Origin of the sequence: Anaerococcus provencensis, from assembly GCF_000312365.2 — a bacterium.
GTDB lineage: Bacteria > Bacillota > Clostridia > Tissierellales > Peptoniphilaceae > Anaerococcus > Anaerococcus provencensis.
Genome location: NZ_HG003687.1, coordinates 163,158 through 220,828, shown reverse-complemented (window position 1 = coordinate 220,828; position 57,671 = coordinate 163,158). Strand labels below are relative to the sequence as shown.

The 57,671-nt window shown below is 34.6% G+C and carries 41 protein-coding genes and 2 pseudogenes (2 of these 43 cut by a window edge); 1 reads left to right on the top strand and 42 read right to left on the bottom strand.

The genetic code is table 11. The features are described 5' to 3' along the window. The 39 genes and pseudogenes from BN38_RS08470 to BN38_RS08285 form a co-directional block, all read right to left on the bottom strand. Positions 1 to 273, bottom strand: the 5' end (the start) of a protein-coding gene (locus BN38_RS08470; RefSeq protein ID WP_044566837.1) for a hypothetical protein. Its footprint begins 1,797 nt before the window's first position; the window shows 273 of its 2,070 coding nt (coding positions 1-273); it begins with the start codon at positions 271 to 273; its stop codon lies beyond the left edge, outside the window. Positions 274 to 339: 66 nt separating this feature from the next. After that, the gene (locus BN38_RS08465) at positions 340 to 2,133 is read right to left on the bottom strand and encodes an oleate hydratase (protein ID WP_044566835.1); all 1,794 of its coding nucleotides are present in this window, start codon (positions 2,131 to 2,133) and stop codon (positions 340 to 342) included. 98 nt (positions 2,134 to 2,231) lie between these two features. After that, positions 2,232 to 2,822: a TetR/AcrR family transcriptional regulator gene (locus BN38_RS08460; protein WP_044566833.1), complete on the bottom strand. Its 591-nt coding sequence runs from the start codon at positions 2,820 to 2,822 to the stop codon at positions 2,232 to 2,234. Between the two features lie 331 nt (positions 2,823 to 3,153). Then, positions 3,154 to 3,471 carry a hypothetical protein gene (locus tag BN38_RS08455; RefSeq protein ID WP_084593777.1) on the bottom strand — a complete coding sequence of 106 codons (318 nt, stop codon included), beginning with the start codon at positions 3,469 to 3,471 and terminating at the stop codon, positions 3,154 to 3,156. A gap of 162 nt (positions 3,472 to 3,633) precedes the next feature. Beyond that, positions 3,634 to 4,374 carry a hypothetical protein gene (locus BN38_RS10780; RefSeq protein ID WP_049944478.1) on the bottom strand — a complete coding sequence of 247 codons (741 nt, stop codon included), beginning with the start codon at positions 4,372 to 4,374 and terminating at the stop codon, positions 3,634 to 3,636. A gap of 192 nt (positions 4,375 to 4,566) precedes the next feature. After that, on the bottom strand, positions 4,567 to 5,700 hold the full coding sequence (locus tag BN38_RS08445) for an AlbA family DNA-binding domain-containing protein (RefSeq protein WP_044566880.1): 1,134 nt from the start codon (positions 5,698 to 5,700) through the stop codon (positions 4,567 to 4,569). A 125-nt stretch (positions 5,701 to 5,825) separates the two neighbouring features. Next, the gene (locus BN38_RS08440; RefSeq protein WP_326544534.1) at positions 5,826 to 6,488 is read right to left on the bottom strand and encodes an Abi family protein; all 663 of its coding nucleotides are present in this window, start codon (positions 6,486 to 6,488) and stop codon (positions 5,826 to 5,828) included. A gap of 20 nt (positions 6,489 to 6,508) precedes the next feature. Further along, entirely contained in the window at positions 6,509 to 6,682 is a 174-nt protein-coding gene (locus BN38_RS11400; RefSeq protein ID WP_230197759.1) for a hypothetical protein, read from the bottom strand. Between the two features lie 157 nt (positions 6,683 to 6,839). Then, positions 6,840 to 7,324, bottom strand: a pseudogene (locus BN38_RS08435) (NUDIX hydrolase). Positions 7,325 to 7,365: 41 nt separating this feature from the next. Then, positions 7,366 to 7,785: a GNAT family N-acetyltransferase gene (locus tag BN38_RS08430; protein WP_044566831.1), complete on the bottom strand. Its 420-nt coding sequence runs from the start codon at positions 7,783 to 7,785 to the stop codon at positions 7,366 to 7,368. Positions 7,786 to 7,930: 145 nt separating this feature from the next. Next, positions 7,931 to 9,073: pseudogene (locus tag BN38_RS08425) on the bottom strand (recombinase family protein); the annotation flags it as partial. A gap of 250 nt (positions 9,074 to 9,323) precedes the next feature. Beyond that, positions 9,324 to 10,067, bottom strand: a complete 744-nt coding sequence (istB, locus tag BN38_RS08420) for an IS21-like element helper ATPase IstB (RefSeq protein WP_044566829.1) — start codon at positions 10,065 to 10,067, stop codon at positions 9,324 to 9,326. Between the two features lies 1 nt (position 10,068). Next, on the bottom strand, positions 10,069 to 11,247 hold the full coding sequence (locus tag BN38_RS08415; RefSeq protein WP_044566827.1) for a Mu transposase domain-containing protein: 1,179 nt from the start codon (positions 11,245 to 11,247) through the stop codon (positions 10,069 to 10,071). After that, positions 11,223 to 11,531, bottom strand: a complete 309-nt coding sequence (locus BN38_RS08410; protein WP_044565608.1) for a terminase gpP N-terminus-related DNA-binding protein — start codon at positions 11,529 to 11,531, stop codon at positions 11,223 to 11,225. The genes BN38_RS08415 and BN38_RS08410 overlap by 25 nt, the downstream gene beginning before the upstream one ends. Positions 11,532 to 12,160: 629 nt before the next feature. After that, positions 12,161 to 12,586: a hypothetical protein gene (locus BN38_RS08405; protein WP_044566825.1), complete on the bottom strand. Its 426-nt coding sequence runs from the start codon at positions 12,584 to 12,586 to the stop codon at positions 12,161 to 12,163. After that, positions 12,579 to 12,875 carry a hypothetical protein gene (locus BN38_RS08400; RefSeq protein ID WP_044566823.1) on the bottom strand — a complete coding sequence of 99 codons (297 nt, stop codon included), beginning with the start codon at positions 12,873 to 12,875 and terminating at the stop codon, positions 12,579 to 12,581. Before BN38_RS08400 ends, BN38_RS08405 begins: the two co-directional genes overlap by 8 nt. Continuing rightward, complete coding sequence (locus BN38_RS08395) at positions 12,859 to 13,236, bottom strand: hypothetical protein (RefSeq protein ID WP_044566821.1); 378 nt, start codon at positions 13,234 to 13,236, stop codon at positions 12,859 to 12,861. Before BN38_RS08395 ends, BN38_RS08400 begins: the two co-directional genes overlap by 17 nt. Positions 13,237 to 13,417: 181 nt before the next feature. Beyond that, on the bottom strand, positions 13,418 to 13,876 hold the full coding sequence (locus BN38_RS08390; protein ID WP_044566818.1) for a hypothetical protein: 459 nt from the start codon (positions 13,874 to 13,876) through the stop codon (positions 13,418 to 13,420). Positions 13,877 to 13,938: 62 nt separating this feature from the next. Then, positions 13,939 to 16,059, bottom strand: coding sequence for a pilin N-terminal domain-containing protein (locus tag BN38_RS08385; protein ID WP_044566816.1), 2,121 nt, complete (start codon positions 16,057 to 16,059; stop codon positions 13,939 to 13,941). Between the two features lie 534 nt (positions 16,060 to 16,593). Next, the gene (locus BN38_RS08380) at positions 16,594 to 17,778 is read right to left on the bottom strand and encodes an acetyl-CoA C-acetyltransferase (RefSeq protein ID WP_044566814.1); all 1,185 of its coding nucleotides are present in this window, start codon (positions 17,776 to 17,778) and stop codon (positions 16,594 to 16,596) included. Between the two features lie 31 nt (positions 17,779 to 17,809). Then, on the bottom strand, positions 17,810 to 18,652 hold the full coding sequence (locus BN38_RS08375) for a 3-hydroxybutyryl-CoA dehydrogenase (RefSeq protein WP_044566813.1): 843 nt from the start codon (positions 18,650 to 18,652) through the stop codon (positions 17,810 to 17,812). A 9-nt stretch (positions 18,653 to 18,661) separates the two neighbouring features. After that, on the bottom strand, positions 18,662 to 19,441 hold the full coding sequence (locus BN38_RS08370) for an enoyl-CoA hydratase-related protein (protein ID WP_044566811.1): 780 nt from the start codon (positions 19,439 to 19,441) through the stop codon (positions 18,662 to 18,664). 102 nt (positions 19,442 to 19,543) lie between these two features. Beyond that, entirely contained in the window at positions 19,544 to 20,548 is a 1,005-nt protein-coding gene (locus tag BN38_RS08365; protein ID WP_044566810.1) for an electron transfer flavoprotein subunit alpha/FixB family protein, read from the bottom strand. A gap of 9 nt (positions 20,549 to 20,557) precedes the next feature. Further along, positions 20,558 to 21,343 (bottom strand): electron transfer flavoprotein subunit beta/FixA family protein, encoded by a 786-nt coding sequence (locus BN38_RS08360; RefSeq protein WP_044566809.1) that lies wholly within the window; start codon positions 21,341 to 21,343, stop codon positions 20,558 to 20,560. Between the two features lie 12 nt (positions 21,344 to 21,355). Next, positions 21,356 to 22,501, bottom strand: coding sequence for an acyl-CoA dehydrogenase (locus BN38_RS08355; protein ID WP_044566808.1), 1,146 nt, complete (start codon positions 22,499 to 22,501; stop codon positions 21,356 to 21,358). A 179-nt stretch (positions 22,502 to 22,680) separates the two neighbouring features. Continuing rightward, positions 22,681 to 23,043, bottom strand: coding sequence for a class II SORL domain-containing protein (locus BN38_RS08350; protein ID WP_044566806.1), 363 nt, complete (start codon positions 23,041 to 23,043; stop codon positions 22,681 to 22,683). Positions 23,044 to 23,117: 74 nt separating this feature from the next. After that, positions 23,118 to 24,416: a histidine--tRNA ligase gene (gene hisS, locus BN38_RS08345; protein ID WP_044566804.1), complete on the bottom strand. Its 1,299-nt coding sequence runs from the start codon at positions 24,414 to 24,416 to the stop codon at positions 23,118 to 23,120. A gap of 130 nt (positions 24,417 to 24,546) precedes the next feature. After that, entirely contained in the window at positions 24,547 to 25,290 is a 744-nt protein-coding gene (locus tag BN38_RS08340; RefSeq protein ID WP_044566802.1) for a hypothetical protein, read from the bottom strand. Beyond that, positions 25,290 to 26,045 (bottom strand): class B sortase, encoded by a 756-nt coding sequence (gene srtB / locus BN38_RS08335; protein ID WP_044566801.1) that lies wholly within the window; start codon positions 26,043 to 26,045, stop codon positions 25,290 to 25,292. Before srtB ends, BN38_RS08340 begins: the two co-directional genes overlap by 1 nt. Before the next feature lie 26 nt (positions 26,046 to 26,071). Continuing rightward, entirely contained in the window at positions 26,072 to 27,103 is a 1,032-nt protein-coding gene (locus tag BN38_RS08330) for a DUF7601 domain-containing protein (RefSeq protein ID WP_044566800.1), read from the bottom strand. A 253-nt stretch (positions 27,104 to 27,356) separates the two neighbouring features. Further along, complete coding sequence (lepB, locus tag BN38_RS08325; protein WP_049944477.1) at positions 27,357 to 27,956, bottom strand: signal peptidase I; 600 nt, start codon at positions 27,954 to 27,956, stop codon at positions 27,357 to 27,359. After that, positions 27,949 to 28,161 carry a hypothetical protein gene (locus tag BN38_RS08320; RefSeq protein ID WP_044566799.1) on the bottom strand — a complete coding sequence of 71 codons (213 nt, stop codon included), beginning with the start codon at positions 28,159 to 28,161 and terminating at the stop codon, positions 27,949 to 27,951. Before BN38_RS08320 ends, lepB begins: the two co-directional genes overlap by 8 nt. Next, a complete protein-coding gene (locus tag BN38_RS08315; protein WP_044566798.1) occupies positions 28,154 to 32,980 on the bottom strand; it encodes an InlB B-repeat-containing protein in 4,827 nt (1,608 codons plus the stop codon). The genes BN38_RS08320 and BN38_RS08315 overlap by 8 nt, the downstream gene beginning before the upstream one ends. Before the next feature lie 36 nt (positions 32,981 to 33,016). Beyond that, positions 33,017 to 33,289, bottom strand: coding sequence for a type II toxin-antitoxin system Phd/YefM family antitoxin (locus tag BN38_RS08310; protein WP_044566797.1), 273 nt, complete (start codon positions 33,287 to 33,289; stop codon positions 33,017 to 33,019). Between the two features lie 140 nt (positions 33,290 to 33,429). After that, a complete protein-coding gene (locus BN38_RS08305; protein ID WP_044566796.1) occupies positions 33,430 to 34,344 on the bottom strand; it encodes a class C sortase in 915 nt (304 codons plus the stop codon). Beyond that, positions 34,313 to 35,194 (bottom strand): class C sortase, encoded by an 882-nt coding sequence (locus BN38_RS08300; RefSeq protein WP_044566795.1) that lies wholly within the window; start codon positions 35,192 to 35,194, stop codon positions 34,313 to 34,315. The genes BN38_RS08305 and BN38_RS08300 overlap by 32 nt, the downstream gene beginning before the upstream one ends. Next, positions 35,187 to 36,245 (bottom strand): class C sortase, encoded by a 1,059-nt coding sequence (locus tag BN38_RS08295; protein WP_044566794.1) that lies wholly within the window; start codon positions 36,243 to 36,245, stop codon positions 35,187 to 35,189. Before BN38_RS08295 ends, BN38_RS08300 begins: the two co-directional genes overlap by 8 nt. Before the next feature lie 765 nt (positions 36,246 to 37,010). Beyond that, positions 37,011 to 39,275: an MSCRAMM family protein gene (locus BN38_RS08290; RefSeq protein WP_044566793.1), complete on the bottom strand. Its 2,265-nt coding sequence runs from the start codon at positions 39,273 to 39,275 to the stop codon at positions 37,011 to 37,013. 622 nt (positions 39,276 to 39,897) lie between these two features. Then, positions 39,898 to 41,157: an ATP-binding protein gene (locus tag BN38_RS08285; protein WP_044566792.1), complete on the bottom strand. Its 1,260-nt coding sequence runs from the start codon at positions 41,155 to 41,157 to the stop codon at positions 39,898 to 39,900. A 653-nt stretch (positions 41,158 to 41,810) separates the two neighbouring features. Here BN38_RS08285 and BN38_RS08280 point away from each other — a divergent pair. Then, positions 41,811 to 42,314, top strand: a complete 504-nt coding sequence (locus tag BN38_RS08280; protein WP_044566791.1) for a sigma-70 family RNA polymerase sigma factor — start codon at positions 41,811 to 41,813, stop codon at positions 42,312 to 42,314. Positions 42,315 to 42,375: 61 nt separating this feature from the next. On the opposite strand, the gene BN38_RS08275 is transcribed toward BN38_RS08280, so the two are convergent. The 3 genes from BN38_RS08275 to BN38_RS08265 form a co-directional block, all read right to left on the bottom strand. Further along, entirely contained in the window at positions 42,376 to 56,028 is a 13,653-nt protein-coding gene (locus tag BN38_RS08275) for a SpaA isopeptide-forming pilin-related protein (RefSeq protein ID WP_230197757.1), read from the bottom strand. A 1,071-nt stretch (positions 56,029 to 57,099) separates the two neighbouring features. Beyond that, positions 57,100 to 57,291, bottom strand: coding sequence for a hypothetical protein (locus BN38_RS08270; RefSeq protein ID WP_044566790.1), 192 nt, complete (start codon positions 57,289 to 57,291; stop codon positions 57,100 to 57,102). A gap of 11 nt (positions 57,292 to 57,302) precedes the next feature. Next, on the bottom strand, positions 57,303 to 57,671 hold the 3' end of the coding sequence (locus BN38_RS08265; RefSeq protein WP_044566789.1) for a hypothetical protein. Its footprint extends 1,176 nt past the window's final position; 369 of the gene's 1,545 nt are visible here — the last part of the coding sequence; the start codon falls outside the window, past its right edge — the gene reads right to left on this strand; its stop codon occupies positions 57,303 to 57,305.

Below are 57,671 nucleotides of genomic sequence, written 5' to 3'. Positions count from 1 at the left end.
TTCATAACTTATTAAATTTTCTAGTTCTTCAATTAATTCTTTTTGTTTATCTTGCTCATTTTTTAAATACCTTCTATATTCTTTTATTATTGGATTTTCTATACTTGTATCTTTTCTTTGATTTTCCTTCTTTCGATATTTATTATAAAATTCGCTAGTCTCTTCTAAGTCCCCTACTTCACTTATCCTAGCTTCGTTTCTTAAAATATCTTCATATATTTCTTGTACTTCTTCTAAAGTAGGCACAGCTTGATTATTCAAGTTGTTATTCATCATTGGTCTCCTTAATAAAAAAATAATGGGACGATATATTATCGCCCCAAATGTGTTTATATATTATTAAATAATATTAAATTCTTTTAGCATCTCTTCCACATCAGTACCTTTGATTAGTTTTGCAACTTTCATTTTTTGAAGTGGAGTAAGTGGAAGGTCTGGTTTTTCACCATCTGATAAAGCAACCATTGCATTTAGTAGATATCTTAAATCATATCTTGAAGCATAAACTTCAGGAACAGCCTTTTCTACGCCGCAAAGTACATAAACTGCTTCCATTGCTGTTCTTCCAGAATATTCTTGAGTAAATACTGTATCTCTTCCTGGATCATCTAGGGTTTCTGCATATTGTCCTAAGAAAGCAAAGTTAACTCCACCCTTTGGCACTACATAAGGTCTGTCGCCTGCTTTTCTTGGCATAAATTGAGATGTTATATAAGGCATCATAACAGGTACTGCGCTGCAAGTTTCAGCAAGTGCATCAATTTCATTTACAGGAACACCGATGTGGTATAACCATTCTTTTGTAATTTCCTTACCTGTACAATCTCTCATTTTCTTTTTGATATAGTCACCTTTGACATCTGAGAATAATCCATATACCCAAACAGCAACATCATTTTCAGGTTGTTCTGGATATTGACCTTGTCTATTAATAGTCCAGCTCATTAACCAACTTGAATCAACGCAAGTTACGATACCACCTGTTACAGTTTTTCCACCATAAGGACTTCTCTTTGTAATTTTTTCAATATATTTTGGAACTGAATCATCATGGCAAGTTACAGTACATGATTCCCAGTTACTCTTTTCAACATCTGAGCAGAATACTTCAGGGCGACCAAAATCATCAGATTTTTCTGCAATGTTTTTCCACAGTTCCCAACAACCTGTTTGCTCAGAACTTAGTTCAGCCGGCGTATCATCATCACCATAGCTAGAGTTTTCAGTCATTGATCCATTAGTTATAAAGACTAGGTCATTTTCTGTAAGATCAATGGACTTATCATTTCCATTTTTATCTTCCGCTATAATCTTTGTAGCAACTTTTTTATTTTCAGATATATCAAAGTCAACATCTGTCACTTTTGTATCATATTGGAATTTACATCCATGATCTTCAAGATATTTAACCATAGGTTTTACTATTGAATGATATTGGTCATATCTAGTGAATCTAAGAGCTGATAAATCAGGAAGACCACTTACGTGATGCATAAAACGATTCAAATACAATTTCATTTCTAGAGCAGAGTGCCAGTTTTCAAAGGCAAACATTGACCTCCATAGTGTCCAGAAATCAGAATTTAAAAGTCCATCTGAGAACACATCTTCAATAGATTTATCTTCAAGAATTTCATCTTGAGTCATGGAAAGTTCAGCAATTTCTTTAACTTGATCTTGAGTTAGGTTAAATTTACCATTGTCATAACGCTCACCTTGATTGTGAGTAATACGACAATTACTGTAGTTTGGGTCATCGTAGTTAGTGTAGAAAAAATCATCTAAAACACTCATTTCAGGATCTTCTAGACTTGGAATTGAGCTCCAGATATCCCATAAACATTCGAAATGAGCTCCAGTTTCTCTACCACCACGAGCAACATATCCTCTAGTATCCATATATTTACCGTCAAGTGAACCACCAGCAATGTCTAGTTGTTCTAAGAAAGTAATTTTTTCTCCATCCATATGAGCATCCCTAATTAAGAAACAAGCTGCACTCAAAGAGGCAATACCTGTTCCGATTAGATAAGCTGATTTATTTTCTATTCCTTCCGGTTTCCTAGCCTTAACTAATGTTTGAAAATCTCCATTAGTAAGTTTTAATCTTTTATCATGAGTTTTAAGTTCCATCATATCCTCCTCTAATAATTAAGAATCAACTTCTTATCTACATTAAATCATTATTAGAGAAAAATTTCATCTACCAATATTAGTGATTTGTGTAAATTTTACTCAATTAGAGCACTCTGGGTAAAGGTTTCTAGTCTTTCACTCCTTTTTAATGACAACAAAATATTACCATCCATTAATTTACCTAATCTATTTGTAATAACTACTGGATCAGTTTTCATATCGGTAGCTATCCATTGTATAAGCGCACTACTTAAGGCACATTGATAAAAGTAAGAAATCAAATTAATATCAATATCTTTTGCCCTAGTCTCCTTTGATAAGTGACCAACATATTTACTAATTACTTCACCAGCCATAGAATATACATATTTTTCTACATTAACCTTATAATCCGAATAGTAAATATGTCTTATAGCTTTTTTATTATCTAGAATAAATTTCGCAGCCAGAATAAAACTGTCTTCCCAAGATAGATTTTCATTAAATTCCTCAATAACAATATCAAGCTCAGACTCAAATATTTCTCTTATTAATTGTTCCAAATTTTCATAATGATAGTAAAAAGTTTTTCTTTCGATATTACATCTTTTTGCTAATTCGGTTACAGTTATATTATCTAGGGCCTTTTTATCTAAAAGAATCATAAATTCTTTTTTTATTAAATTTTTAGTATAGTTTTTGGTCATATAATTAAAAGCCTTTCTAAAGTAAGTTATATTTAATATTTTCCCATTTAAGTAGCTTTATCTAACAATTGTTATTTATAAAGGCATTAATTAAATAGTCTTAGCTGACGTTTTCTAGCAACTTATCCCCTCTAGTATTAATATATTAGCATCAGGCTTTTAACTAACTATCTATAATCCTTGCTGCTCTATACTTAAAGCTAGTAACTCAACATCAAACGAGTACTAACTATTAATATCAGTTAATAAAAAATAAATTAAGAACATAAACACGAAAATTTAAAAATATTTTTAAGTTATATTTAAAATATATTAGATTGATAAATTAAATTCATCTTTGCATAAATGGTAAAGCTATTAAATTTCCAAACAAGGCAACAGCTGCATATCCAGCTGCATAAATCCATGCACTTGAGCTATAAAATATAAATATAGATGGGATAAATATAATTGCTACGCTCAAAATATAGCAAAAATCCAGTCCATTCTTCATTCCATACAAAACAGAAATTATTAAACATATTATAGAAATAAATACTAACATAATAATCATTGCACTTCCTGTGTCTTTTATAAACAAAGGAATGATATAAAAATCTATCAGTAAGAGTAAATAGAAAACTATGTTCTTTTTTAATTTTTCCATCATATAAGTATCCTTTCAACATTACGTTCTAGTTTTCAAAGCTTTATTCAATTTACTTTTACATCATACTACATATCACATTAAATTAGTGTTCACAAAGTAGGTCACTTGTGTGCGTTTATAGAACATACTTCTTATTAATCTCAACAAATTGAGAATTATAAATCACAAAATCTTTGCCATTAAATGCAACTTGCAATAATCATCTTCAAACACAATTGCTTGATCTTTATAATTATTTTTAAGAAAGAATTCTAAATTTCCATTTGGAAAAATCCCAATTTCATCTGAAATTACAAGTATTTTTTTATACTTATTTTTCAAATAATCTTCTAAAGCCATTAATGGTGGAGACTTATAGTCATAATCTTCATTTGATAAATAAATACATGTTATAAATGCAGTTTCTTCACTTCTTGGGATATCGTATGGTACCAGATTAGATGGAACAAATTCAGCCCCTCCAAGTAATTGATTACCTGATAGATTCATAAACCCATAGACATCTTCATTTATTGAATCATACATTTTAATCTTACTACTACATCCCACACAGTTAACCCTAGATGTGCATTGAGATGCGATATTATAATTATCTTTTGTAATTGATTTTATAGTTTTTGTAACACTTTCAGTGCCTAGTTTAGGAATATATGGCTTTTCTACTGGAATTATCCCTGAAATAACCTCTTCCATGAATTTCTTATCAATTGGAGCGTAATATCTATTAACATCATTAATTACAGTTAAGAATGGAAAAAATATTTTTTTATTTTTACAGGTCGGTAAATCATTAGATATTTCATAAGTATTTATGTTTACTTTTTCTTTATTCCTATTAAGCTCATCTAATATTTCTACACTAATCGGGCACATACTCCCCCAATAATAGAAATCTATTTTCATTTGGGCACCTCCACAAGTTCCTAAATAATTTAATAAATAACAATTTATAATCAAAAGATAGTTGGAGATATGACAAATAAATCCTTTCACAATATTGTATCTTATCATCAGTACCACCGTCTCAACGTGGCTTGAGTGGTCAGTATGGATGAAATTTCATATTTTTCACAAGCCTCGTATGTGGAAACATATTTATTCTAAACTATTTCTAAATTCTTTTAACATTTTATTTAAAACCAATGCATTTTCATATTCTTCAACAAATGCTCCCTCTTTGTATTGAGGGAAATTAGGAATATACGGAATATTTACATTATTTAAATATTCATCTCTTTTATGCCATTTTCTCTTAACATATTCTTTAAACATCTTTCTCTCATTTTCCGATTCAAATAATAGAAGAACACTAAATAGTTTGTTTCTTGCATACTCACTACTGATTTCTTGTAGATAAAAAAACTCATTTAACTTATATAAAAAACTTCCTTTTGTGAAATAACAATAAGATACTTCTTCGCTTTCATTATCATTTATTTGTATAAAATCAACATTAGGACTAGGCGTAACATAACGTCCACCATCTAAAGAATTTCCTACAATACTAGTTAATATTGTTTGGTGGTAATAAAAATTAATATCTAGCCAGCTTGGTGTTTGATCATATTGTGAAAACATATAGTACTCAATTCCATCCTTCATATTATTAAAATCGTAATTGATTGTAAACTCAGGAAAAAATTTATAATATTTTTGCATCTCTCCATAAGGTCCATCAACCCAGTTTTCATAATCATCTAGATATATCTCTAATCTACTTATTGCAGATTGTGTTAGTCCAAATCGTTTTTTCCACAAATATTCAACTTTATCTAAATCTGCTGATCTATCTATAGGTGTGTTAGTATCTTGAATTCTCGTATAAATATAACTTGCTCTAATTTCCTGAAATTTATCTGTCAAATAATATGGTGTATTATTGTCATTTAATATTACTATTACATCAATTGTTTTTCCTGATATTTGATAGCTTTTTACATATACAGTTGGTCTTAAACCTCCAGCAAATTTCTTATCTTTTAGAAAATCAACAATATTTTGTGTATTTTTTCTTCCTTCATCTTCACTTACATCTCTAATATTATAGTTGTCATCTTCATCAACTCCAATTATTATGAATGCATCCTTACTTTCCAAATTATTAGACATAAAAATAACATCATGAAGTAAATCTTGTTTACATTTATTATCAGATCTATACCATTCTTTCTTAAAATCCCAATAACTACCTTCTTGTTTTAAGTTAATTAAATCTATAATCTTTTCCATGCCTGTCAAAAAATCACCTCCATTACTATTTTTGCTGATCTTATTATATCATCCTGTATTATGTAAAAAACAGCTCACTTGGAGCTGTTTTTAAGTAATTATTCTGTTGGCTTATTCTGAAATCATTAAAGAATGCTTTCCCATTTCTCTATAAATCCTAAGTTCTTTAATTCTACTGTTGGATATTTATTAATTATATCTAACAAGTCACTATGAAATTTCTCATAATACTCTTGATTAGCCAGTATCTTCAGATTAATAATACTAGCAAAGATGGTATTATTAGATATGCCTTGTCTTAAATATTCTCTATATAGCTTTGGAGTTTTTGTTAGTTTCGCACCATACAATCGTCCATAATGAGCACATATATTTCTTACATAAGATAAGTTTTCAATCCAAGATTCTAGATAAGTGTAATCAACAGAAAATGTCTTGGCAATTTCACTTTTATCTTCATTCTCCATATTTTTATACATTTTAGAAAGTGTTCCAAAGCTTGCTACTTCTATTGCAGCATAGAATGGAATCTCTCCACCTTCATAATTTTCTTTGAAATTTTGTATAAAGGGTGACTTCTTATTCCTCTTTATTTCTTTTTCTAATTCCTTTAGCGTACTTATCTGATAATTCTTTTTCTTATAGTTACTTATATCTTTATATCCAAAGTTCCCATACTTTAATGAAAAGTAATTAGTAATTACAGTCCTTAAATAAACTTCTATATGCTCTATTAACGAGAACAGAATATGTCTAAGTTCCATATCAAATAAATATAGATCAACTATATTTTCAAAAGTAGTTCCATTTATGTATTTCCATTTTCTTTTAAAGTAATACTATAAGCCTTTATAATCCTATAATAAGATACTCTGTTAAGCACACTTTTTGCATAATCTTTATCTTCTATTTGTAAATCTAAAGATATTAAATTTTCTATTTGCTCGTTTACATCTATGGGAGCTTGATGAGATTTCTTCACGTTATTATTCCTTATAATCAAAAGACCCGACTTGGTCCGCATTGTTAAGAGGCGTGTCGGGTACTGTTAATTATTATAATATGCCATTAGCGGTTATTTGTCAATTTTTATGAAATAATATTTATGGAACATACTCTTGCCATAATAGCGGGATTCATTAATATCTTTCATCTGAAATTATATGCTCTATACCACTATGCTCTGACTTAAGATATTCTTTCATAAATGTCGGATACGCCTTGCATTTATCGAGCTCATCTATAGGCAGCCAATGCATTGTCTCTTTAGCACCTGACTCTGTAGTGCTTTGTCTAGTAAAATCTTTTTGCCCATGGGCTTCATAATATAGTAGAGTGTAAGCTCATGGAAGTCCACTCCTTCTATGCCAGAGCTGCCGATGAAGAAGTTCTCGTGTATCACAGCAAGGTGATCTACCTCGTAATTAAGACTTGTCTCTTCAAATACTTCTCTCTTCACGGCTTCTTCTGATGTCTCGCCCATGTGAACTCCTCCGCCAACTGAGTAATAATAGTCGTCCTCATCATTTCTTGCAAGCAACACGCAATCCTCTTCCACTATGATGGCTGCTGCTCTATATCTAAATGCTTTTTTATCGTTAACAATTGCACAATTATGTTCCACGGTTTTTCTCCTTATATATTTTCTCATATAGAAATTGTATCTTATGATTCAAATGCAAGCAAGTTCCCAATCTGAATTGAAAATCCAAGTGATTTATACATTTGTATATCGCATTGTGCACAAGCAACAGTCATTGAACTTATAGCACTTGACCTGTATGCAAATTGAACTAGCTGGCGTGCTATTCCTTTATGACGAAAGTCAGGACATATGAAAAAATCTTCAAATATTCCACTTGGCATATAATCAAAAGTTGAAAAACCAAATGTTATTGAACAACAGCCTACCAATGAAGCGCCTGCCCATGCACCGAAAAATAATATTTTCCCTTTGCTGATTGCATCTTTCAGACGTTTCTTGGATATATCATTTGGTATATCCTCTCCTATTTCTGCTTTATACTGCTTTTGCAGTTCCCACAAAAGATCAATGTGTGAAGCGTCTATTTCCTTATAATCCATTCATAACCTCCATATAAAATCCTATTATATTATAAATTCAAATTTTTACTTTTTGGACATCAATACTATTCTCTTGACGTGGTTCACATCGTTAAGAGGCGTGTCGGGTACTGTTATATTATTCTATATTTACTTTTAATCCTTGTCAATTATCTATTTCTACTTCAAGTCCTGATTTGAATATTACTATTAAACTTCCTTCATAAACAACTATCTTATCTATAAGTTTCCTTACCAATTCTTCATCATAGCTGTCTATTTCTAATTATTGGCTTTTTAAAAATTCTTCTAGTTCCTTTATCCTACTTTGTTCATTTTTCTCTTCTGCCATTTCAAGAAGTATATTTTCTTTCTCATTCCTTAACTCTTCCACCTTGTCTGCAAGGTCTGTGTAGTCTTTCTTGGCATTAGCTACTTTTAAAAGCTCTTCTTGAACATTCAGCATTTCTTTGTCTATTTCTTCTATCTGCCTACTTCCATCACCTGTGATGGCTTTTTCTATATTTTCTTTTATTATTTCTTTTAAATCACTGCTTTCAGATATAAGTTGATTGATGGCTTCTACAACTGCCTCTTGTAGGTCTTCTTCTTTTATGGTTCTAGCATGACAGGCATCTGGGCCATGGGTTACTCTCGTACAACACCTCCAAACGGTGTATTTTTTTCCTCTGTTATTCCAAGCAATTCTCCTGTAAATATCCCCGCATTTAGAGCAGTAGACAATGCTTGAAAGGGCGTATTTGTTGGAATAAATTCTTCTCTTCCCTTTGCCACTTACCATATTAGCTCGTCTGTACATTTCTTCTCCAGCTCGCATGAAAATTTCTTTAGGTATGATGGCTTCATGACTATTTTCTACATAATATTGAGGCGCAATTCCATCATTCTTTACTCTTTTCTTATTTAGAAAATCTATTGTATAGGTTTTCTGTAGGAGGGCATCTCCCATATATTTCTCATTGGTTAAGATTTGATTGAGGTTCGATACATGCCATTTCTTATTTTCTGCTCCATTTACTATCTTATCTTTTTCAAGTCCTACCTTTATATCTCTTAGGCTTGCCCCTTCCAAGTATTCTCTGTAGATCCTTTTTACTATTTTTGCTTCTTCAGGAACTATGACAAGTTTTCCGTCTTCGTCTTTTGTGTAGCCTAAAAACCTATTATGGTTTACTTGGACTTGACCTTGTTGAAATCTATATTGAATGCCTAATTTCACATTTTGTAATAAAGACTGACTTTCCTGTTGAGCAAGAGATGCCATAATGGTAAGGAGGACTTCTCCCTTAGGGTGTATAAGTGCGTCCTTGTAAACAAGAGACTATTCCCCTATGTCCGTTTCTTCCTCTTGTGTTTCTGTATTTTTATTTTTCCTTTCTTTTCTATTCTCAATAATTTCTAAGATTTTTTGATTTATGTAAATGTCAACCGAAAAATGGTCCACAGTTATTATTGAAAAATGGTCCACTTATGGTAAAGAAATACTTAATATCTTTTACTAGCTTTCCCCTAGGGGAAAGGCGCTTTTACATATATTTTTAAATATTTTTTGACCACTCTATGCTATCTTCCATCCTATATGATTTTTCCCTAGACATATCCATGATATGGGCTCTATGAGCAAGTCTATCTACTATTGCTCCCGTTAGCATTGGATCTTTAAATACTTCTTCCCATCTTTCAAAGTTTAGGTTTGTGGTTAATATTATTGATCCCTTATCATTTCTTGATGAGAGGAGATTAAATAATATTTCGCATCCTGTTTTATCAAATGATACATATCCTAGCTCATCTAGTATTACTAAATCATATTTTTCAAATTTTCTTTTGTAATTAGTAATTTGATTTTTACTCATTGCCTCCTGTAATTCTATTACTAAGTTGGGAACTGATGTAAAGAGTACATTTTTCCCTTTCATACACGCTTTTATACCTAAGGCTGTAGCGTAGTGAGTCTTTCCACAACCAGGTGTTCCTATCATGATTATGTTTTCTTTGTTATCTATGAATTTTAGTGTTTCAAGATATTCAAATTTTTTGTTTAGTTCTAGAGAATATTTTGTTTTATCAAAGTCTTCTAAGAATTTCTTGTTGATAAATTTAGCATTTCTTATTCTTCTTGCTATCCCGTTGTTTTTTCTTCTTTCTACCTCTCTTTCTAAGAAAAGTTTTAAGAAGTCTTCGTTAGATAAGTTTAGATTTGATGATTCTTCTATTAAATCCTCATATGACTCTCTTAGATAAGAGAGCTTAAGTATGTTAGAAGCTTCTTTAATATTCATATTAGCCTCCAATAACAAGGCTATCATAGGAGGATACTATTTTTCTTGCCTTTATTTCTATGTCAGCTTCTTTTTTATCAGTTTTTACAATATCTAATACATCAAGTTCTTTCTTAGTGTTAGAATAGTTATTTAAGATATCAACTATTTGATCAATATCCTTATCTTTGTTAAGTTCTATTAATTCTATGAACTTCTTTGGGTTAGAGGTAAAGTATTTATCGAAGATGTTTTTTAAATCAGGCTGACTTTTTAAGGCGAGAGAATTACGAATTGCACCTGGTTTACGTGCTAGTGATTTTAGGTAATGAGTGATGTCAATGCTATATTCATTAGCACCATCTTTTCTTTTATGAACGGCTAGAAGTTTATCATTTACATATATTTTAATTTCCCTAGCATAAGTTCTAACAAGAACAGTTCTTCCAACCATGTAATCTGGTAGTGAATACTTGTTTTTATCAACTTGTATTAAAGAATACTTATCTACCCTAGCAAAAGATACTTTTGATAGTTCATAAGTAGGTCTTAGGACTAGAATGTGTTTCTTTTCCTCATTAATCTTAGAGTCCTTATTTAACTCCATAAGTTTAGAATTTAAGTACTCTTGTGCTTGATCAATTGAATCAAACTCATATTTTTCACAAAAAGCATCCTTTCTAATTATCCTAACACTTCCTTCAACATGACCTTTTTCGTTTCCTGAAAAACAATTGGTTACATTGATTGAAAAGCCATAGTAGTTGGCAAACTCTATTAGTCTTGAATTAAGTTCTTTTTCATTTTTACCTATGAACTTACTAACAACATTTCTCATATTATCATAGACTATTTCTCTATACATTCCTCCAATCATATTAAAAAATCTTACTTGTGAATCAAAGAATACATCTTGATTTTGACTTGTGTATAGATAAGCCCATCTAAAATTAGATGCTGGTGAACTCATTACAGCCATATTTAAATTAACAAGTTCGCCATCTATTACAAGCTTAAGTTCACCAAAGTCATATTCTAACCTATCAGCAAAATCATATACTTGCTTAATGAAACATTCTTTAGAAGCTTCTCTTTTCTTTCTAACATAAACTGCTATTGAAGGATAAGATATATCAAAACCCTTATCAACAATCATCTTATGAATCTGAACAACGCTTAAAGCTTGTTTATGATTACCCAAGAAGAATACTTTCTTTTCTCACTTTCTAAAATCTGATCAAGATACTCATCTACTTCTTTTGTATATTTGATCTTCTTTCTATTAGAAGAATCGTAGGAAGGCGCCTTGGCAATTTCTTCTTGAACTAATGATCTATCTAAATCAGGATTATCTAAATTCTTAACATCCTCCTGGTACTTATTCCAATATTTAGCTACAGTATTCCTATTAATCTTAAGTATTTTAGATACTTCTCTATTTGAATATCCTTGATTTTTAAGCCTTATTATTGCATGCTTGTCCATTAATTTAATCACCTCACATACCTCCATATGTTTACTTTACATATGGAGGATAAACTAAAACAAGTGGACCATTTTTCGATCAGAATTAATCGATTTTTGGACCACTTTTAGTTTATCATTTACAGTAGAAAGTGAAAACACAAAAGAAAGATCATCTAAATATAAAAGGAGAAGAAATCCTAACCTACGCAAACCCAATCAAATTTAAAAACTAATACAGAAAAAAAGGTGATAAGTGTAAAAATACACCACCACCTTTTTTTGTTTGGATGTTATATTATATAGTAATATTCGATTTATAAAATATGGATAAGAGGAATGGTTCTAAGAAAAGATGCTTCGGTCGTGTTCACTCCCTCAAGGATGACAGAAAGAGAAGGGCCAATCTCATCAAACCCACTGTCATTCTGAGCGTATGCGAAGAATCTCCTATACAAACATATTCCCCTCAAAGATCCTTAGGTCGTATCCACTCCCTCGAGGATGACAGGTGTGCTTGGAAATTTTATAGGTTCATATGTTTAAGAATAATACTTAATATACAAAAAGCCACCAGAAATATATTCTAGTAGCTGTTGTGTGTAATCTTGATTGAAAACTAATAATTTTATATATATTAGTCTCTTGTACTATATAAAAGTAATATACCTATTTAAATTAACTAAATCATGCTCATTTAATGTAATATCCATCGGAGATTTATTATTTAGCTTGTTTAATAAAACACTAAATACCTCATCACTCACATCACGTCTTGACTTTGCTAACAGTTTTATATCATAAGTTACATTTAAAGAATTAAATATTTTATCACAGTCAATTCTCGTTTTCTTATTAAAAGGATTTCTATTAGGGCCTGGACTCTCATCATGATAAGAGGTAATTGGATTGCTCTCAGCTTTTAGCATATAAGGTTTAAGTGTTTGGCATTTAAGAAACTTATGTTTATTATTATTAACCGATCTACAAATATACATGTGAGAATTAGTAGCAAGTTTAGAGTTTATGTTTGGATATGGAAGTTTCATTGTAATAACGTCTTTTTCTCTAATCAATATCCATTACCCCATTCTCATCAATCTCAACATATACTGGATTGTGCAACTCTCCGTTCTCTACAACTTCAGATAGTACATCCATATGTTCCTCTGTAAGATTATTATAATCATCATCTGATATTAAAATATTATAGTTGGATATTGGTAAGATTTTAATATTGTTAATTAAATCTATAGGATACATTTCTCTAAGTGTATTTAGTAGCTTGATATCATCTGTACTAAAATCTTCTATATCTAATTTAACCTGTTGTTCTCCCGATAGAATTCTATCCTTTTTTTGCATTCCACAAATTTAATTCATGAGTCAGATTAGAAAGCTCACTTTCATTTAAAATAGAAACAATAAAATCAACCAATTGAACTCTTTCCATATCAATATCAGAATTATCAGCTTCATTTATTTCCTTACATTTGACTAAAAACTCAGCATTATCCTTAGTATAGTCACCCCACAAATTGCTAAATACCGGGCCCTTTTTCCAACCTCGTAAGTGATCGAATTCTGCATGGTCCCCATCAATCCTGCTAAATAATTCATAAAAAAGTACAAATTTCTGTAGCTTAAGAGGAGAATCGAAAGCAGATTTGTTATTATTTAATAACCAACCACTTAAATTTAATTTTCTATTGCTTGAGTAAAGCATTACATCATCTCCTTAAAAATTATTAATTAGAATTGTAAAGACAAATCAATATTTGGTTTTATTATACAAGCATATATATTAAATTCAATTGATTATCCTGATATTAGATTAGTAATTTTCTTAAATATATAGTCCTAGATTGTAATTTTTTAATGGTTCTAAAACTAAAATCTAAAAGAAATTACTTTTTATTATTTAATATCTTCTTTTTTAAATTAAGACCTTTAACTGATACAGTTAAAATCTTAATACATATCAGGGATAAAATAATTTGCTTGTAATCAGTAAAACTTTTTGTTTCTAAACCTATAAATGCAAATACAAAAGTTAAAAGAGTGATAATATCATCAACAATGTCAAATAATCCAACAACAAAATCATAATCATTAGTATTAAACATATCGCTTGATTCAATTATCTTCATTACTAACAATGTAAATAATATACTAATTACTATTAATAAAGCTAGGAATATTTTTTCATCTTTTATCAATAATTTCATTAAATAAGCTATAACTAAAAATATAATAATTGATGCTGCGACTACTACAATTGACAAACCTACCTTTATATCATTTCTTGTTTCTTTAGAAAGTTTTATTAAATATTCCTTTATTTTGTTTATACAAAAAGAGCCCAAAATTGAATCCTGAGCTCTCTTATTGCTTTTTCTTATTTAGTTTTTTGTTACTATATCAGCGATTAAGCTTCAACAGCGTTTCTTCTCTTCATTACGATTGCTAGTCCCATGATTGCAAGACCTGCTACGATAAAGATTAGTGATCCGATTCCACCTGTTTGTGGGATTGATACTTTCTTGTTCTTGATTTGTTTACCAAATACTTGAGTACCATCTTCTTTGTTTTGTTTATAGTCTAATTCTTCATCAGCTGTTTTACTATCATATGAACCTTTTTCTACTTTGAAGTCTACTGTTCCATTAAGTTTAGCGAATCCTTCTGGAGCTTTAGCCTCTTCAAGTTTATAATCGCCATATTCAAGACCTGTAATTTCAAGTCTACCTTCAGAATCAGATACTAATACAACTGCATCAGTTGGAGCTTCTGTAGCTTCTCTCCATTCATAAGCTTGTGCCGCTTTTACAAATGCTTTATTGTATTCATCTTGAGCTTTATCTATATCTGCTTTTGCTGTTGTTCCAGCTTGACCATTTTGTTCTTCTGCTGAAAGTTTATTATAAGCATCTACTGCATTTTTCAATGCTGTTTTCTTTTCAGATACATCAATAGATGCAGCATCAGCTTCTGTTGATGATTTAGCTACTAGATATTTTTTACCTGTAGAATCTTTAACGTAGAATTCAGCACCTGCAAGTCTGTTTGGTGTGTCTTCACTGTCAGTTTTTACAAATCTTCTTCCACCATTAACAACCTTTGGATTTGTTGGTTTTAATGTTTTTGGATTATCGTTATCAATTTTATCTACGATAACAACTTTACCATCTTCAGTAGTTTTTTGATATTGTGGTTCATAACCTGAAACAGATTCTACTACTCTGTATGTTTTTTCATCGTCTAAGCCTGTAAATTTATGTGTAAAGTCTTCTTTATAATTTGATTCGTACTCATCAACGTCTTTCCAGCTTCCATCTGCTTGTTTTTCTTGAAGAGTAAATACTGCTTTAACATGTCTATCTGCTTCTGTTATTTCTGGACCATCAGATGCCCATGTTTTAGAAACTTCGATTTCTTTATTAGAAGGCTTTGTTTCTGGTGGTTCATTTTCACTACCAGGCTTGTTGCTATAATCAAATGTTACGTTGTTTTCTTTTACTTGGTCTGGTTTAACTGTTCCGTCAAGATGAGCAGAATATGTCAATGTTAGTTCAACATCACCATTTGCTGCAGCATTTTCTACTTTTGTTAGACCATCTGTTGTAAATACAAGTCTAAATCCTCTATTTGTTTCATAGATTTTATAGTCTGTATCTTTTGTTAATTCAAGACCAGAAATTGTTAAGTCTTTATTATATACAAGACCTTCTTGCATTTGGTCGTCCCAAACTAATTTTTTATATTTAGATTTTGCTGGGATTTTTGTTTTAACTTCGAATGGTATTTTCTTTCCAAGTTCTGAAGTTACTGTAGCTTTATTTTTATCATAATTTTCATATTTAGCACCAACTTCAGCACCTGCACCTTCAGCAGCAGCATCATAGCCTTCAGCTACTTTTGATTTTCCTTGTTCGTATTTGAAGTTTTTGTCGATTTCTGGTTTATCTTCAGTATTCTTTGGATAAACGTGAGCATTCTTTACAACTCCATCATTGTTAACTAATGGAAGTGTAATTTCTATTGGAACTGCTTTTGCATCAGCTAGAACTTTTTGATCATCTGCATTCTTATATGAAGATTTAGATTGATCTTCGTAAATTTTGTAAGTTCCTTTTAGGTTTGTAGTATTTAATACTAAACCAGTTGCTGTTGTTGTACCTTTTAGAGCTTCGTCTTCATTGTCGGTTTCAGTACCATCTTCTTTGACAAATTTTGTACCGTCTGCATTTTTAACAACAAAGTATGCTCCTGCTATTTCAGTAGCTGTACCTTTTGTGTTTTCTTTGTCGATAAAGAATTTTTTTACATCTTTGATTTCGTTACCATCATATTCAGTACCATCTTTACCTGTTGTTCCTGCATTAAATGCGCCGAAAGAATCTTTATCCATCAAAATTTTATGGATAGTTAATGATTCGGTTTTTTCGTCATCAGCTGCATTAGCGCTTGTGAATGGAGCTACTAGTACACCGATTACCATTGCAAAAGCTGTTAAGAATGACAAAATTCTATTTGTTGCTTTTTTCATTTTGTTTTTTCTCCTTTGTCTTGTATTTTGCGAAAAAGCAATTTGATACACTTCTTTTCCCAACGCTATGTGACATAAGTAGCTACGGTTTATGTAGGCTAGCATTTTCCCGTGAGAAAATATGGTGTATCTGATATGTTTGATTCTTTTGATAAAACTTCGAAAATACTTTGAAGAATCGTCAAGTATTTTTTCTAGGGTATCCTAGCTCGATCAGATCGATCGTTAGAAGAAAGTAATAGGTTGACATTATTCGTTGATAAAATTTCAACTACTTGAAACCGATTACGCAGTATAAGTACGTAATAATTACTTTATTGACTATATTATATCTGATTTGAAAATAACATACAATAGCTTTTTGCTAGAAATTAGGCATTGTAGGGAAATTGGCCAATATTGATAAAATATTTATGGTTTTTTGGGTTGTTTATTTAAATATTTTGCTATTTTCTATAGGCATTATAAGATTGTTCTGCTAAGCATTATAAAACCCCAAAACCTTTTTAGAGCGGGTTTTGGGGTCTTTTGTTATTATGGTCTTTCTACTACTACTGCTGTACCCATACCGCCACCTATACATAGGGTTGCGATACCTTTTTTGGAGTCTCTTTTTTGCATTTCATATAGAAGTGTTGTTAGGATTCTTGCTCCTGATGCTCCTACTGGGTGACCGATTGCTATTGCTCCACCGTTTACGTTTACTATGTCTGTGTTTAGACCTAGTTCTTTGATTACTGATAGGGCTTGTGCTGCGAATGCTTCGTTTGCTTCGATTAGGTCGATGTCTTCTAGTGTTAGGTTAGCTTTTTCTAGAGCTTTTCTTACTGTTGGGATTGGGCCTGTACCCATGATTTTTGGATCAACACCTTCTGTTGCGTATGATACGATTGTTGCTAGTGGTGTTACGCCTAGTTCTTTAGCTTTTTCTTCGCTCATTACTACTAGGGCTGCTGCTCCATCGTTGATTCCTGATGCGTTTGCTGCTGTTACTGTACCGTCTTTGATGAAGGCTGGTCTTAATCCAGAGATTGATTCTGTTGTTACGCCTTCTTTGATGTATTCATCTTCTTCTACTACAGTTACTTTGCCTTTTCTGCCCTTTACTTCTACTGGTACGATTTCGTCTTTGAATCTACCTTCAGCTCTTGCTTTTTCTGCTCTTTGTTGGCTTGTTGCAGCTAGTTCGTCTTGTTCTTCTCTTGTAAGGCCGAATTTTTCAGCGATGTTTTCTGCTGTTACTCCCATGTGGTAGTCATTGAATGCGTCCCAAAGGCCGTCTTTGATCATTTCATCGACAACTTTTTTGTCTCCCATTCTTGCTCCCCATCTTTCGTCTGTTAGTAGGTATGGAGCAGTTGACATTGATTCTGTACCACCTGCTAGTACTACATCACAGTCTCCAGCGATGATCATTTGTGCTGCTAGTGATACACTTCTTAGGCCAGATCCACAAACGATGTTTAGTGTCATTGCTGGTTTTTCTATTGGAATTCCTGCATCTAGTGCGATTTGACGAGCTATATTTTGTCCATTACCTGCTTGTAGTACACAACCTAGGATTGATTCGTCTATATCTTCTGGTTTGATGCCTGCTCTTTTGATTGCTTCTTTAGCTGCTACTGCACCTAGTTCTCTAGCTGATACTGTTTTGAATGCGCCACCGTATGAACCTACTGGTGTTCTTGCTGCACTTGCTATTACTACTTTTCTAGTCATTTATATTCCTTTCTGTATGTTTTTATATGTTTTATTTGCTGTAATCGTAGAAACCTTTACCAGTTTTTCTACCTAGTTCGCCTGCTGCTACTTTTTGTCTTAATAGTACTGGAGCTGCGTATTTGTCATTACCAAATGTGTCTTTTAGGTAGTCCATGATGTTTAGTACTATGTCTAGTCCGATAAGGTCAGCTAGTTCTAGTGGTCCCATTGGGTGGTTTGCACCAAGTTTCATTGCTGTGTCGATTCCTTCTGGGCTAGCTAGACCTTCTTGTAGGGCATAGATACCTTCGCTGATCATTGGGATTAGGATTCTGTTTACTACAAATCCTGGAGCTTCTTTTACTTCTACAGGTGTTTTGCCGATTTCTTCTGTGATTTCTTTTACTTTTGCTACAGTTTCGTCACTTGTTGTGATTCCTTGGATTAGTTCTACTAATTTCATGATTGTAGCTGGGTTAAAGAAGTGCATTCCTATAACTTTGTCTGGTCTTTTTGTTGCTGCTGCAATTTCTGTTATAGAGATTGATGATGTGTTTGAAGCTAGGATTGCGTCTTCTTTGCAGATTTCGTCAAGTTCTTTGAAGATTGACTTTTTGATTTCTGGGTTTTCGCTTGCTGCTTCTACTATTAGGTCACAGTCTTTTAGGTCGTTTACATCTGTTGTAAATGTAAGTCTTCCTAGGTATTCGTCTTTTTGTTCAGCTGTGATTCTTTCTTTTGCTACTGATTTTTCGAAAGATTTTGTTATTTTGGCTTTACCTTTTTCAACAAATTCATCTTTGATATCTCTTACTACAACTTCGTATTTTTTGCTTGCTACTTCTGCAATTCCAGCACCCATTGTGCCTGCACCGATTACACCAATTTTCATTATTTCCTCCTATTTATTTTGGAATTCTGCTTTTTCTTTGTTGATAAATGCTTGTGTTCCAATGTTTTTATCTTCTGTTGTAAATACTAGGCCAAAGGCATTTTCTTCTATTCTCATTGCTTGGTCGATATCTACTTGTGCGCCTTGGTTGATAGCTTCTTTGGCAAGTTTTACTGCTATTGGAGCTTTGCTAGCTATAACTTCTGCAAGAGTATTTACTCTTTCCTCTAGTTCTTCTACTTCTACTACGTCTTGAACTAGACCGATTTCAAGAGCTTTGTCAGCTTTGATATTTTCTGCAGAATAGATTAGGTATTTTGCCCAACCTTGTCCTACTAGTCTTTGTAGTCTTTGTGTGCCACCAAAGCCAGGGATTAGGCCAAGACCTACTTCTGGTTGACCAAATAGAGCTTTGTTTGATGCGATTCTGATATCACAGCTCATAGCTAGTTCGCAGCCACCGCCTAGGGCAAAGCCGTTTACTGCTGCTATTACTGGGATTGGTAATGTTTCGATTTTTCTAAATACTGATAGACCCTTGTTGCCGAAAGCCTTTGCTTCTAGTCCGCCAAGGTCAGACATTTCTTTGATGTCTGCTCCAGCTATAAATGATCTGCCTTCACCTGTGATGATTAGAACTCTAAGGTCATTATTGGCCTTGATTTCGTCTAGGCATTTGTCAAGCTCGTCTAAAACTTTAGAGTTTAGAGCGTTGAGAGCCTTTGGTCTATTCATAGTAATTTTTGCTATATATCCGTTTACTTCATATTTGATTGTATTGTAGTCCATGATTATCCTCCAAATTATTTGTTCACATATACAATATATGTGTTATGAAAATGTTTTATATGATAATTGTTCTCAATTTAAATCGCGATTTACTTTAGGGGATTATTTTGCTGATTTTGCAAGTTTTATTTTCTTTATTAGTTCTGGGACTACTTCGTTGATATCTCCTATGATTCCAACATCTGCAACGTTGAAGATGTTTGCATCTGGGTTTTTGTTGATAGCTACGATAAGATCAGATTCTTCCATACCAGCCAAGTGTTGGATGGCTCCAGAGATTCCTAGGGCGATGTATAGGTTTGGTCTAACTGTTTTACCTGTTTGTCCAACTTGACGGTCTTTTTCTAACCAACCTGCATCTACTACAGCTCTTGATGATGCAACTTCACCTTCTAGTACTTCTGCTAGTTCGTAAGCTAGATTCATATTGTCAGCTGATCCTATACCACGGCCTACTGCTATTAGTACTTCTGCATCTTCGATTTTGATTTTTTTCTTATCTTCTTGTTTTTCTTCGATAATTTGAACGTTTACATCTTCATCTGTAAGTTCTACATCAAAGTGATGAACTTCGCCTTCTCTAGCATCGTCTGGGTCTTGTTTTGGCATTACACCAGGTCTTACTGTTGACATTTGTGGGCGAGCTTCTGGTGATTGGATGGTTGCCATTAGGTTGCCACCAAAGGTTGGACGGGTCATATTTAGTAGACCAGTTTCTTCGTCTATTTCTAGTTTTGTACAGTCTGCTGTTAGACCACAGCCTACTCTGGCAGATACTCTTGGTGCTAAGTCACGGCCTATTGTTGTTGCACCAAATAGTACTACTTCTGGTTTTAGTTCGTTGATGATGGCAACTGTTGCTTTTACATATGGTTCTGTGATATATTTGTCTAGTTTGTCATCTTCGTGGTAGTAAACTTCATCAGCACCGTATTTTATCAATTCTTCTGATAGGTTTTGAACTTTTTTACCTATGATTACTGCAATTACTTTACTTTCTAGGTCATTTGCTAGGTCACGAGCTTTGCCAATTAGTTCAAGAGAAACATTTTGTAATTGGCCATCTCTTTGTTCGCAAACTACTAATACATTTTTATATTCGGACATCTTAACTCCTTAAATTAAAAACTCTTCGCTTAACTTATCAACTATTAGGCTAGCACCTTCATCAGCAGGTACATCAAATACTTTTCCAGCTTGTTTAGCTCCTTTTGTGAAGGATCTTTTTACTCTAGTTGGAGAACCTTGTAAACCTATGTTGTCTCTATCAACTTCTATATCATCAACTGTCCAAACTTTTACAACGTCTTCTCTGTTGCAGTCGTAAATTCTTGATACTCTCATATATCTTGGTTGGTTCATTTCACCAAGTGTTGTGATTAATAGAGGATAGTTTGCTTTGATAAGTTGGTATCTATCTTCAAATTGTCTTTTTACTGTGATATTAGAAGAGTTTACATCTACTATTTCTTCTACATAAGAAATTGATGGGATGTGTAAGTGTTCTGCTGTTTGTGGGCCAACTTGTGCTGTATCACCGTCTATAGCTTGTCTTCCTGCTATGATTAGGTCGTATTCTATAGAACCGATTGCACCTGATAGTGCTGTTGATGTTGCCCAAGTATCTGCTCCACCGAATGCTCTATCTGTTAGTAGGATTACTTCGTCAGCTCCCATAGCGTAAGCTTCTTGTAGGGCTGCTGCTGCTTGTGGAGGTCCCATTGTTAGAACTGTGATGTGAGCTCCGTTTTGGTCTTTGATTTTTAATGCTTCTTCAAGTCCTGCCAAGTCGTCTGGGTTGATGATTGAAGGAAGACCTTCTCTCATGATTCTTCCAGTTTCTTGGTCAATCTTTACTTCGTTTGTGTCTGGTACTTGTTTTATTAATACTAATATATTCACAATTAACTCCTATTATCTAAATAAGCTTCCACTTATTACCATTCTTTGAACTTCTGATGTACCTTCGTAAATTTCTGTGATTTTTGCATCGCGCATCATACGTTCTACTGGGTAATCTCTTGTGTAACCATAACCACCGTATAGTTGTACGCATTTGGTTGTTACGTTCATAGCAGTTTCAGCTGCAAATAGTTTTGCATTAGCTGCACTTACTGTGTAAGGTGCTCCAGCGTCTTTGTCGCAAGCTGCTTTGTATACTAGGTATTTTGCTGCTTCAATTTGATTTGCTAGGTTAGCTAATTGGAATTGTGTGTTTTGGAATTTTGCTAGAGGTCTGCCAAATTGTTCTCTTTCTTTTACATAGTCTAATGTTTTTTCTAGAGCGCCTTCTGCGATTCCAAGTGCTTGAGCAGCTACACCAATACGTCCACCGTCAAGTGTTGTCATGGCAACCTTGAATCCCTTACCTTCTTTGCCTAGTAAGTTTTCAACAGGTACTTTGCAGTCTTCAAAAATAAGTTCACATGTTGCAGATCCGTGGATACCCATTTTCTTTTCAGGTAGTCCAACTGTAAATCCAGGGGTGTCTTTTTCTACTATAAATGCAGAAATACCGTGTGTTCCCTTTGATTTGTCAGTCATAGCTATAACTATAAATGTGTCTGCAATAGTTGCGTTTGTGATAAATATTTTTGATCCATTTAATATGTAATATTTACCATCGTCTGATATATGAGCTGTTGTTTGTTGCATAGATGCGTCTGTACCAGCCATTGGTTCTGTTAGGGCAAATGCTCCTATATGTTCACCTGTTGCAAGTTTTGTTAGGTATTTTTGCTTTTGTTCTTCTGTACCATATTTTTCAATTGGCCATGCACATAAAGATGTATGAGCTGAAACTATTACTCCAGTTGATGCACAAGCTTTTGATAATTCCTCTACAGCCATTACATATCCTAGGTAATCTCCACCTTCTCCACCGTATTCTTTTGGAATTGGAATACCAAAGAATCCTGCGTCTTTTAGCTTTGGTATATTTTCATAAGGTGGTCTTTCTTCTTCGTCAATAATTGCTGCTAGAGGCTCAACTTCACGTACTGCAAAGTCTCTGTACATTTCTCTTAGCATTTTATGGGTATTATCTATCGTAAAATCCATACTATCTCCTTTAATTAAAACTATGTTATCTTTTTAACCTTCATTTGTATTATATAACGCCATCTACACTTTGTCAAAATTTTATTTATATATTTTACTAAAAGTTACCACCTCCGTTTTTGCCCTAAAAAAAATCAGACACAAAATAAGCCTATGTGTCTGATTCTCTAGCATAATATTTAGTTTAATTCAGCTGCATTTTCCCATAAACCGTGGATATTGCAGTAGCTTAGTGCGTAAACTGTACCTTTTTTGTCTGTCTTAAGGATGCCTGTTGCGCTTGGTACTGATAGTACATCATCTTCTCCATGAGCGTTAAATTCATATGAAGAAATTTCAATTGGGAATTTGCCATCTTCTGCTTGGAAGAATACTTTGATCCAAGAAATGTGGTGTTCTAGTGTGTTTGGGTGTTCGATTTCAGATCCAACTGCTGCTGTAACTTTGATTTTGCCGTCTTCACATTTTTCGATTGTGATTTCTGGCACGTGTTTTTCACTTGCCCAATCGCCAGTTTGTACTGTTTCAGTTAATTTTGTCATAATGACCTCCGTAAATTTTTCTTATTAATTGCTAGTTTTACCTACTAATAGTATAGCAGTATTTTACTATGAAATCAATTGCCTATGTGCAAATCTTCGATCTTTTGCTTGGTCTGTTCTCCACTTTCCATATTCTTGATGGACACTTCTTTATTATTAGCTTCTTCTTCGCCTATTATGATGGCGTATTTGGCGCCGATTTTATCAGCATAGTTGATCTTCTTTTTAAATTTGCCGCCTTCTAGGTAAATATCTGCCTTTAGGCCCTGGTATTTGACCTTCTTTAGGACTTCTATGGCGTAGATGTGTAGGGATGGATCCATTGGCAAAACAAGGACATCAGTACTTACTCCATGCATTTGGCTAACAAGGCCTAGCTCTTGAAGTTGGTAAAATAGTCTGGTTAGGCCAATTGACATACCTACTCCTGGTAAGTTTTGTTTGGAGAAATTGTTGGCCAAATTCTCATATCTACCACCAGAACAAACAGATCCAATGGATTCATAGCCATTGATAAAGGTTTCATAGACTGTTGATGTGTAGTAGTCTAGACCCCTGGTTATGGCAAGGTCGATTTTGATATTTGCTTCTGGCACGCCAAAGGCTAGCATATAGTCGTATACTATCTCTAGCTCGCTAAGGCCATCTTTGTATAGGTCATTGCCGTCGAATTCTTTAAGCCTTGCTATAAGGTCATGGCCCTCCGCTGGATTTTGGATAAAAGCTAGTATATCTTCTGCCTTTTCTCCTACAACAATTTCACTAAGTAGACTTTGAGTTTTTTCTATGCCAATCTTATCCTTTTTGTCTATAGTCCTCAACACTTCTGTAGTGTCATCTATTTCTAAACTTTGGAAGAATCCATTTAGCAATTTTCTGTTGTTAATATGGAAGGTCAAAGCTGGCAAGTCTAGTTTTTCAAAGGCCTTGTACATTACAAAAGGCAAGATAGCATCATTATATATAGATAGGTCGTTGTGGCCTATGATGTCTATATCTGCTTGGTAGAACTCCTTGTATCTACCCTTTTGGTTGCGCTCACCTCTATAAACCTTGGCAATTTGGTATCTCTTGAATGGGAAGTTTAGATCAGAAAAGTGTTCTGACACATAGCGAGCAAGGGGAACTGTGAGGTCAAAACGTAGACTCATATCCTTGGATTCGCTTGCTATCTCAAAAATTTGCTTTTCTGTCTCGCCGCCACCCTTGGCAAAAAGTATTTCGTTTTTTTCTATGACAGGGGTGTCAATTGATGCAAATCCGTAATCTTTGAATGTTTCTTCTATAGTATTTTTTATGTAGTCAAAAACTTCTTGGTCGGCTGGAAGTAATTCCATAACACCGGCAATAGTTGATGGTTTTATAATATCCATGTAAATCTCCTAGGCTTTTTTACTATTATAACATATTTTATTAGTAAGGAAAAAAGAGGCTAAATCTCTTTAGATTCACTTCTAGGTAAATATTATTATTTCTAATGTTTGCCAAAGAAAAAACTCGTAATTAACTACGAGCCTTGTTGTTGAATATATCATTTTTTGTATGGCAATAAGCTACTATGGCGGCTACGAGCACTAGCAGCCATGGCATCACACTTTCTATGCCTGTTTGTACATTTGCTTTGGGATTTTTGTTTTTCGAAACTTCTTTTTGGTCAGAAGCTTTTGCTGGGTCTAATGTATTTTTAGGCTTAGCTTGTGGATTATCTTTTTGTGAAGTTTTGCCAGGGTCTGTTTCGCTTGGTTCATTTGGCTTTGCCGCTGATCCGCCATCCTTATTCGGGTCATTATTCTTAAACTTAATCTCTGGGCTTTTGCCTAGATTACTATCTGAATAATCTTCATTGTTGTAGGCATAGGTTGATACGATTAGACCATTGCTAGAATTTTGAACGTAAAATATTAACCTATAAACCGTTTTGTCATAAAAAACACTTCTATTTTCTTCTATAATATCATCATTAGTTTGGTAGACTAGGTATTCATACTTGCCAGGATTTTTAAATTCTCGTTTTAAGTTGAAAGATAAATCTCCACTACCAAAAAAATCTTCTTTTACAGCTGGTGCATTGCCAATAGCTTCTAGCTTGACATCTGATCTATGAGGAGACTGATCCCATTTTTCATCACCATAATGCCAGTCTACACTTATTGGAACACTGACACTGGAAGCATCTGAATCTACAAATGGAAATAGGACTATAATAGCCAATATTAATATTCTGCTTATTCTTCTAAAAATTTTCATCACTTATCTCCATTTATAGGTCGAAGAACTCCAAGTATCACAGTCCTACCGTTGGTAGTAGCCTTCTCACAAGTGGATAATGCTATAATCCTATCATCGCCAATATTTATGTCTCGCTCTTGCAGTTTTGTTTGCCTTGCATGGTCTATGAGATCTTGTCTTTGATCCATAGTCGCTATAGAATCCGGATTAAAAACAAGATGGTCATAGGCATCAACCTTAGAGCACATAAATATTTCTATTTTATATGTCTTATCTGGCAAATAAAGTGTGCCAGTCCTATGCTTGTCAAAATAATCTTTATTTTCAAAGAGAACTACATCACCAAACATCCCTCCCTGGTCCATATGGTGGCCATATAGGAGTGAGTATGGGTTGGTGAAATCTTTCTTGTTGCGGTAGTCTAAAAATATTGACCCAGAAAGGGCAAACTTTTTGTAGACATCCTTGTTGACATATTCCATATTGTCCTCTCCTTGGAGGACTGGATGGTCTATTTTTGTGTCATCTATAGTGACCCAAGCTATGACATCTTCGTTGATTTTCATCAAATCCCACAAAGTAGGGTTTTCTCCATCTGCAGTCATTTGAGGCTTAAATTTCAAAAGTTCATCACCAGCAAAGCCGCCACGATAAAGCATATAGGAATTCCAAAGAGAGTAGCCTGCGAAAAGTATGACCAATATTAAAATGATAGCGACAAGGCGATCAAGGATTTTCTCGCCTATACGCGATATATCTGCTAATACCTGCAAATGCCAGCTCCTTTAAAATATATATTTTATGCTAATTCCTCTTCTTTTTTGTTGTTCTTAAAGTAGATAAATAAGATAAATCCTGCTGCTAAGATTGCTATTACAAATGGCCCAATGTTTTCTATAAGACCTGTTGGGATTTCTGCTGTTCTTGTGTTTGTAAATTCTACTGTAGAATTCTTTCCAGTTACTGATGCAGATGTACCATCTTGAGCTGTTCCATTATCAACTTTATATGTTGTAGTATAGCCTCTATTTTGAGTATCTGTTTCTGTGATTGTAACAGAGTCACCTTCAGCTAAACCTGTAATGACAAATTTATCACCATTTCCAACACCCTCAAGATTTACTGCCTCACCTGTTTTAACCGCTTGGTTATCTTTACCATCATAGTTATATCTAACAGATGTGTTTGTAGTACCACTTGCTGGAGTTACTGTAAAGCTAAAGTTGAATTCATCTGATAAATCAGCTTGGTTACCTGTTACTACTTTTGATACTGTCAAATCTTTTAGTGCAAGAGTATTAGTAAATTTAAGTTCAGCTTTTTGACCAGCTACAGAAACTATATAGTAGGCAATTTTTCTACCTGTTCCATTGTCGCTTGTTACAAATACGTCTACATCAAATGTTCTAGTATCATCTGTCATACCAGCTATGCCAGATGCTTTTTCTTTGATTTGATATCTATAAACACCTGGTTGAGCTTTATCTACTGCAGCTTGGTTTACTGTTATTGCTTCTGTTCCTGTAGTTTCTCCAGCAGCAATCTCGATTTCACTGTCAGTTAGGCTTATAAGTGGGCTATCACTTGTCCTAGGTGTGTATCCTGTATAAGCTGGTGCAGTTGTTGGTGTGATAGTGTAATTAAATGTACCACCACCAAAATATCCACCACTTACTTCTTTGGTGATAGATGGTGCTTCTGTTAAAGCTTGATTTGATCCACTTGGCACTGCAGGTGTAGCAGCTGCAAAAGCTGTACTGATTCCGCCTGTAAATAATGTAGCTGCTAGAGCTATACCTGTTACTTGTTTAAAAATTTTGTTTAGATTCATGTTTTTCTCCTTATAATTATTTTCCTGATAGAAAGTGATTCCTTCTTTAGGAGATCCTTCGACGCGCTCCGCTTGCTCATCAGCTCCGTTAGCCAAATCACCCTATATGTGGCGGGTAGCCTGCTTTTGGACTTCGTGATGTTTGACCTTCCATCAATTTAATAACATTTAAATTGGGATAGGTCAAGAAGGATGACAGTGGGTGCCGAATTGTTCTGGCTTACTAGTCGAATTACTGAAAAATGCCAGACACTTAAAACCCGCTTCTTCTTAACAAGGTAAATACCTTGCCTTTGATTTCATTTTTTTCTACTGGACCAAAGTATCTGGAATCTTTGGCGCCTTTTCTCATATCTCCCAGGGCAAAAACTTCATTTTCTTTTAATTTCATCGGGAATGTGACTTTAGTTTCTGTTTGGTCATATTGCCCAGTCGGATAGAAGATGTTGCTTTCTGCTTGGTATGAGTTATTTACTATCAGCTGTCCTTCTTCGGAGATATCTACCGTATCTCCACCACCCGCCACAATTCTTAGCGTGTAGTTTGCATCATTCTTAGCTACCACTACTACATCACCCACATAGAAGTCTCTATCTAGCCTGTAGTAGATCAACAAGTCACTTGGAACCATCTTTGGAAACATATCATCATTGTAGATGACTTGAAATCCAAATATGAAAGTGAACAAGAAGTAAAAAACGACTATAATCATTAATAATTTCTTAAAAAAAGATTTTATAGCATTTTTATTTGCTAGATCTTTTCTTCTTTTTTTGATTATTTTATTAATATTGGTAAAATCAACACTTTCTAGCATGTCTTTGCTATGGGAATGGGGTGTTCTATTATCCATCTTCTCCCCTTAATCGCCTTAATTCTCTATTCTTTTCTCCTAGTATCGCCTGATACTTGGCTTCTTGGATTTTGAAGGCTTGGGCGTAGAGGTCTGAGATTTGTTGTAGCTTTGCCAATGCGTCACTTTCAGAAACCCCGCCTATGGCTTGCTTTTTAAATTTGACTGTTCTTAGAAATTCTTCAACATTTTCTAGTTCATTCATCAAAACCTCCTCTAAGCAGATATTTCTTATATTGTCTAAGAGCTAATCCCAAGATAGCAAGTACTAATATTAGGGCCATAGGTCCAATGTTGTCTATGATACCAGTAGGTACAACTGTATTTACTTTAATTATATAAGTATATGTGTCAAATATGCCATCTTTTTCGTGACCCTCTGGCTCAATAATCTCATATCTATATCCAGGAGCGTTTAGAACAATACCTGTCACACTACTTGCTGTTGGCGTTTCTAGTGTAGCTTCACTATCGTAATTTTTTTCTGCCTCATAATAATTATTAAGCTTGACTGTGTAGTTGATGTTCGGGTCACCACTAGGATTATCTATGACAAATTCAAACTTTTTCGGTCTGGACCATATAGCGTATAATCTTTCTTCTTTTATATCTTGAAGCAAAGTTTCGTCTGTATACGCCACCATATTCTCGCCATCTGGGGTACTTGACCAGCCCATGAATTTAAATCCCTTTGGCACTTTATCTTCAATATAAAAACTATCAGTATGGTGATGGTTTAAGGCATCTTTGTCTAGGGTTTTTGTAAAAAAAGGAGAAATAATTGTTCCACCATTTTCATATTTTATCCCATTAAAATATATGCTTTCAATATTTGAATCGTAAGTCAATCTCTTACGAGAAATCTCTATCTCTACAGTAATATTGTCCTTGCCATCATTATAATGATCTCCAAACCTACCTCCTAGTATTTCTGGTGTCACGGAGACAAGTTTGAAGTAGTCATTGGGAATCACTTGGTATTCTACATCGCTCGCTTCTATTGGTAGGTCGATAGTCACACTTTGATCGTGCTTGATTTTTAATTCCTTTTCATCATAGCTGACTCTTTCACCATTTAATTGATAGGTTACTTTGATTGTGACATCATCTGCCCTGGCTGAAGTACTATTATAGTCTTTATTTGTATTATGAAAAGTTATTTTTTTACTCTTTTGATATACTGCAAATAGCTCTTCTGGAAGTGGTTTGTCTGCTTTTAGGATTTCTCCTTTTTTATAGTCTGGAAAGATTGCATCTTTCTTACTGGCAAATCCCAAGAACTTATAGCCATCTCTATCAGCTAAGACTGGGAGTTGGTAGGTCCCACCTTGGTCAAGTGTCACTTCTTTTATCAATTCGTAGCTAGAATCAGCTTTCTTGTCATAAATTTTAATAGTCCTATTGGCTTGCCAGATCCCGTACAAGGTATTTGGCAAGTTTTCATTTGTTAGCAATACTTTTTGCCCAGGAACAAAAATTTTACCATTCTTACCATCTTTGGTGGTTGACCAACCTAGAAACTTATAACCCTTAGTATTTGTTGCTTTGGCTTGTGGGAGAGTGATTGTATCGTTGACCCTTAGGTCTTCATTGTCCTCTCTATTACTTATTACAACATCTGCTAGATAAGTCCCATCTGGTGCAATCTCTTTTAGGGTAAGTTTTGTTATATCGTATTTGGCAAACACAGGCTTAAACATTATGTTGCCCACTACATTTATAGTATCTACAGGCTTATAAACTTTTTTGAGAATCTCTTTTTCTTTTACTGTCGTAAATTCTGATTCTTGGTCTATTATCCAGCCTTGGAATAGCTGATCTTTTGGAAAGCTCAATCCTTTGCCGTCTGGAAATTGGTATTTATTATCAATATATGGTTCGATTACTACTGCTTCAGCATTGTTTACATAATCTTTGGGGTCAAGGTATATAGCCTCTTTTCCACTAGAATCTGGAGCCCTATATTTCACTTTATATATTTGCGATAATGGTCGAAGCTCGTTGCCTACTGGTGCTAGCCAAACAGGGTACAAGTATATATCGCTAGTTACAGGATCTGAGAAATTGTATTCTGTCAAAGCTCCATCTATAAAGGCGTACCATTTTAAGACAGAGCCTGGAGTTTCTATTGCAATAGGAGGTTTGTCAGCACTAAGCTTGCTCCTATCTACCGTATCTCCTTCTTTGATTATCTGCTCTGTTGTACCAGCTGCGGGGTTATTTCTTTGCTTGTAGGCTATAACCTTATACTTTGGCAAGTCCCACTTTGCATAGACCTTGAGGTCATTATCTGGCATAGTTTTCTTAGTAAAATCTATTGGATTTCCAGAGCCAGATGAATTGTCATACCACCCTGCAAAAATTTTTCCATCAGAATTCTTAGTTTGCCCTATTATATAATTATCAGGAACATATTTTTCTAGATTATAATCATATGGTACATTGCTTATTGTTATATCATTTCCACTACCATTGGAAGAAAATGTTAATGTATGCCTATTTCTAATATAGTATACCCATACTTCTGGTAATTCAGATGTACCACCATTAGGATGAACTTTTTTTGGTCTTGCAAATTTATTACCAGAGCTTTCTACATATTTGAAAGTGTAGCCAGGTATTAGCTCCCCTCCAGTATAGCCTTGGCTTTCGGAGTCTAAATGAGAAGTTTGTTGGTCTAGCCTAATAAGATCATTAGTTTCTAAATCAATTATTCTAACATTCCATTCATTTTTCCCATCATTCCAAGCTCTTAAAACATACTCTTGCTTTGGCATTCTTACCGGATAAGTAACCATTTGTCCTAGGACACTATCTTCTTTAAAACTTACTCCATCCCCTAGAATTTGTTTAGCACGGTTATAATAAGGAGTCGTATCAGCTCCCCACTTTACATCTTCATTTACTATATAGTGTATAATTGGCCATAAGCCTGTAAATATCTTATATTTAAATCTTTGCCTTTTGTAGTATAAATTTATTTCTGTCCCGCCATCTCCCCTTATAACTTTTTGACTATCAGCATGGTCATATACCATTCCTTCTCTTTTTTGAATACTACTAGAAAGTTTATAAGTACTAGAATCTTTATTAGTAAGAGTACCAGCATTGGCTGTTTTAGTTTCAGATTGATTTAAAGAATATCCATCATCATCAGCATTTTCCAACCAATGGTTTATCGTATATTTAACAACTTGTGGAGAGTAGACCGCATATAGCTTGGTATCTTTTGATATGATTTTACTTGTATTAAACTGTGGACCATTGGGGCTTTCAGACCAATATTTAAAGTTATAGCCTGGCCTAACAGGATTTGTTAGGTCAGAAAAAATAATCTTATCACCACTATAGACTATTTGCTTATTAACATAAGTTCCACCTTGGGAGTCGAATGTTACTGTCAAAGCTTTCTTGTAAACTGCATATAGCTTTAGTTCTGCATAAGATTTACTAGCCTTATTTTGCTTTATAAAATCTTCAGTGATTACAGTGTTAAAATCAAAGGGAACTCCCCCATTTGGATTTGTTGACCAGTGAGAAAATACTGTTTCACTTTCACTTGATATAACTGGTATATCATCTGCTGAAATCTTGTTTCCCTCAGTAACTTCTCTGGTAGTTATTATCTCATCTACAAAGCCATCACTTCCATCCTCTGCCTTGTACTTTTTCCTATCAATGAAGTTTAAAAATAAAGTATCTGTATACTTACTTTTCAAATATATGGTACCTGGAGATTTGTCATTTACTACTACTGGCTTAGTAAAGTCAAATTTTTCTCCATAGGATTTATTTTCATAATAGTACCAGCCATCAAACTTGCCCTTAGTTGATGAGATGGGCAAATCAGGCTCTGTAAGCTTCTCACCATTTCTGATTTTTTGTAGGTCATACACTTCGTCCTGATTATCTTTATTCGCATTCAAGAAAATAAAAGTAGTGGATTTACCTTCAGGCTCTGTTACTGCATATATGGAGAAAGTATCTGCCTTAAAGGAAACAGTATCGTCTGTTTTTGTTTTATCTCTTAGCTTTTCTTCTGGAGCATATTCATCTTCTTTGTGGTAAACTTCAACCTTTTTAGCCTTTTTGATAGCCGTATTGGTAATTTCTACCTTAATATTATTATCTGGACTTACCTTGTACTCATTGCCATCCTTGTCAAAAATGCCTATATCATAGGCTGCAAGAACTTCTTGGCCTTGAATTTGTATTTGAACTGGGTAGGCTCTCACTCTTGCATTGGCTGGTAATTTTCCAGTAAGCCTAATCTTTGTATTATCATCTGCCAATGCCCTATAGGACTTATTCTTATATATTCCTGCATAAAGATCTTGATAAATAAGCTCCTCAGCTAAATCATCTGCTAGCTTAGAATCTTTATTATCTGGTTCTTGGAGCTTATTTTTCCCTAGGATAAATCTCTTAGCTTTTGAAAAGAAAGTTATAGATCCAGCTTGGAGATTGAAATCATTTATTGTTTTATATCTATCATTTTCATAGAGGAAATATTCATCATCTGGACTAATCTCATCTGACTTTATTTCTATTTCAAAAGTCTGTGGTTGATCTTCCTTTATAATATTTCCATCTTTATCAAATATTTCAAAGGCAAATGAAATGACATCCTCTGTCTCAGAAGACTTTTCCTTATTAGCTTTAATATATGCCTTGATACAAGCAGCTTCTGGAAAATTTCCTTTTATCTTTATGCTATAATCCACACCGGATAGTTTGCTAAAAGAACTATCAGTATATATGTCTGCTCTTAAAGACTGTTGGCTATAGATTATTTCTTCTTCTGATGAATCTTCTATAACATCTTCACTAGTATTTGCCATTTCTGGCTTACTATCACTTTCCACTAAAGAGGATTCATTATTTTCTTCACTTTGATCTTTATAATCAAGACTCATGATAGTTTCAACATTGCTATCAACTGGGCTTGATGCTTTTAAGGGAGTTATCGTCGAAGAAAACATCATAGATAAGGCCATAAAGGCTGATATTACTTTGTTAATCAATCATTCCACCTCCTTTCTGTCGGTTAATATTTCTACTTATATTTTTTCTCGTCCTTCTATTCGAGTTCTGGCTCTATCAAATATTTCTTCTTTACTTAGTCTTTGTGATGGAGATTCGGCCAATTGATTAGTCTGGTCAAGTTTTCTTTCTATATTATCAAAAAGACTAGAATATTGTTCAATACTCATAATCACCATTGTTCCATATCCATTTTTAGTTAGAAAAACTGGAGAATCTGTATTAATTACAATCTCTTCAATTTCTGGAAATTTATTTCTCAAATCTGATACTGGTCTTATATTTATCATTACTATATCCTCTCATAGTCATAATTATATCATCATAAATACAAAACACCAATATGAAATTTTATTTTAATTAAAGCTTAAAATATTTTCAATAAAAAATCCCAGATATTTAAGTCTTCCTAAAATATCTGGGATAATAGTCATCTATTACTTATTGTATTTTTAAGTCTTCTTATAAATCTTATTAATATTAATATAAATAGTAGTGTTCCGATGATAGCTAGGATTAGGGTTGCTATTCTCGTCATTGCTACTGTTTTATCTGTAGATGAGACCTTGTTTTCTTCTTCATCTTTTTGACTTACTGGGTAGTCGTCTGTGCCTGGGAGTTTGAATTCCTCAGCTATAGTCTTTGTTGTTTCGTCACGAACGCAATTTACCAAGAGTCTGTTTGGTCTTGGTGGCAAAAATGGCGAACATGTCATAAGACTTATAATATCTGCATCTCCCCTTGGAGCCAATTTGTTCCAATCGTAAGGATCGATGACTTCCTTGTCGCTTACTACATAGCGCATAGTTTGTTCGGCACGTTCTAAATAAACATAGTCACCATAGTTTAGCTGGTCAAGATATAAGAACATGGTATCTCCCCACCATCCCCTGTGGCCAGCAATGACTGACCTTGTACCTGGCCCACCTACAGGGATAGAAGTTCCATCCACTTGAGCAACTCCCCTTGATATATGGTCAAGTGTTGCATCAAGATACAAGGGTAGGCGTTTGTCTAGCTTTGGAATTACTAGGTAGGCAAAGGGAATATTTGTGTTTTGAAATTTCTCATAACTTGTCTTGTAGTCTTCGGCTGTAAATGGGTCAACTACAGTTATATCGGAATTTCTTACAATCTCGTTATATTCTTCTGCATTCTTTGTCTCTTCTACCACATCTTCTGCTTTTCTATTTTCTTGGATTTGCCTAAATTCTTTTTCAGCCATGCGGGCAGAGTAGTCTTTGTAAGATCTCCTGATAAGGGGAACTGTTACAAACAAAAGTCCCACAAGTATTAGGATATATCCAAGTGTATTAGTTTTTGTAAGCTTTAATTTCTTGTTCAATACTCTCTACCTCTCTTGACAATCTCTTTCTTCTTCTAGCTTCTCTGATCAATATTATTAGCAAAAATACTATCACTGGTAGCATTACCAAGAATAATTGCAAAAAGTCTGGTTTTAGTCTAGGTGTATTGGCCACACCGTCATCTATAGCTGCCTGATATGGGATTCTGTGCCCCCTGACCAAGAGCCTGTGTGAGTTGATCATGTATGGTGTACAGGTCAAAAGTGTTGCCAAATCTTCGCCTTCTTTGACCATAACAGGTTCAAAATTTGATGGGTCTACAACCTCAATATGGTCAATCTGATAGGCCAGGGTTGTTTCTATGTTGTGTATATAGAAGATATCCCCTTCTACCAATTGGTCAAGGTTTCTAAATAGTTTGGCATTTGGAAGACCCCTGTGACCCGTGATAACTGTGTGGGTGGAAGTCCCGCCTATAGGAAGAGATGTACCTTCCAAGTGGCCAAGGCCCTTTTCAAGAACATCGTCACTTGTACCAGCATATACTGGCAAATCTTGGCCAATCCTCGGTATCTCCACATGGCCTAGCATCTCGTTTACCTCAAGCATCCTAGCATATTCTGCTCGACCCTCTTTTTCCTTTTCTGTAAAAGGATCGGCAAGCCTAGATGGATCCAAGGTAGAGTTGTAGGCGCGGGCCAAATCTATACGTTTTTCTATGTCAGCCTTGTCAACTTCATCAGTTTTCTTCTGAAACTCTACGACTTCATTGGTGGATTCAATTTCATAATATTTCTGGCTGATAAGCGGATAGGCAAAAATCAATAGTCCTATGATAAAGATGAGGATGAAAGGCAGGTTTTTCTTAAGTGTGCCCTTCTTATTCATCACTATTTCCTAAATTATTGCTATCATTTCCAGTATTTGAACCAGTAGACCTCATCTGCTCAAACATATCCGAAGATCCTTGGTAATTTCTGAAATTACCAGAATTCATAAACATCTTCTTCAAGTCTTCTTGTTCTTTTCTAACTTCTTCTAGACGTTTGTAATAGTCCTTGTTCTCACGTCTTAACTTAATAAGTCTTATGATAAGAACTATAATCAAGAATAAGGCCACGAAAAATAATATTCTAAATATCCAGTTTGCTTTATTTGTTCTAATCAATTCTTCATCCACAGCAGGTACGTATGGTACTCTGTGCCCCCTTACTATAAGTCTATGAGTGTTAATCATTATCGGCGTACAAGTCAAAAGCGTCACATAATCGTGACCTGGAGCAACCATCAAATCTTCGAAATTGCTAGGTTCTATTACCTTTATCTGGTCTACTTGATAGGCCATAACACCTTCTATGTTGTGAACATAGAACTTATCGCCAATCTCAAGTTGGTTAAGGTGGGTAAACAAGGTCGCCTCAGGCAAACCAGAGTGAGCGGTCAAAACAGCGTGAGTTGAATTGCCCCCAACTGGAAGAGATGTACCCTCCAAGTGACCTACACCCTTTTGGAGTATATCTTCGCTAGTACCAGCAAAAATTGGCAAATCTTGGTTGATACGAGGAATCTCCACGTGCCCTATCATCTCAGAAACTTCCAACATACGGGCGTATTCCTTGCGACCTTCTTCTTGCTTTTTCCTAGTATATGGGTCATCGGCAATATTCTCGCCAGACAATGACTCATTATATGCATGAGCCAGACCTATACGTCTTTTGACCTCATCTGTAGAAAGGTTATTAGTCCCAGCCTTAAAAGTATCAACTTGGCCAGTAGAATCGATACGATAGTACAAGCGGTTGATCAAAGGATAGAGCATAACCAAAAAACCAAGAAGGAAAATAGACCTCCAAATCCATTTCGAAGCCTTGGACTGGGGCTTTTTCTTCTTAACTTTATTAACTTTTTCTTCTTTAACTTTTTTCTTATTAAAAGGCATCAAAACTCTTTTCTTTTAAGGGATTTACTTCCCTTTAAGGAACCCTTAATTAAGTGTAATTACATAAAAACTAAAATGCTTAGTACTCGGGGGATAGGGATTAGGGGTAATTAGCCCGTCCGGCTGACAGAGGACAGACCCCTATACCCTACGGAAACTCGCTTTTTGCAAAGCTCCTTCGTGCTACCGCACTGAGTTTCCGGGTTAAACAACCCAAATCAACGGCTGTTTAACTCCCCCGAACCCCCAAAACCCATTTTCTACGAAAACTCGCTTCTTACGAAGCTCTTCCGTGCTACCGCACTATGTTTTCGGGATAAATGGCCGAAATCAACGGTCATTTATCTCCCTCCGCCACTGCGTGGAGCATGAGCAGAAGAAGTTCACTTCGTGAATTCTTTTTATGTTTTATTATATGTAAACTGCCATCATTAGACCATTGGCCAAGGTATCTCATAAAGCAGCACTAAGCCAGGGGATTCTTCGCGTTCGCTCAGAATGACAGTAATTGATGAGATTAACGATGTTAATCGAAAATTCATAAATGAATTAACCCCCCTGTCATCCTCGAGGGAGGCCTTTGAGGCCGACCGAAGGATCTCATAAAGCACCACTAAGCCAGGGGATTCTTCGCTTTCGCTGATAATGACAGCATTGTAAGTGCCTACCATTGTAGATCTTCTACGCATTCCCAATGACAGTCCTCTTATAAAGCAAAATAAAAGGTTTCTTCTTGAAACCTTCTATTTTCTCTTAAATTCTAGCTTATGCTAATTGAATTTTTTGATTCTTTTCGTCTTTGTTTACTATGATTGATCCAGCTACTATCATCACGATTCCTAGGGCTACTAGGACTACTATTCTGATATCACCTGTTTTTACAAGTGGTCCTCTTGGGATTCTTGTCTTGTTGCCTGGAACATAGTAAGTTGTTGGTGGTTTTACTGTTGTTGATGGTGGTGTTGTTCCTGGAGTGTTTGTCTTTCCAGGTGGTGTTACCGTTGGTGGAACAACAGTCTTTTTTGTATCCTTTTTATTTACAATCATTATAGCATCTTTTTCGTAGCTATTGCTTGTGATTTCAAACTTAATAGGATTTACATCCAATATATATCCATTTGGAGCAGCTGTTTCACGTAGCATATATTTGCCAAGTGGAAGATTTTGTACTTCGAATTCACCGTTTGATGCTGATTTTAATGTCAATCTCTTGGCATCTTTGTCATCTGGAGCATACTGTCCCTTTTCATTTACGACATATGGAATGTATTCTCCTTTATCATTTTCAATAAATACGGCAAATACAGCATTAGCAAGTCTGTTCTTTTCCTTGGAATCATCAATCTTTATGAATTTATATCCACCCTTTTTCTTTCTGTTTCCATCTGGTGGAACAACATCTTTTGGCTTGTTTGTAAGGGTTTGTTTGCTAAGTTTCCTTGAGAAAGGTCTTGCATTTTCCTTGCCACGGTTTTCAGCTGAATCATAGTCTTTCAATGGTTCATTTTCTTTAAAATAGTAGTCACCATCAGGCAAACCAGTAACTTTGATTTCCCCATTTTCATTGGTGTATAGTTGGTAAATTAAGTTTGATTCGCCAGCATTGCTATCAAATTGGTAGCTTCCTGTGCTTCCAACAAGTCCCACAAGTTCTCTTTCCTTGCGAGCTGTACCATCCTCATTTTTATTAATCTTAGTTCTGTATAATTGGAAACCAACCTTGTCAAGGACCTTATTTGGTGTTATTTGGTCTTTCTTGGTTAGGTTAATTTCAATAAATTCATCCTTGTAGTTTTCGACAGTGATTGCCTTGCCAAATTCTGCAGGGTAGGTTCTGTCAGATACAAGTACGTAATCATCTAGAGTTTTCACTTCCCTAAATTCATATCTATATCCAGCAGGTGGTTTTGGTAAATCTGTTAGAATTATTGATCCGTTTTCATCTGTTTTGAAGATGAAATTCAAATCCTTGACTTCAGTGTTTTTGCCATCTGAGATAATATATTTGCCATCTTTGTCAACTCCAACTGGGAAAAGATCATTACCAGATGCAGCATAAAGTTCAAATTCTACGCCAGCTAGGGTTATTTTCGGGTCAGTTCCGTCGATTTTTTTGAGGTGAAGAGTATTTTTTTCTTCCTTTTCATTAGTAACGGTGATATTTTTACCATTGCTTGGTATAAAGTTTATATCCTCAGAATATTCCTTACCTTCAAAAATCTTGTAACCCTTATCTTCGTCAGTTTTTATCTCTTTGAACTTGTAGTTTCCTTCTGGCAAATCATTGATGATAATTTGACCACCTTCATTAGTTACTAAATCTGTAATGGCATTTTTGCTATAATTTATGTAAGAATAAACACCATCTTTGTCTTTAACAAGTTTTACTATAGAATCTTCTTCGTTATTTTTTTCTTTGTCAATATCTATTAAGTTAAATACAACGCCAGAAAGCTTTTCTTCTGTTTTGTTGCCTTTTCCATCTACAGTCACACCAACTTTGTTTAAGATCAAAGGTTTATTATCCTCTCTTACCTTATCCTTAACATAGCTAATCTCTGTAACTCCTTCTTGTAAGCAGAAAGCTATAGCTACCATTTTGTATTGGTGGTTAGACGCAGACTCTTCAGTTTCCTTAAGAACATATGTACCTGCAGGAAGACCTCTAAGTTCGAAAGAATCACAAGAAACTCCATCATCAGCAGTCTTTACTTTTGAAGGTTCTGATTCTGTTCCTTCGCCGTATGCCTTTACAACTTCTTCCATCTTCATAGCATCGACTTTTTTGCAAAGGGCTTCAAGTTCTTCATTAGTAGATTCTTTATCAGATACTTTGAAATATCTAAATTTACGAGGTTTTGCATCCTCTTTTGCGTCATTGCCATTTCTAGGCACATCAATATCAATGTTGCCATAAGTCTGGGTATTACCCTCTTCTTTAGCATAGGCAAGTGGTGAAAAAATCACGCCAAGCACCATAAATAAGCTCAGCAAACCGGCCAATACTTTTGATTTATATTTCCCGTTCATAACAACTCCTATAATAAAATTTTTCTATAATTCCCGTATTCTGTAATAAAACAGACTTAGTCACCTATATTATATCTTAAAGCTAGGATTTATACAATCAAAAAAGCTTGAATTTTAGGGATGTTAGAACAAAATTATTAAATATAAAAATGTTTTCAGATAAAGAGAAAAATAGATGTGAATTTAAAAAGGAGGATTTAGAATGGAAATACTTCAGTCGGCCCCAAAAGGGCCTCCCTCCAGGATGACAGGGGGAAGAAATTCAATGCAACCACCCAACACTGTCATTCTGAGCGAATGCGAAGAATCCCCTGGCTAATCAATACTTTATGAGATCCTACGGTCTACGGCCTCAGTCGGCTCCGTTAGCCAAATCATATAGATTTGGACTTCGCGACATTTGACCTTCCATCAATTCTCATATGAGAATTGGGATAGGTCAAGAAGGATGACAAGGGGAAAGATTAGTGTCTATTTCGCTTCATCAAGGATTACAGAGATTATATACTAGTCTCATTTGAAAGTATACTAAGAAACCAAATACGTTCCAAATAAAAATGCAACGTAAAATTTGCGTTTCATTTTGCGTTGCATTTTTGGAACGATAATGCGTTTCGTTTATTTAGATTCTACTTTTATATTTTGTACCTCTGCCGATACCCACTACTTCTATTGCTCCATTGTCACGTAGTTCATTGAGAATTCTTATTGTCTTTGTTTTATTATAGCCTGTGATTTCTTCTAGCTCAAGCCTTGATTTTTCATCAGATTTTTCTAAAATTCTGAGTATTTCTTGGCCTTCTTGTGAAAAATCTTCCATATTAATACTCTTTAATATCGGCAATACAACCGTTACGAAATTCTCGCTAATCACAAACGAAGGAATAGAAGTACTATTTTCATAAGCTTCTTTAATCCTAAAAATACCAGTACCTAATTTATCAATGTATTTCAATCTAAAAAATATATTCGAAATGATGGGATTTCTAGGAGATGACACCCTACTATTGAGATATTCATATTCACTAATATTATTAGGAAGACCACCAGGGGATGTTATTTCTATTCTATCATCATAAAAACTAATGCTAATATATTCATCCCTGTCCCATTTTCTATGAACTAATGCATTAGCTAATGCTTCCCTAAAAGCTTTAAGAGGTATTTTTTCAATAGTATTTCTTTGCTTACCCTCTATAACTTCTGGGTTGTAGTATTGTTTGTAATATTCCACAGTCATATTAAATGATTCTAGAATAGAAATACCTTTAATAGTCTTTCTAAACTCAATGTCGCTAATACTATCACCAAATTTTGCCAAATCTATAATGTTAAAATTATTGGAGTCTGATATCAAAAGACCAGCGACATTATATCCATTCCTATCATCATAGAGATCAAAAGATTTTAAAATATCAAGTCCTGGATTGCTTATATTGATTTGACTCATAACTTCAGAATTAAAATAATTGAAGCTTAAATTTTGCTCCTTACTTGCTAATTGCTCATAATCCAAATTTTTTCCAAATAGTATAAGTTCACTAAGTTCATCCCTATCCACCTCTACATCAGAGGAGTCGCTTCTCTTATAAGCTTTATTATGATAATAATAAGGCTTGTTTTCCCCTTCAAAAACAGTCAAAATTATACTAGAATTCTCAAAGTCAATATCGATTTTAAACTCTGGTCTAGGTTTTATACTATCATTAATCTTGTTTTCAATAGCTAGCTTGGCCCCATCTAAATCATCCATACCAACAGCATTGCCCTCATTGTCCAAACCAAATATTATCCTACCATCATTATAATTGGCAAATGATGAAACAGTCTTAAGGAACTTATCAGTAAGCTTTGATTTTAATTCATAATTATATACTTCCATAACTTCTCCTTAGTCATATCATAGAATAAATAGTAAAAAAATGCAACGTAAAATTTGCGTTTCATTTTACGTTGCATTTTTGGAACGATAACGCGTATTAAATCATTAGTGTAAACACTACACCCCTGTCATTCTGAGAGTCAGCGAATAATTCCCTGGCTGAACGGTACTTTAAAAGATCCTACGGCCTACGGCCTCAGTCGGCTACGTTAGCCAAATCATATAGATTTGGACTTCGCGACATTTGACCTTCCATCGATTTCAATATATGAAATCGGGATAGATCAAGAAGGATTACAGGGATAAGAGCACTAACGCCACCAACCGGAAGATTGTCATTCTGAGCGAACGCGAAGAATCTCCTGGCCAGCGGTGCTTTATGGCATCCTTCAGCCTAGCCTATAGCGAGCGGATGGCTAGTTTTCCCTCTTGGATGACAATCAAAGATCGGATGTGTTGTTTACACCCTTGTTATAACAATTAATTTTTTCGCTTTATTCCTTTTTCTACCTAGCTCTCCTCCCCACATCTCCCCTTTTATCCCTTTTCTTTTCTTCTTATTGCCCTTTATCCAATTAAACTTTTTCTTCTTTTTCTTATACCATTATTGTGTCGACAAATTTAATAAGCGGCCGCTTTGAAAGGTTTTTATTATGCAAATTACATTAGCCAATTCAAAGCAAATTATTGATTCATATATGCCACTTTTAATATCAATGGCGAGGAAGTTTCCTTCTTTTGATTATGATGAGGATATTGACCAGACTAGGATGATTCTTGTGGAGTGTATCCCTGCTTATGACGAAAGCAAGGGGACTTTTGGGAATTTCTTGAAAAATCAGCTTCGCTACCACTATTTGGACAGGACAAAGAAACTAAATCCCCAAAGTCTGGATGATTTCGACCAAAATGGTAATCCTATAGTTGATACCATCCCCGATGATTATGATTTTGAAGTTCAAATTCTTAATAATTACAAGGACCTCTACCTTGCTATAGGACAGCTTAGCCAAAAGGACCAGGAAATTATAAGACTAAAGTATTGGGAGAACTTGTCCAATGCGGAAATAGGTCATATATTAAATATTTCTTCCAAAACTGTAGCAAATAGACACAGCTTTAGCCTTAAGAAGCTCAAAGATTTGATGGAAAGATAAAAAAACAAGCACTTGAGGGGCTTATCCCCTTAGTGCTTGTTAAAAACTCTATATTCTAGAATTATTCCTTGTACCTTGCAGATCTTCTTCTATTTTTGTCATTTTGGTAAATGCCAAAATATGCTAATGCTGTAAGCATCACTGCTGTACCTATGATTGCAAAACCTATAAATACTCCATTTCCACCTGTTAGTGGGAAGGTTGATTTTTTGTTTTCTATATTTATAGGATTATTTGAATCAATGTCTTCATAGTTTTCGCTATCGCCTTCTGTCTGCTTAGTTTGAATCTTACCACCTACTAGTCTAAATTCGTATACAAAATCTCTTGGTTTTCCATAACCTTTTGGAGCCTTTGTTTCTTTTAGTGCGTAGTAGCCTGGGTCGTAGAATTTGAATCCTAGTTTACCGTCAGTTCCTGTCGTAAAGACCTTAACTTCGTTATATCCTGCTGGTGCTGTTTCATCAGCCTTAAGAGCTAGTCTTTCAGTTTTACCTTCAGATGTTTTTTCGTAAAGTTTTAGTTTAATATATTCTTTGTCATCTTCATTGGCCTTATACCAAACTTCAAATTCTGCACCTTCAAGTTTTCTTGCATTATTTTCTGCATCGACTTTAACAAAGCTTATCTTATGCTCTTTCTTATTTACTATTTCAATAGGTGTTATTCCATGTTCTTCTTCATTATTTGAAGTGTTTTCTGCTGTTCCAGCTACTGGAGTTATAGTTTTATCTTTTCTAATGATTCTACCGTTTTCATCTACATCAAATACTGCTACTGGATCTTTTGCTTTCTTATATCCAGTTGGTGCAGATGTTTCCATTACCCTGTAGCTACCTGGTTTAAGCTTAGTATATTCAAATAATCCGTCATCCCCAGTTGTTTTATCTCTAGATTTATCAACTACCCAGTTTTCTCCTTGTTTATATTGAAGTTGGAATTTAGCACCTGCTAGAGCTTTGCCATCTTGGTCAACTTTTTTGAATTTGATTATATTTTCTGGGTTTACGGCTTGAATATTTAGGTCAGCTTTTGCAGCAGCTTCATTTTTAAAGAAGTATTGTTTATCCCATCTTGTTACATAGCGGCCTGTGTAATCTATGAATTGAAGCATACCATGTGCTACATAGCCTTCTTTATCATCTCCAACTACTCTACCTGTAACTTTGAAGATATAGGATGAATTGAAATTTAGACCATTAGGAAATTCAACACTTACTTCTTGGCCTGCATCAAGATATGTTCTAGATCTTGCCAAGACAGGTGCAGGAAGTCTAGAATCATCTTCGTTTACACCAAATGATAATGGCATTAGCTCGTCAAGATTTGCATTACCATCAAGATAGTAGTACTCGATATTCATGTTCTCAATATCTTGATCTGGTGAGTAGTAGAATCTTGATCTTTCAGTATTACTCCTATCTCTATTTACATAGTAGTAATGAACAAATTCACCAGTATCAGGATTAAATTTAATAATCTTTGATCCAAGGTTGAGGTGATTTTGTTTCATTTCATACCAATATCCATTATTATCTTGATATTTTTCTCTTGCAGTCATTGAATCATATACGACATTGATACTATCTTGTATCATTTTATGACCAACTACTCCACGACCTATCGTTTGATTTCCTGCTTTTGGTACTTTGTTTAGGTTGATATAGGCTTTAAGCTTATTAGAAAATTCTATTAGGTTATAGGTATTAGCATAGTCTGTGAAAGTATAAGTTATTGTGCCTTCTTTTCTATTATAATTAGCCTTGGCTATTGTACCTACTCCATCTGCAATTATATCAAGGTTTGCAATATTTGTCTCCATTATTCCGTGGAGGTCTATATTTTCACTTAATTGTAATACAAAATAATCTCCAGGATTAATCTTTAAGTTGGAGTCAATAGTGTATTTGTTAGCAAATTCAAATACTTCTCCTAGGTGTGGGTGCATTTCTTTTTGATTATCAGATAGTAAACCTTCTTTTTTACTATTTGGATTTAATACACTTAGCTTTGATTCAGATATTTGGATGCTACTTGATACATCATTTCTTCTTTGTGGTGCTTCTCCTGCATATGGGTCAAGTCCTTCACCACCTACAGTGAAGTTCCAAACTTGCTTGTTGTTGATATATCCATCAGGTGATTTAATTTCTTCTAGTCGATAATGACCTATATTTAAACCTGTGAATTTAAGTTTACCGTCTTCACCAACTGTTCCTTCTTCATATCTTCCTGTTTCCTTGTTGGTTATTTTAAACTTAGCTCCTGGAAGGATATTATTTCCACCATCAACTTTCTTAATAGTTACTTCACCTTTACCAGGTTTTTCGTTTACAATCTTACCCATGTTCTTGGCAGTAGCGCTTGTTACGAAGTCTACTAGCTTACCATCTTTTTCTGATGTGGATTTTTCTGGAACGTATTGGTAAACACCATTTGCCTTATCATATTCTAGTGAGATGTAACCACTTGATCCATCAACGATTTTAATTTGGTTGATAGGATATCCGTGACCATCTGCTGTTACGATAATTAAATCATTTAGATTAACTATGGCATTTGTAGTAGGGTTTACAATTTGACTATCCTTAATGCTAATTTTCTTTGAATCCACACCGCTTACTTTTATGATTTGGTTAGCATCATCTGGATTGACCATACTTAAGTCGCTCAATTTATAAGCTTTAGTATCATTTTCAGAGAATTTAACATTAATAGATTTGATATCAACAACCTCTCCACTCTCTGGATCTACAATATTACCAGAATTTGTCTTGATAGTTTCTACTGTGAAGTATAGAAGTGGTCCATTAATCGGCTTGTAGTCTTTTGGAGCTTTTACTTCCATAAGTCTATATCTACCTGGTTTCAGCCCTCTAAATCCAAAGTATCCATTAAAGGCAGATGATACGTTGGAGCCTTCAACATCTTTGTAGTCATTGATTACGAATTCTTGAAGTTTGAATACTGCACCTTCAAGTCTTCTCTTTGTAACTGCTTCGCTATTTACATCTTCATCTTTATCATCACGACCGTGTTTAGAGAAGGTGATATTATAAGTTTCTTCGTCATTGACTATATCCATTCCTTCTGGTCCAACTTGAGTCTTCTTAGTAGATGAATAAAGTGGTCTGATGTTTATACTTGTTTTAACTGAATCAATAGTTTTATCTTCACTACCATTAGAAACTGCAACTATACCAGCATATCTTCTATTTCCATATCTATCTGTAAATACCTTGCTCAACCAGTTTGCATATTTTTGTCCAGCTGGTTGTGATGCTCCCCAAGGAGTAGGAGTGCCTTTTTTCTTAAGAACTCCATTTTCATAAGTATCTTTTTGGTAGACAGACCCAAAAGTTTCTGCACCTGCTTGGTAGGAACCTCCAAGTTTATAGTGTTGATAGCCGTTTTGGTATAAACCATCTGCTTGCCAGAAGTATCTTGGTGTCATGAAGTCAACTTTCATTTCTATTTTGCCAATATCTTTTTTTGTAATATTGTCGTCATAGAAACCTTCGACATCTATATAGTAAACGCCTGGGTCAAGGTTTAATTGGTCTTCATCAAAGCCCCAATCAAATGGTCTCCATCTAGCTGTGTTTACTACTGATACATCGTCGTTTGCTATAGTGTAGTTTCTGAAGATGTCATTTAGTTTTGTATCACTTGGATTTTTAGCTAATCCTTTTATCTCATAAGTTGATCTATAGGCAGTCTTTACACCTTGTGTTGTAGTTACTGGAGGTTGTCCCGGAGTATCTATTTCTTCTCTTTTTACAACTGGTTTGATTTGAACATTGACAGGTCCATTGTAGTCTCTTGTATCAATATAGATTCTTTGGATATAAGTCTTACCTTCTGTATTGATATTAGTCATACGAGCTGCGTATTTAATACCATTCGCAGTTGTTTTTATTATATTTTGTCCCTGTGTATTATTAGGATCATAGCCATCCAAAGCCTTATCAGAGCTTACGAAAGAGTTTGATGTTTCGTCTGGTCCTTGGTAGTCTGCCTTTAATTGGTTAGTAGTAGTGTCTTCATATACATGAATTTTCCAAGGAGCTTGAGCTTTTTTGTATCCTGATGGAGATTCTGTTTCTTCTAATACATAATAACCTGGTTGTAAGGCTAGAGTCTGTTCATTACCTTCGCTATCTTTAAATACTAACTTACCGTCACTTGCAGAAACGCCTTCTAATTTTGTAAATGTTGTATCTTCTGTTGTATAATTTTCATCTGTTTTCTTTAAAGTAAACTTACCACCTTCAAGAGGTCTACTATTGGAATCTCTCTTGAATATCTTAAGATCAAGACCTGTTTGTTTGTTCGTGATTTTAATTAATTTACCATCACTTGGTATAGCAATTTCGCCTTCTTGTGGTCCTGTTATTTCTTTTTGTTTAAAGGAAGCAGAAATACTTACAGGTTGATCTGGCATTTTAAACTTATAGTTTCCTTGAGCATCTTTGTTAATAGCTTGTCCATTATAAGTTAGGCTTGCTAGTTCGTAGTAATCATCTGGGTTTACACTTACTGTAACTTCTTCTCCATTTGTTGCACTAGCTTTTACACTTACACTACCATTTTGTGATGGCTCTATACTTATTGGATAAACATTCTTTGGTTTTTCCTTAAATGTTGCTGTAACTGTAACCTTAGAATTTGGCATTGTAAATTGATTATTTTCATTTACTTGAATAGTTTGTCCGTTGCCATATGTTACTTCAAATTTATCTAATAGATATCCATCACTTGGAGTTGCAGAAAGTGAAACAATGTCTCCCTCTTTTGCACTTGTTGGGTTTGCACTTATCGTTCCACCAGTTTGAGGCTGAGTTACTTCTACATTATAGCTTGGTCGTGCGTCTTTAAAGTGAGCTGTAAGTGCCACGCTATAGGCTGGCATTATAAATTGATTATTTTGATCTAAGGTTAAAGTTTGTTCCTGTCCATTATTATCGTTATAAGTTATCTTTTCTAACTTATAGCCAGGATTTGGGTTAGCAGTTATTGTAACTTTATCTCCAGCTTTTAGATTACTATTTGGACTTGCAGAAATAGAACCATGTTCTACACTTTGTGTCCATACTGAATATAATTTTGCTTTAAATGTAGCTGATACTGCAACATTACTTGCTGGCATAGTAAATGAATATTTTCCATCTGCCACCTTACTTGTTACATCAAGTCCAGCTACTGTCAATTTTTCAAGTTGGTATTCATTGCTTGGAGTAACAGTTAATGTGACTTGCTCGTCTTTTTTAATTCCAGTAGTTTTATTTGCTGTAACAGTACCATTTGCTCCATTAGTAATATTTAGATTATATGATGAAACTAGGTTCTTATTTATTGATGATTCTTTATCATATGAGTCAGCAATCCATAGACTTGAAATATCACCCCAAGGACCTGAGCCCTTAGAATAAATATAATCAACGCCTAAGCCTACTCCATATTGATTATTATATGGTGTTTCTATTTCAACATATAGATGTCCTCTAATTCTCGCTGGAATTTCAGACTTAATCCTTTGTTTTTTGCCAGATGGTGTTGGATAAGTTTGTGTACATTCTTTTGTGACATCTTTTAATTTTATTGGATTATCCAAAGTTGATTTAGGATCTACTGTATAAATTTTATAAGTAGTCTTACCACCATCATTTAAACTTATACCATAATCTTCTGGCTCTCTATGGAATTGAACTTCTCTTTTTGAATCAGAAGAACCGTCTTTGAGTAAGAAAACTTGCCTAAACTTCTTTTCAACTTTATTGATTTCAGTGATTTTTGTGCTTGCTAAGTCCTTGTCTTGAATATTAACTCTTCTTCCAGTAGAAGCACTTGGATCAACTTTTTGCCAATCACTTGCCGCTCTTTGTGGAGTAGGGATTGATTCATCTGAAAATTCTAGTATGTCTTCAGCTAATATTTCTCCAGTGGTAAATTCTCTCATAGATTTTAGGCTTGGAGCATTTGCTAAGTTATTATTAGCTAACATTCCTCTATTATTATCTAAAAGATTGCTGTAAGCTAAAGTTCTTACTGGTGTGTTGGAATTTGTACCGTTAGCATTTGGATCAACTAGATTAGTATTTTCTGTAACACCTGTTTGTTTATTAACCTTGATATACTTATTGCCATCAGATGTTATTCTTACTGTCCAATCTACGTTTGATTTTTCATAACCTGGTGCAGGTTCGATTTCTTCTAGTTTGTAGATTCCTGGTCTTAGTTTGTCAAAGGAAATTATACCATCTTTTCCAGTTGTAATTTCTCTTTCTTCTCCACCTTCGCCAGGTCCAGTTAACTTAAACTTCGCACCTTCGATTGCTGAGGCTTCAGAACCCTCTTTTACCTTTTTAAGTTTGAAGTCAAATGTTTTGAACTCATTTGTTACATCTAAGGATCCTTCGGATACATATGAACCTACGATATTTCCATCATTTGATACTACAGGAGATGCTTCTTTGATTACACTTGCTCTTTCGTAGTAGTCGCTCTTCCAGTATGTTGTACCATTTTCAGTCCAATCCATACCAGTACCAACTCCACCATATTCTTCCTTGTATGGAACTTTGATGTCAATTACTAATGGCTTATCAGTTGCTGGGAAGTCTAGTTTTAGTCTTGGTGGCTGACCAAAACGTGAATTGTCTACGCCTTTTTTAACATCTTTTGTAATATCTTTTGCACCGTACTCAGCAAGTCTGATATCTGATATCACTCCTGTTACAGCTTTGTTAAGTTTAAATACTTGGTAAACTTCGTCACCCTTATACCAGTCCATATTTGGATATTCTGGCAATTCTCTGTGGATTGTAGCAGAAGTCGCACCAATACTCGCTGCTTCTGGGTTTATTACATATCTTTGGATGACATATTTGTCTTTTCTATTAATACCAACAATTCTTGTACCAAGCTTAAATGGATCGACGTTATTTCCAGTCCAGCCTGTGTATCTGTTGTCGTATAAATTCCAACCGTCAAGAGATCTTCCTGCAACGTTAACCCAATTAACATTAGGTTTTTCTAAGATTGAGTTTAGATTTGATGCGCCAGAACTTTCCCTATAGTTATAAACTTTTTTGCTTCCATCGGCTCCTATAACAAGAACCCATTTTTTGTTGAGTTTATTGTATCCTGCTGGTGCTTTAGATTCTTCTATAATATAGGTTCCTTGAGTTAGACCTTTGAATTCTACAACACCGTTATCGTTAGATTCGCCAGATTTAATAACTTCAGTGCCTTCTTTATTTTTTATAACAAACTTAGCACCTTGAAGTGGTTTCCCGTCAGAATCTTTCTTGTAAACACGAAAGTCTGCTCCACTTGGTTTATTAGATACTGGCATGATGATTATATTTTCGTTATTGCCAAAGTATGACTCATCAGATCCAAGTATTCCTATTTGAGTTATTCTAACTGATCCGTCTGAATAAACATTTACTGCCCATCTTTTTTCTGATTGGGTAAATCCGTTAGGAGCCTTGGTTTCTTTTAGCGTGTATTTGCCAGGAGCAAGATTTGTGAAGCTAAGTTCTCCATTATTATCTGAAGTTCTGTAGATAGTTTTATTGTTAGCATCAGTAAGCTCAAATGTAGCTCCAGCAAGTTTGCTTTTATCGGATTCATTTGATTTTATTATCTTAAATTGTCCTGGTGTGTATTTCTTGTTGATTACACCGACATCTTCTTTGTAATATTTCGGAGTTTCTCCACCAGTTTGGTCTCCTGTTGCAAAACTTTTGTTAGCTCCACTTGCGAAGGCTGATTTAAGGTTGCCGTTGTTCATAACAAATGCTCTCCATTTATTATTGAAAGCATCTAGATCTGGAATCCTAAATCTTTGTTCAATAACATAACCTTCACCATTATTAATACTTGGCATTTTAATCTTAAGTGGTTGATTTTTATCGTCTATCAACTTTCCATTTGGATTAATTTGGTTCTTATCATAAATCAATGTAATACCATTTTGTGATATTGTCGCATTTTGATTTGGATCAACTGAAGCATTGAAAACTGGTCTGTAAATATTAGGATTTTGTTCTGCATTGTAGCCCATTGACAATGGCATGTAGTCATTAATCAAAGTTTCATTGTTTATTACTCTGACATTTGCCTCAGTACGATAGATTTTTACCCTATCGAGCACTTGTCTTGGTTCAGTACCTTCTCCTGTCCAATTGGCAATGTTTCCGCCTTGGAATTTAGTTGTTATCCAGTTATAGTTAAGGGTTTTTTGACCAACTTTCTTATAAGGATTTCTATCACCTATTACGTTGTAGTAGGATATTACATCTACATAATACTGTCCATTTTCTTCATAGATTTCTCTGAAGTAGTAGTTTTGTACAGGCTCGTTGTGACCTGAATCATAGGAGTCAAAAAAGGCTTCAATGTTTTTATCATATTTTTGACCTGTTATACCTGTTTGGTTCGGTTGTACAGTTATAGTAAACGGATAAGTGCCAGTATTTTTAGCATAGTATTTACTTGGTATCATACCGATAAGGTCGATAGTAGCTGTAGCTGGACCTCCATCAGTCTTATCATTAAACACATAAGTTAACAGATTAGTCTCATAGTTAAAGTATGGGTCTGCTACTTCTTTTCCATGAATTTTTAGTTTTGGGAATCCATTAAAGTATTGTGTGAAGTCAAGGTTAGGGTCAAATTGTATTTCAAATCTTTCGTTTTTTGATGAGCTAGATAAGGTAATATCTGCGTGATATTTTAAAGATTCGTATCTATAAGCTTCCCATACCTTTGGTCTTTCACCACGGCTGTAGGCTTGTCCTTCGTTGTAGTCAAGCCATTGGTTTACACTAGTTACTATATTATTACTAGGGTTTCCAACTTCTTCTCCCTTTTCTATAAAGTAATCTTGACCTGGTTGTGGCCTAGCTGATGAGTTTTCAAAACGAGCAGTGTAGGATACTTCTTGAGATGCGTTAACTTCTACTTCGAAGTAGACTCCGTTTTTCTCGTATCCATCTGGAGCTTTAACTTCGTAGATAGTATATTTCCCTTCTGGATGTTCTCCAAAGCTTGCTTTACCATTTTTATCAGTAAAGACATTCTTAATAGCCTTTCCTTCGCTATCTTTTAATACAAATTCAGCTCCAGCAAGTCTATCTCTCTTGCCATCAGTAAAAGTATTGGCAAATTTGACAACTTCTATTGGTTTCTTCTCAAATGGAGTATTTTTAATAGTTATTGTTGACTTATCATCAGCCCCGCTTGTATTTTTACTTAATCTTACAACTTTTTGTATACTTGCTTGATTTGCTGTATCTTCATTAGTTAGCCAATCATAATATAAGTTTGCTGAATTATTTTGACCAATATTAGCCTTAACCTTTACCAAGAAACCCCAGTCTCCTGCAAATCTTTCTTTAGGGAAGTAGATTTGATAGCCAGTTCTTCCTGTGTAAGACTCAGTTGTATTTGGAGCACCTGTGATCTTATAGTTGTGGTTGGCATTTATTACATTATTTCCAGGTTGTAAGTTATTTGCAGCTTGTCTCTCCATTGCAGATTTAACACTTGCTCTATTTCCTGGTCCTACGTCGTAAGCTGTTACATCAGTAATATTTCCTCCTGGTATGCTAATATCAAGTCTTGTATTTCTATCAGTTTGTCCGCCTTGTCTTGGAGCTATTGGTTTTAGATATAGGTAGAATTCTACATTACCATTGGCGTCAACTTTGCCATAATGCATAGCATTCATGTAGTCTTTCCAGTTTGGATAATTGTTATGTTCTACTACTTCTGTTTTTCCTGCTACTTGTGAGAAATCGACGTTTTTACCAGATACACTAACTTCACCCTTATCTGATATAGTTATGGTCTTATTTTCACTATCTAGTTTGTAGCCCTTTGGAGCTTTTGTTTCTGTAAGAGTATATTGTCCTGGTGCTATATTTGTAAAAGTCGCTTCGCCTTTAGCATCTGTCACAACATCTGCTCCAGATCCCAATAAGTGGAAGCTTGCCCCTTGGAGTTTATCACCAGTTTTGCTATCTACCTTTACAATTTTGAAAGTAGCTGGCTTCTTATCGTCTATCTCCAATAGTGAGTTTAGGATATAGTGGTTCTCGTTATGGTAATTCCAATAACTTGTATTTTCGTTATATTTATATTGTTTATTGTCTATAGTTACATTTTGATCTGGGAAAGTTTGCTTTATTTTATAATCAATATGACTTGCTTTACCATTTTCATCAATATTCCAATATTTAGCATTAGGAACTGTGATAAGTCTTTGCTTAGCATTTTCTTGTGCATCTACATGAACACTTCCTAGTGTTGTTTGCCCACTTTTGTCAACAACATTAATATCTTGAGCAGGCATTTTTTCGTAGCCTTGTGGAAGGTTCCAGTGTTGGTCTATAGGTAAGTCTCTGTATTTGGATATTTCTACTCCAGATATACTATAACTATCTGGTTCTTTATTTGTATCAAGATTAGTATTAAATTCATATACAGCAATATTTCCTATATCCTGCTTACCTGATGGGTCAGTTTCTTTTGCAGGGATGTTAGTTAGGCTTTTTGTTGTTCCTATTTGGACCATCTTACCATATTCATCAAGGCCATATACAGCAGATTTGCCGGTCTTGATAGTTTGGTTACCTTCTAAGCTTCTACTTTCTAGAGGTAGACCAGCATTATCATCATCTCCTGAGCAAACTCCATCTGTTATTGTCCACTGAGCAGTACTCTCTGATAAGAATTTTCCTTGGATAGATGTTCTATTGTTCATGCCTACACGAGTAGGTGTAGCTTCTTCTACTTTATTTTGAGGATAACCCTCATCTAGGACGAGTCTTAAAGCTCCCTTTTTATTTTTATTCTTATTCTTAAGCAAGATAGATGTATCTATCATGTATGATTTTTGCTTATTGGTTATTGGTGTATAGAAGGTATATGAAAGTGATTGATTGTTTTCTTTAAGATCATGGTGTTTGGAGTCAACTATTCCAAGACTACCTTTAATGTCATTATCAACTAGAACTAAATCTTTACCATTAAGCTTTACATTTTGAATGTCACCAAGTCCTGATCCTTTTACTGTGGTTATGTTTAGCTTATAGCCAAGTCCAAGCAAATCTTTTGACGAATTAACATTTAAGGTCCAGTTGACACCTTTCATTTGGCCATCTTCTATGACAGGATTTCCATATAAATCCATGTCAAAATTATAGTTTCCACCATCGTTATCATCTATTATCTTGACTACATCATCTCTTCCTTTTTCCAAAATGCCAGTTTCATCACCATTTTCATCCACTGTAACTGGTGCGAGGTCTTTAGGATTAGTTACACCGAGACCAGAAACTTTATTTGTTATTTCGAAGCTTTGGCCTTGTGGTATATTTGAAGTATTGTAATCAACTGGAATACTTAATGGAACATTTAAATCTTCAGTTATATCTTCAGTTAGATAATAGTAAATAGAATTTTCTATATGATTATAAGTTGGCTTAGCTATAGTTTTACCATGATATACAATAGGACTCAGAGTGCTTTCATCCTTAACTGTTAATTTGTTATCAAGTGTTATTCTGAAATATTGTCCTTTTTTGATTGGACCATTTACTGTAGAGGCATCAAACCTAGTTCTAATGGTAAATTTCTTGTCGTTTAGTGAGCTTATACCGTCTGCGTTTTGTGCCATTAGGATGCTTGGTCTGAAGTTTTGGTCAGCATCTCTTGCTATGAGGCCTTTGATGGCATCTTCGTTGTCTGCCATGAGTCTTGCTTCGTCTTTGCGGTTTAAATCGTATTTCTTGCCAAGGTCTAGTAATAGGGCTTGGATTTCTTCTAGGGACTTGCCTTCTGCAAGTGCTGCCTTTAGTTCCTTATCTGCCTTATTGAAGTTGGATTGGCCAAAGATTCCCTTGATGCCTTCTGAAATATTTCCAATAAATGACCTGTCGTCATCTTGTGGCTTTTTGCTTTCTTCTTTGACTTGATCAAGGGCCTTATCGAAGCTTTCTAGGGCCTTGTCTTTGATCTTGTCTTCTGGTGTTCTGAAGTCTTCTGTTGTTTCTGTTTCTACATTGTCATTTTCAGCATTTGAAGATTCTTCTGTGTCAACTTCTTTTGTTTCTGTCACAGGTTCTTCTGTCGCTGGTTTTACCGCTTCTTCTATTCCATAGACTTCTGCTAGTAATTGGTCCTCGTCCATATTTGCTACCTTGTAGGTTTCTTGGTTGAGTCCTGCTATGAGTCCTTCTACTATTTCTGCAAAGTCTTCTTTTGAGAGGTCTTTTGCTTGTGTTTTGAGATTTGCTAGGAATTCTTCGTAGGTCATCTCATCGTTATTATAAGCGTTGAAAAGAGAGCTAATGTTATTGATTGTGATTTCAATAACTGGATTTAGCTTGTCATTGTTTTTGAAATTGTTGATGACGCTATCTCTGTTGAGGTTTATGGCAGATTTTGTTTCTTCTGTGTCGTCTTCACTAACTAGAGAATGGTCAATTACTACTTCGTTTGTTTCTGGGTCTATTGGTATGATCTTCTCTTTACTAGTACCCTTTGATTCTTCTGTTTTGGGAGATTCTTCTGGCAGAGGATCTGCGTCGTCCTCTTCTGATCTTTCTTCTGTCTTTTCTTCTTTATATATAGGGTTTGGAATTTTGGTTTGATTTAGAGAGTATTCTTTTTTATTTTCTGTAACTTTTGTTCTTAGTTCAACTTTGGCAATGAAACCTAGTGGGATTTGAAGTTTGAGACTTTCAGTAAATGGAATTTCTTTTGTGAAGTCTTCTTTTAATATATATCCCTTTTCATTAGCCTGGTAGAATTCAACTTTGATTTGAGCATCTGTGGCATCTTGAGCCTCATCAAGCTTGATGTCAGTTGTGAATTCTTTGTCATCATCAGCGTGAATAAAGTCAGTCCAAGTAATCTCTCCTGGATTTTCGCCTAGTAGATTTGAACTTCCTTCTTTATATATAGCACTAACTTGGTGGGTTGGATTTTCTTTTTCTTTTAGAGTCTCGATAGTATCTTCTCCATCTTCGCCTACCACTTCCATTTTGTCTATGCTTAGGGCATACCTATCTTGATATAAATTAGCACCTGCTTCTGCTATGTTGATATCAAGGTCCATGCTAGGAGACTCATCGTCTATTTTTCCTAGTGCTTCTTCTGATAATTTTGCGCTTAAGTAATAGACCAAATCCGCCTTATCTGTTGTGACTCCTAGAGTCTCAAAGGCATCGTTGTTATATAGGATAGATGGTCTTTGTTCTTGATATTTAATTTCTGTCTGTGTTTTATCACTATGTACTTGACTTATTTTTTCTATTTTCAAGTCTTTTAGGTCAGTATTTTTGCTTATAGCAAAACTTGTGGTGACCATGTCCTTAGATTCTTTATCTTTTGGATGGACTTTGATCATGTATTCAATTTGTCCAGTAGTTTTGGATAATCTTGCATATTTTTCTATTAGATACTCATCCGTTTCCTTTTTTGTAATTTCTGTTTCTAATAGAGTTTGGTCTGTGACTTCATTGTCATTTTGACCTGTAGTATCAGTCTGAGCTAGTCCCATAATACTAGCTGAAGCCTTGTATTTTCTTGATTTAGTATTATCCAAACCCATTGCAAATAGGTTAGTTGGAAATACTAGGATAAAAGCTAAACACATAGAAAACGCTTTTACCAAAAAGTTTTTGATGTTCCTTTTCATAAATCCCTCTCCCGAATATTTTTCCATTATTTTAGTTCTATTCTAAAATTAGAAATCCCAAATAGGGCTAACTTTAGCCCTTTGTTAAAATTATTATATCAGATTAATGTGATTTTGTATATATAATGTAGTAAATTAATTGAATTTCTTAAAAAATGTTAGGCATTGATAAATAGCCATTTGTGAAAGAAATTTATATATATGCAAAGTTCCCAATAAATTTAAATTAAATGCTAGTGAATGCATATGATATTAATCATAAATATACAAAATGTTGCTATGGTAGGATTGCTTTCGATAAGGGATTCTTCGCTTTCGCTCAGAATGACAGGTGAAGGGCGGGGCCTTGGGATGACGCTCTCCCCCGTCATCCTCGATGAAGCGAAGTAGACACTCATCCTTCCTCTGTCATCCTCGAGGCCGAAGGCCGAAGGATCTTTTTTAGAATCAAGTAGGGGCTAATTTATAGCCCCTCTCACACCACCCGTACGTGCCGTTCGGCATACGGCGGTTCAATATTTTCTTGCATTATATTATTTATTTCTGATGCAACTATTTAACTTTATTCTTTTTGTATCTGAACCTAGAGGAGTGAATACTTCATTCCTTGTATTCCATCAAGTCATAGTGCATCTTTTTCAAATATTACAATAAACATTGTTCCTCCCTTCGCTCCATTTCCATTACAGAAACTTCCTCACTACTATGGATTCTGCTGACTTCTTATAGTTCGTTGTTACTACTGTGTCGTCTATGAGAACTCACGGGGTTAGTTCTAATACTTTCATCGTTTACTCGCAGAATTTACGCTTTGGGTTTACGGTTACCTTTTGGGTCTTTGCTATCTTAGGTTAGCTTGCCCACCTGTTACGCCTTGTATTCTGTTCCTGTTCGTCAAGCCACGATTTCGCAACCCGTTCTTCTCTCCTAGATGTCGCCATCTAAAACTTCGGGGTCGCTATTAGATTCGTTGGTAACTACGCCCTGTAGGGATTTTCACCCAGCATTAGAACATTCCCGTCATACCAAAAAATAAGGCCCCTGGTTTCCCGGAGGCCTTAGTTTGTTTTTCTATTTAAGACTATCTAGTAAGTCACTTCTTAGTTCTAGGTTTTCTAAGTAGTGGGCTATTGATGGGTATTCTTTTTTGATTTCTTCTTTTGTCATTGTTGTTTGATTTCTTTCTAGTGGGTCTAGAGTTACAGTTACAACATTTTCTAGTTTTTTATAAACTTCTTTGGAGAAATCTTCCTTTACAATCACAAAGTGTGGGCTTACATAGTCCTTATTTTTCTCTTGGTTTTTTTTATTGTTTTCTTTGTATTTTCGTCAAATTTTTCTACATCTTCTAAAAGCTTGTCTATTTTTGCCAATTCTTCTGGGTGTTGGTCTAAATAGTTGGCTTCTTGGCCAAGTTCTACTTGTCTTAATACTTCTAGTATTTGGCTTGTTTGATTATTTAGGGTCTTGATTAATTCCTGTGCTTGGTCTTCTTTGGAAGAATTTGTGGTAAACTTGTTGTATTGGTCAGCTGTCACGACTGTTTTTAGGGTTTCTTCTATTTCCCCCGTAATTCTTTCAAGTTTATTTGTAAGTTCAATTGCTGTTAACTCTTTTGAACTTGCTAGTTTTTCTTCACTAGA

Coding starts and splice junctions, on each gene's coding strand:
- BN38_RS08340 (WP_044566802.1), bottom strand. CDS start 25,290: ATGAAAATTTTTAGAAGAATAAGCAGAATATTAATATTGGCTATTATA.
- istB (WP_044566829.1), bottom strand. CDS start 10,067: ATGAATATTAAAGAAGCTTCTAACATACTTAAGCTCTCTTATCTAAGA.
- BN38_RS08320 (WP_044566799.1), bottom strand. CDS start 28,161: ATGAATGAACTAGAAAATGTTGAAGAATTTCTAAGAACAGTCAAATTT.
- BN38_RS08430 (WP_044566831.1), bottom strand. CDS start 7,785: ATGGATTATAAGGAAATAGACGCTTCACACATTGATCTTTTGTGGGAA.
- BN38_RS08370 (WP_044566811.1), bottom strand. CDS start 19,441: ATGGACTACAATACAATCAAATATGAAGTAAACGGATATATAGCAAAA.
- BN38_RS08290 (WP_044566793.1), bottom strand. CDS start 39,275: ATGAACGGGAAATATAAATCAAAAGTATTGGCCGGTTTGCTGAGCTTA.
- hisS (WP_044566804.1), bottom strand. CDS start 24,416: ATGGATATTATAAAACCATCAACTATTGCCGGTGTTATGGAATTACTT.
- BN38_RS08400 (WP_044566823.1), bottom strand. CDS start 12,875: ATGCAAAAAAAGGATAGAATTCTATCGGGAGAACAACAGGTTAAATTA.
- BN38_RS08295 (WP_044566794.1), bottom strand. CDS start 36,245: ATGCCTTTTAATAAGAAAAAAGTTAAAGAAGAAAAAGTTAATAAAGTT.
- BN38_RS10780 (WP_049944478.1), bottom strand. CDS start 4,374: ATGAAAATAGATTTCTATTATTGGGGGAGTATGTGCCCGATTAGTGTA.
- BN38_RS08350 (WP_044566806.1), bottom strand. CDS start 23,043: ATGACAAAATTAACTGAAACAGTACAAACTGGCGATTGGGCAAGTGAA.
- BN38_RS08380 (WP_044566814.1), bottom strand. CDS start 17,778: ATGACTAGAAAAGTAGTAATAGCAAGTGCAGCAAGAACACCAGTAGGT.
- BN38_RS08280 (WP_044566791.1), top strand. CDS start 41,811: ATGCAAATTACATTAGCCAATTCAAAGCAAATTATTGATTCATATATG.
- BN38_RS08455 (WP_084593777.1), bottom strand. CDS start 3,471: ATGATGGAAAAATTAAAAAAGAACATAGTTTTCTATTTACTCTTACTG.
- BN38_RS08410 (WP_044565608.1), bottom strand. CDS start 11,531: ATGGACAAGCATGCAATAATAAGGCTTAAAAATCAAGGATATTCAAAT.
- BN38_RS08365 (WP_044566810.1), bottom strand. CDS start 20,548: ATGTCCGAATATAAAAATGTATTAGTAGTTTGCGAACAAAGAGATGGC.
- BN38_RS08310 (WP_044566797.1), bottom strand. CDS start 33,289: ATGATAAATATAAGACCAGTATCAGATTTGAGAAATAAATTTCCAGAA.
- BN38_RS08460 (WP_044566833.1), bottom strand. CDS start 2,822: ATGACCAAAAACTATACTAAAAATTTAATAAAAAAAGAATTTATGATT.
- BN38_RS08385 (WP_044566816.1), bottom strand. CDS start 16,059: ATGAAAAAAGCAACAAATAGAATTTTGTCATTCTTAACAGCTTTTGCA.
- BN38_RS08355 (WP_044566808.1), bottom strand. CDS start 22,501: ATGGATTTTACGATAGATAATACCCATAAAATGCTAAGAGAAATGTAC.
- BN38_RS08375 (WP_044566813.1), bottom strand. CDS start 18,652: ATGAAAATTGGTGTAATCGGTGCAGGCACAATGGGTGCTGGAATTGCA.
- BN38_RS08330 (WP_044566800.1), bottom strand. CDS start 27,103: ATGAATCTAAACAAAATTTTTAAACAAGTAACAGGTATAGCTCTAGCA.
- lepB (WP_049944477.1), bottom strand. CDS start 27,956: ATGGATAATAGAACACCCCATTCCCATAGCAAAGACATGCTAGAAAGT.
- BN38_RS08275 (WP_230197757.1), bottom strand. CDS start 56,028: ATGAAAAGGAACATCAAAAACTTTTTGGTAAAAGCGTTTTCTATGTGT.
- BN38_RS08395 (WP_044566821.1), bottom strand. CDS start 13,236: ATGCTTTACTCAAGCAATAGAAAATTAAATTTAAGTGGTTGGTTATTA.
- BN38_RS08465 (WP_044566835.1), bottom strand. CDS start 2,133: ATGGAACTTAAAACTCATGATAAAAGATTAAAACTTACTAATGGAGAT.
- BN38_RS08285 (WP_044566792.1), bottom strand. CDS start 41,157: ATGGAAGTATATAATTATGAATTAAAATCAAAGCTTACTGATAAGTTC.
- BN38_RS08445 (WP_044566880.1), bottom strand. CDS start 5,700: ATGGAAAAGATTATAGATTTAATTAACTTAAAACAAGAAGGTAGTTAT.
- BN38_RS08300 (WP_044566795.1), bottom strand. CDS start 35,194: ATGAATAAGAAGGGCACACTTAAGAAAAACCTGCCTTTCATCCTCATC.